This is a genomic window from Agrococcus lahaulensis DSM 17612, assembly GCF_000425105.1.
GTDB lineage: Bacteria > Actinomycetota > Actinomycetes > Actinomycetales > Microbacteriaceae > Agrococcus > Agrococcus lahaulensis.
Window position 1 is genome coordinate 334,471 of sequence record NZ_AULD01000006.1, and the last position, 56,401, is coordinate 390,871.

Annotated in this window: 52 protein-coding genes, 1 pseudogene and 1 riboswitch (2 of these 54 running past the window's edge); of the genes and pseudogenes, 21 read left to right on the top strand and 32 right to left on the bottom strand. The window is 72.8% G+C overall.

Going from position 1 to position 56,401, the window contains the following annotated elements; translation table 11 throughout:
• The 6 genes from dapC to H508_RS0106410 all read right to left on the bottom strand — a co-directional run.
• Positions 1–293 carry the start of a succinyldiaminopimelate transaminase gene (dapC, locus tag H508_RS0106385; RefSeq protein WP_026373451.1) on the bottom strand. It extends 781 nt beyond the left edge of the window, so the window shows 293 of its 1,074 coding nt (coding positions 1–293); its start codon is at positions 291–293; its stop codon lies off the left edge, out of view.
• 6 nt (positions 294–299) lie between these two features.
• Positions 300–620 carry a ferredoxin gene (gene fdxA / locus H508_RS0106390; RefSeq protein ID WP_021010148.1) on the bottom strand — a complete coding sequence of 107 codons (321 nt, stop codon included), beginning with the start codon at positions 618–620 and terminating at the stop codon, positions 300–302.
• A complete protein-coding gene (locus H508_RS16680; protein WP_051222880.1) occupies positions 617–1,723 on the bottom strand; it encodes a PIG-L family deacetylase in 1,107 nt (368 codons plus the stop codon). Before H508_RS16680 ends, fdxA begins: the two co-directional genes overlap by 4 nt.
• Before the next feature lie 65 nt (positions 1,724–1,788).
• Positions 1,789–2,361, bottom strand: a complete 573-nt coding sequence (gene msuE / locus H508_RS0106400) for an FMN reductase (protein WP_026373452.1) — start codon at positions 2,359–2,361, stop codon at positions 1,789–1,791.
• A 161-nt stretch (positions 2,362–2,522) separates the two neighbouring features.
• Positions 2,523–4,427, bottom strand: a complete 1,905-nt coding sequence (gene typA, locus H508_RS0106405; RefSeq protein ID WP_026373453.1) for a translational GTPase TypA — start codon at positions 4,425–4,427, stop codon at positions 2,523–2,525.
• A gap of 90 nt (positions 4,428–4,517) precedes the next feature.
• The gene (locus H508_RS0106410) at positions 4,518–6,218 is read right to left on the bottom strand and encodes an ABC transporter ATP-binding protein (RefSeq protein WP_051222882.1); all 1,701 of its coding nucleotides are present in this window, start codon (positions 6,216–6,218) and stop codon (positions 4,518–4,520) included.
• 74 nt (positions 6,219–6,292) lie between these two features.
• On the opposite strand from H508_RS0106410, the gene H508_RS14950 reads away from it, so the two are divergent.
• A complete protein-coding gene (locus H508_RS14950) occupies positions 6,293–6,877 on the top strand; it encodes a PH domain-containing protein (protein ID WP_051222884.1) in 585 nt (194 codons plus the stop codon).
• Between the two features lie 7 nt (positions 6,878–6,884).
• Here H508_RS14950 and H508_RS14955 read toward each other — a convergent pair whose 3' ends face one another.
• The 3 genes from H508_RS14955 to H508_RS0106430 form a co-directional block, all read right to left on the bottom strand.
• Entirely contained in the window at positions 6,885–8,030 is a 1,146-nt protein-coding gene (locus H508_RS14955) for an ABC transporter permease (RefSeq protein WP_084155166.1), read from the bottom strand.
• Complete coding sequence (locus H508_RS0106425; protein ID WP_026373455.1) at positions 8,030–9,601, bottom strand: ABC transporter permease; 1,572 nt, start codon at positions 9,599–9,601, stop codon at positions 8,030–8,032. Before H508_RS0106425 ends, H508_RS14955 begins: the two co-directional genes overlap by 1 nt.
• 162 nt (positions 9,602–9,763) lie before the next feature.
• On the bottom strand, positions 9,764–11,596 hold the full coding sequence (locus tag H508_RS0106430) for an ABC transporter family substrate-binding protein (protein WP_245569468.1): 1,833 nt from the start codon (positions 11,594–11,596) through the stop codon (positions 9,764–9,766).
• A gap of 217 nt (positions 11,597–11,813) precedes the next feature.
• Here H508_RS0106430 and H508_RS0106435 point away from each other — a divergent pair, with 217 nt between their 5' ends.
• Positions 11,814–12,593 (top strand): CPBP family intramembrane glutamic endopeptidase, encoded by a 780-nt coding sequence (locus H508_RS0106435; RefSeq protein WP_026373457.1) that lies wholly within the window; start codon positions 11,814–11,816, stop codon positions 12,591–12,593.
• Positions 12,594–12,597: 4 nt separating this feature from the next.
• Here the strand turns inward: H508_RS0106435 and H508_RS0106440 are convergent, their stop codons facing one another.
• The 10 genes from H508_RS0106440 to H508_RS0106485 all read right to left on the bottom strand — a co-directional run bounded on the left by H508_RS0106440 (position 12,598) and on the right by H508_RS0106485 (position 24,937).
• On the bottom strand, positions 12,598–14,400 hold the full coding sequence (locus H508_RS0106440; protein ID WP_026373458.1) for an ABC transporter substrate-binding protein: 1,803 nt from the start codon (positions 14,398–14,400) through the stop codon (positions 12,598–12,600).
• Positions 14,400–17,243: an aminomethyl-transferring glycine dehydrogenase gene (gene gcvP / locus H508_RS0106445; protein ID WP_026373459.1), complete on the bottom strand. Its 2,844-nt coding sequence runs from the start codon at positions 17,241–17,243 to the stop codon at positions 14,400–14,402. Before gcvP ends, H508_RS0106440 begins: the two co-directional genes overlap by 1 nt.
• Positions 17,243–17,602 (bottom strand): glycine cleavage system protein GcvH, encoded by a 360-nt coding sequence (gene gcvH / locus H508_RS0106450; RefSeq protein WP_021010136.1) that lies wholly within the window; start codon positions 17,600–17,602, stop codon positions 17,243–17,245. The genes gcvP and gcvH overlap by 1 nt, the downstream gene beginning before the upstream one ends.
• 3 nt (positions 17,603–17,605) lie before the next feature.
• Positions 17,606–18,727: a glycine cleavage system aminomethyltransferase GcvT gene (gene gcvT / locus H508_RS0106455; protein WP_026373460.1), complete on the bottom strand. Its 1,122-nt coding sequence runs from the start codon at positions 18,725–18,727 to the stop codon at positions 17,606–17,608.
• Positions 18,728–18,787: 60 nt separating this feature from the next.
• Positions 18,788–18,874: riboswitch (glycine riboswitch) on the bottom strand.
• Between the two features lie 32 nt (positions 18,875–18,906).
• Positions 18,907–19,281, bottom strand: coding sequence for a monovalent cation/H(+) antiporter subunit G (mnhG, locus tag H508_RS0106460; RefSeq protein WP_035254190.1), 375 nt, complete (start codon positions 19,279–19,281; stop codon positions 18,907–18,909).
• On the bottom strand, positions 19,278–19,613 hold the full coding sequence (locus H508_RS14960; protein WP_084155167.1) for an MrpF/PhaF family protein: 336 nt from the start codon (positions 19,611–19,613) through the stop codon (positions 19,278–19,280). The genes mnhG and H508_RS14960 overlap by 4 nt, the downstream gene beginning before the upstream one ends.
• The gene (locus H508_RS14965) at positions 19,613–20,143 is read right to left on the bottom strand and encodes a Na+/H+ antiporter subunit E (RefSeq protein WP_051222889.1); all 531 of its coding nucleotides are present in this window, start codon (positions 20,141–20,143) and stop codon (positions 19,613–19,615) included. The genes H508_RS14960 and H508_RS14965 overlap by 1 nt, the downstream gene beginning before the upstream one ends.
• A complete protein-coding gene (locus tag H508_RS14970) occupies positions 20,140–21,648 on the bottom strand; it encodes a Na+/H+ antiporter subunit D (RefSeq protein WP_051222891.1) in 1,509 nt (502 codons plus the stop codon). Before H508_RS14970 ends, H508_RS14965 begins: the two co-directional genes overlap by 4 nt.
• The gene (locus H508_RS0106480) at positions 21,648–22,094 is read right to left on the bottom strand and encodes a Na(+)/H(+) antiporter subunit C (RefSeq protein ID WP_026373462.1); all 447 of its coding nucleotides are present in this window, start codon (positions 22,092–22,094) and stop codon (positions 21,648–21,650) included. Before H508_RS0106480 ends, H508_RS14970 begins: the two co-directional genes overlap by 1 nt.
• Positions 22,091–24,937, bottom strand: coding sequence for a Na+/H+ antiporter subunit A (locus tag H508_RS0106485; RefSeq protein ID WP_026373463.1), 2,847 nt, complete (start codon positions 24,935–24,937; stop codon positions 22,091–22,093). The genes H508_RS0106480 and H508_RS0106485 overlap by 4 nt, the downstream gene beginning before the upstream one ends.
• 98 nt (positions 24,938–25,035) lie before the next feature.
• Here H508_RS0106485 and H508_RS0106490 point away from each other — a divergent pair, with 98 nt between their 5' ends.
• The 3 genes from H508_RS0106490 to H508_RS14980 are packed head-to-tail and all read left to right on the top strand — an operon-like array spanning position 25,036 to position 30,384.
• Entirely contained in the window at positions 25,036–26,217 is a 1,182-nt protein-coding gene (locus tag H508_RS0106490; RefSeq protein ID WP_026373464.1) for an exonuclease SbcCD subunit D, read from the top strand.
• Positions 26,214–29,213, top strand: a complete 3,000-nt coding sequence (locus H508_RS14975) for an AAA family ATPase (protein WP_051222893.1) — start codon at positions 26,214–26,216, stop codon at positions 29,211–29,213. Before H508_RS0106490 ends, H508_RS14975 begins: the two co-directional genes overlap by 4 nt.
• A gap of 10 nt (positions 29,214–29,223) precedes the next feature.
• Positions 29,224–30,384 (top strand): LOG family protein, encoded by a 1,161-nt coding sequence (locus H508_RS14980; protein WP_051222895.1) that lies wholly within the window; start codon positions 29,224–29,226, stop codon positions 30,382–30,384.
• A gap of 7 nt (positions 30,385–30,391) precedes the next feature.
• Here H508_RS14980 and H508_RS0106505 read toward each other — a convergent pair whose 3' ends face one another.
• Positions 30,392–31,111 (bottom strand): hypothetical protein, encoded by a 720-nt coding sequence (locus tag H508_RS0106505; protein WP_026373465.1) that lies wholly within the window; start codon positions 31,109–31,111, stop codon positions 30,392–30,394.
• Positions 31,112–31,198: 87 nt separating this feature from the next.
• Here H508_RS0106505 and H508_RS0106510 point away from each other — a divergent pair, with 87 nt between their 5' ends.
• Positions 31,199–31,687, top strand: a complete 489-nt coding sequence (locus H508_RS0106510; protein WP_021010124.1) for a YflT domain-containing protein — start codon at positions 31,199–31,201, stop codon at positions 31,685–31,687.
• Here H508_RS0106510 and H508_RS14985 read toward each other — a convergent pair.
• Together H508_RS14985 and H508_RS0106520 are read right to left on the bottom strand one after the other, a co-directional pair.
• Positions 31,656–33,194, bottom strand: a complete 1,539-nt coding sequence (locus H508_RS14985) for an MDR family MFS transporter (RefSeq protein WP_021010123.1) — start codon at positions 33,192–33,194, stop codon at positions 31,656–31,658. The two genes, H508_RS0106510 and H508_RS14985, sit on opposite strands and share 32 nt — an antisense overlap.
• Before the next feature lie 87 nt (positions 33,195–33,281).
• Positions 33,282–33,689, bottom strand: a complete 408-nt coding sequence (locus H508_RS0106520; protein WP_051222897.1) for a VOC family protein — start codon at positions 33,687–33,689, stop codon at positions 33,282–33,284.
• 80 nt (positions 33,690–33,769) lie between these two features.
• On the opposite strand from H508_RS0106520, the gene H508_RS14990 reads away from it, so the two are divergent.
• From H508_RS14990 to H508_RS15005, 4 genes are read left to right on the top strand one after another with little or no spacing between them, the layout of a single operon-like run.
• The gene (locus H508_RS14990; protein ID WP_035254194.1) at positions 33,770–34,825 is read left to right on the top strand and encodes an FUSC family protein; all 1,056 of its coding nucleotides are present in this window, start codon (positions 33,770–33,772) and stop codon (positions 34,823–34,825) included.
• Positions 34,826–34,857: 32 nt separating this feature from the next.
• Positions 34,858–35,484 carry a CDP-alcohol phosphatidyltransferase family protein gene (locus tag H508_RS14995; protein WP_051222901.1) on the top strand — a complete coding sequence of 209 codons (627 nt, stop codon included), beginning with the start codon at positions 34,858–34,860 and terminating at the stop codon, positions 35,482–35,484.
• Complete coding sequence (locus H508_RS15000) at positions 35,481–35,933, top strand: hypothetical protein (protein ID WP_021010119.1); 453 nt, start codon at positions 35,481–35,483, stop codon at positions 35,931–35,933. The genes H508_RS14995 and H508_RS15000 overlap by 4 nt, the downstream gene beginning before the upstream one ends.
• A 57-nt stretch (positions 35,934–35,990) precedes the next feature.
• Complete coding sequence (locus tag H508_RS15005; protein WP_035254196.1) at positions 35,991–36,653, top strand: DsbA family oxidoreductase; 663 nt, start codon at positions 35,991–35,993, stop codon at positions 36,651–36,653.
• A gap of 13 nt (positions 36,654–36,666) precedes the next feature.
• Here H508_RS15005 and H508_RS0106545 read toward each other — a convergent pair whose 3' ends face one another.
• The 3 genes from H508_RS0106545 to H508_RS0106555 all read right to left on the bottom strand — a co-directional run bounded on the left by H508_RS0106545 (position 36,667) and on the right by H508_RS0106555 (position 40,368).
• Positions 36,667–37,428: a class I SAM-dependent methyltransferase gene (locus H508_RS0106545; protein ID WP_026373468.1), complete on the bottom strand. Its 762-nt coding sequence runs from the start codon at positions 37,426–37,428 to the stop codon at positions 36,667–36,669.
• A gap of 6 nt (positions 37,429–37,434) precedes the next feature.
• Positions 37,435–39,480, bottom strand: coding sequence for a DEAD/DEAH box helicase (locus H508_RS15010; RefSeq protein WP_051223009.1), 2,046 nt, complete (start codon positions 39,478–39,480; stop codon positions 37,435–37,437).
• A 441-nt stretch (positions 39,481–39,921) separates the two neighbouring features.
• Positions 39,922–40,368, bottom strand: a complete 447-nt coding sequence (locus tag H508_RS0106555) for an SRPBCC family protein (RefSeq protein WP_026373469.1) — start codon at positions 40,366–40,368, stop codon at positions 39,922–39,924.
• Positions 40,369–40,498: 130 nt separating this feature from the next.
• Here H508_RS0106555 and H508_RS0106560 point away from each other — a divergent pair, with 130 nt between their 5' ends.
• Genes H508_RS0106560 through thpR form a run of 4 tightly spaced genes read left to right on the top strand, consistent with a single transcriptional unit; the run spans position 40,499 to position 42,475 of the window.
• Positions 40,499–40,945, top strand: a complete 447-nt coding sequence (locus H508_RS0106560; protein WP_026373470.1) for an Hsp20/alpha crystallin family protein — start codon at positions 40,499–40,501, stop codon at positions 40,943–40,945.
• Complete coding sequence (locus H508_RS0106565; protein ID WP_021010114.1) at positions 40,942–41,253, top strand: hypothetical protein; 312 nt, start codon at positions 40,942–40,944, stop codon at positions 41,251–41,253. The genes H508_RS0106560 and H508_RS0106565 overlap by 4 nt, the downstream gene beginning before the upstream one ends.
• A gap of 43 nt (positions 41,254–41,296) precedes the next feature.
• Complete coding sequence (locus H508_RS0106570; RefSeq protein WP_026373471.1) at positions 41,297–41,875, top strand: GNAT family N-acetyltransferase; 579 nt, start codon at positions 41,297–41,299, stop codon at positions 41,873–41,875.
• A gap of 48 nt (positions 41,876–41,923) precedes the next feature.
• Complete coding sequence (thpR, locus tag H508_RS0106575; protein WP_026373472.1) at positions 41,924–42,475, top strand: RNA 2',3'-cyclic phosphodiesterase; 552 nt, start codon at positions 41,924–41,926, stop codon at positions 42,473–42,475.
• A 3-nt stretch (positions 42,476–42,478) separates the two neighbouring features.
• Here the strand turns inward: thpR and H508_RS0106580 are convergent, their stop codons facing one another.
• Complete coding sequence (locus H508_RS0106580) at positions 42,479–43,717, bottom strand: saccharopine dehydrogenase family protein (RefSeq protein ID WP_026373473.1); 1,239 nt, start codon at positions 43,715–43,717, stop codon at positions 42,479–42,481.
• Between the two features lie 159 nt (positions 43,718–43,876).
• Between H508_RS0106580 and H508_RS0106585 the strand changes: the two genes are divergently transcribed.
• The 4 genes from H508_RS0106585 (at position 43,877) to H508_RS0106600 (ending at position 47,710) form a co-directional block, all read left to right on the top strand.
• Entirely contained in the window at positions 43,877–45,406 is a 1,530-nt protein-coding gene (locus H508_RS0106585) for an APC family permease (RefSeq protein ID WP_245569470.1), read from the top strand.
• A complete protein-coding gene (locus H508_RS0106590) occupies positions 45,403–45,819 on the top strand; it encodes a universal stress protein (RefSeq protein WP_021010109.1) in 417 nt (138 codons plus the stop codon). Before H508_RS0106585 ends, H508_RS0106590 begins: the two co-directional genes overlap by 4 nt.
• Positions 45,820–45,923: 104 nt before the next feature.
• On the top strand, positions 45,924–47,264 hold the full coding sequence (locus H508_RS0106595; protein WP_026373475.1) for an aspartate aminotransferase family protein: 1,341 nt from the start codon (positions 45,924–45,926) through the stop codon (positions 47,262–47,264).
• On the top strand, positions 47,261–47,710 hold the full coding sequence (locus H508_RS0106600; RefSeq protein ID WP_026373476.1) for an Lrp/AsnC family transcriptional regulator: 450 nt from the start codon (positions 47,261–47,263) through the stop codon (positions 47,708–47,710). The genes H508_RS0106595 and H508_RS0106600 overlap by 4 nt, the downstream gene beginning before the upstream one ends.
• Before the next feature lie 376 nt (positions 47,711–48,086).
• On the opposite strand, the gene H508_RS15015 is transcribed toward H508_RS0106600, so the two are convergent.
• The 3 genes from H508_RS15015 to H508_RS15020 form a co-directional block, all read right to left on the bottom strand.
• Complete coding sequence (locus tag H508_RS15015; protein ID WP_051222905.1) at positions 48,087–50,042, bottom strand: heavy metal translocating P-type ATPase; 1,956 nt, start codon at positions 50,040–50,042, stop codon at positions 48,087–48,089.
• Between the two features lie 82 nt (positions 50,043–50,124).
• On the bottom strand, positions 50,125–50,364 hold the full coding sequence (locus tag H508_RS0106610; RefSeq protein WP_026373477.1) for a heavy-metal-associated domain-containing protein: 240 nt from the start codon (positions 50,362–50,364) through the stop codon (positions 50,125–50,127).
• Positions 50,365–50,486: 122 nt separating this feature from the next.
• Positions 50,487–51,266, bottom strand: a complete 780-nt coding sequence (locus tag H508_RS15020; RefSeq protein WP_245569471.1) for a Crp/Fnr family transcriptional regulator — start codon at positions 51,264–51,266, stop codon at positions 50,487–50,489.
• A 204-nt stretch (positions 51,267–51,470) separates the two neighbouring features.
• Between H508_RS15020 and H508_RS0106620 the strand changes: the two genes are divergently transcribed.
• A complete protein-coding gene (locus tag H508_RS0106620; protein ID WP_026373478.1) occupies positions 51,471–52,232 on the top strand; it encodes an SDR family NAD(P)-dependent oxidoreductase in 762 nt (253 codons plus the stop codon).
• Positions 52,233–52,437: 205 nt separating this feature from the next.
• On the opposite strand, the gene H508_RS0106630 is transcribed toward H508_RS0106620, so the two are convergent.
• Together H508_RS0106630 and H508_RS0106635 are read right to left on the bottom strand one after the other, a co-directional pair.
• Positions 52,438–53,028: a DUF7255 family protein gene (locus H508_RS0106630; RefSeq protein WP_035254201.1), complete on the bottom strand. Its 591-nt coding sequence runs from the start codon at positions 53,026–53,028 to the stop codon at positions 52,438–52,440.
• 16 nt (positions 53,029–53,044) lie between these two features.
• Positions 53,045–54,709, bottom strand: coding sequence for an ABC-F family ATP-binding cassette domain-containing protein (locus H508_RS0106635; RefSeq protein ID WP_026373480.1), 1,665 nt, complete (start codon positions 54,707–54,709; stop codon positions 53,045–53,047).
• Between the two features lie 94 nt (positions 54,710–54,803).
• Between H508_RS0106635 and H508_RS0106640 the strand changes: the two genes are divergently transcribed.
• On the top strand, positions 54,804–55,382 hold the full coding sequence (locus tag H508_RS0106640; RefSeq protein WP_026373481.1) for a hypothetical protein: 579 nt from the start codon (positions 54,804–54,806) through the stop codon (positions 55,380–55,382).
• A 25-nt stretch (positions 55,383–55,407) separates the two neighbouring features.
• On the opposite strand, the pseudogene H508_RS15025 reads toward H508_RS0106640, so the two are convergent.
• Positions 55,408–56,069 (bottom strand): annotated as a pseudogene (locus H508_RS15025) (AraC family transcriptional regulator).
• A 126-nt stretch (positions 56,070–56,195) separates the two neighbouring features.
• Here H508_RS15025 and arfB point away from each other — a divergent pair.
• On the top strand, positions 56,196–56,401 hold the start of the coding sequence (gene arfB, locus H508_RS0106650; RefSeq protein WP_026373482.1) for an alternative ribosome rescue aminoacyl-tRNA hydrolase ArfB. The gene runs 235 nt beyond the window's last position; only the first 206 of its 441 coding nucleotides appear in the window; its start codon is at positions 56,196–56,198; the stop codon falls past the right edge of the window.

A 56,401-nucleotide genomic window follows, 5' to 3' on the forward strand; every position in this document is an offset into this window, starting at 1 on the left:
AGGCCCGCGACGAGCTCCTTCGAGCCGACGGTGACGAGCACGCCCTCCTCGGTCAGCCCCGGCACGCCGCGGACGCGCTCGAACCACGCGACGATCGCGCGGCGCACTTCGGGCGTGCCCCAGTTCGTCGGGTAGCCGTGCGCGTCGGTCGCCTCGCGCAGCGCCCGCTGCAGCAGCTCGGGCGTGGGGTCGACGGGCGAGCCGACGCTCAGGTCGACGAGGCCGCGCGGGTGCGCGGCGGCGATCGCCTTCGCGCCGGCGAGCGTGTCCCAGGGGAAGTCGGGCAGCCGCATCCGGCGTCAGACGCTCTGGGGCGGCAGGGCGGCGACGATCGGGTGGTCGTGCTTGATGACGCCGACCTTCGCGGCGCCGCCGGGCGAGCCGATCTCGTCGAAGAAGTGCACGTTGGCCTCGTAGTACTCGGCCCACTCCTCCGGCGTGTCGTCCTCGTAGAAGATCGCCTCGACGGGGCACACGGGCTCGCACGCGCCGCAGTCGACGCACTCGTCGGGGTGGATGTAGAGCATCCGCTCGCCCTCGTAGATGCAGTCGACGGGGCACTCGTCGACGCACGCGCGGTCCTTCACGTCGACGCACGGGAGCGCGATCACGTAGGTCATGGCTGTTCCCCTTCCGTCGACGACCGATCGGGCTGCGCCCGTCCAGCCATCCTAATCCGCCGCATCGCCTCCGCGTCGGGCCACGCGAGCGCGACGAACGACGCGGCCGCCGGCACGAGCGTCCAGAGCCAGCCCGCGAGGTTCGCCGGGATGAGCGCGCGCTCCGTGCCCCACGCGCCGCGGCCGAGCGGGTCGATCGCGACGAGCGCGACGACGCCGACGAGCCCGATGACGGTCGCGATCGTGAGCTGCCGCGAGCCCGATGCCGCGCGCACCCCCGCGATGAGGCCGACGGCGGCGAGGAGCGAGAGCGCGATGCCGAACGGCACCTGCTGGTGCGAGAAGGTGCCGACGACGCCGACGACGACGCCCGCGAGGAGGCCGCCGACGCGGAGGCTCCAGCGGGTGCGGCGCTCGGGGCGCGTCTCGATGAGCCGGTAGTGCTCGACCGCGTCGAGCGGCCGGCGCTGCCCGCCGACGTGCTCGACCTCGTCGCCGACGAGCACGAGCTGCGAGCGGTGCGCCGCGAGCGCGCCCTCGACGCGATCCCGCACCGGCGCGAGCTCGAACGCGACGTCGGCGGGGCGGTCGGTGCGCACGTACAGCGGGAGGTCGTAGCGCCGGGCGGCGATGACGGATGCGCGGTGCGCGGCGACGTGGTCGGGGTGGCCGTAGCCGCCGTCGGCGTCGTACGTGACGATCGCGGTCGGGTCGACCTCCTCGATGACGGCGCCGAGCGCATCCGCGAGGTCGTCGAGGTCGGCGCGGCTCATCGCCGTCTCGGGCGCGTCGGGCGCGGCCGAGGCCCGGCCGGTCGCGAGCCACGACATGCCGGAGTCGTCCCAGCCGTGGATGCGGCGACCGCGCGCGCCGAGGGCGCGCAGCGCCTGCTCGAGCTCGCGCCGGCGCACCTCGCCGACGCCGACCTCCTCGACCTCCGCGCGGCTGTCGGGGCGCGACTCGCCGCGCTCGCCGAGCGTGAAGGTCGCGACGACCGCGGTGCCGCCGCCGGCGGCGACGGTCGCGATCGCGGCGCCGGTCGAGAGCGTCTCGTCATCGGGGTGCGCGTGCACGAAGAGCACGCGCTCGAGGCGGGGATCCATCCCCTCCATCCAAGCACTTCGCCGGCGCGCTCCCGGCCAGCGCGCTCCCGGCCAGCGAGCCGGGGCTAGAAGACCGCGGGCCGCACGGGCGCCGGCACCCTGCCGAGGTATGGGAGCGCCCGGTCGGCGGCCGCCTCGATGCGGTCGAGCACCGCAGGGCACCGCACGCGCCCGTGCGCGAAGTCCTCGCTCGCCGCGTAGACGCCGACGGGCAGCGTGAGCGCCTGGAAGAACGCGAAGAGGGGCCGCAGCTGGTGCTCGATCGTGAGCGCGTGCCGGTGCGAGCCGCCGGTCGCGGCGAGCAGCACCGGCACGTCGGTGAGCGCCCGCTGGTCGACGAAGTCGAAGAGGTGCTTGAAGAGCCCCGTGAAGCTCGCGCGGTAGACGGGACTCCCGGCGATGAGCAGGTCGGCCGACTCGATCGCCCGGATCGCCCGCTCGGCCCGCTCCGGCAGCTCAGCGCGGTCGAGCGCGCCCGCGAGCGACGGCCCGACCTCGGCGAGCTCGATGACCTCGATCTCGGCGGCCTCCCGCCGCGCGACCGCCTCGGCGAGCGCCGCGACGAGCGCGGTCGTCGACGAGGGCCGGTGCAGGCTGCCGCTCACGGCGACGATGCGGAGTCGATCGGGATGCGTCATGCGGCAACGCTAGGTGCGCGGGCCCGCGCGACGCTCGAGTGTGACGCTCGGTGACGTGCACGGCGGAACCCGCCGCATCGCGGCACGACGGGACCCCTCCCGCCGAGCGGGACCCGGTGCACCGGGTCCCCGCTGGTGGAAGGGGTCCGCTCGAGGCTGCGTCAGCCCTGCTTCTTGAGGCGCGAGGCCTCGCGAGCGCGCGTCGTCGCGTCGAGCGTCACCTTGCGGATGCGCACGTGCTGCGGCGTCACCTCGACGCACTCGTCGTCGCGCGCCCACTCGAGGCTCTCCTCGAGCGAGAGCTGCCGGGGCGGGGTCAGGCGCTCGAGCTCCTCACCGGTCGACGACCGGATGTTGTTGAGCTTCTTCTCCTTGGTGATGTTGACGTCCATGTCGTCGGCGCGCGAGTTCTCGCCCACGACCATGCCCTCGTAGACGTCGTCGCCCGGCTTGATGAAGAACGTGCCGCGCTCCTGGAGCGCCATGATCGCGTTCGGCGTCGCGGAGCCCGAGCGGTCGGCGACGAGCGCGCCGTTGTTCCGGGTCGTGATCGCGCCCGCCCACGGCTGCCAGCCGTGCGAGATCGCGTTCGCGATGCCCGTGCCGCGCGTGATGGTCATGAACTCGGTGCGGAAGCCGATGAGCCCGCGGCTCGGCACGACGAACTCCATGCGCACCCAGCCGGTGCCGTGGTTCGTCATGCCGTCCATGATGCCCTTGCGGCTCGCGAGCAGCTGCGTCACGGCGCCGAGGTGCTCCTCCGGCACGTCGACCGTGAGGTGCTCGAAGGGCTCGTGCAGCACGCCGTCGATCTTCTTCGTGACGACCTGCGGCTTGCCGACGGTGAGCTCGTAGCCCTCGCGGCGCATCTGCTCGACGAGGATCGCGAGCGCGAGCTCGCCGCGGCCCTGCACCTCCCACGCGTCGGGGCGGCCGATGTCGACGACGCGCAGCGACACGTTGCCGATGAGCTCGCGGTCGAGGCGGTCCTTCACCATGCGGGCGGTGAGCTTCGCGCCCTTGACCTTGCCGGCGAGCGGCGACGTGTTCGTGCCGATCGTCATCGAGATGGCCGGCTCGTCGACCGTGATCGCCGGGAGCGGCCGCACGTCGTCGGGGTCGGCGAGCGTCTCGCCGATCGTGATGTCGGGGATGCCCGCGACCGCGACGATGTCGCCGGGGCCTGCGCTCTCGGTGGGCACGCGGTCGAGCGCCTTCGTCTCGAGCAGCTCGGTGATGCGCACGTTCGAGACCTCGCCGTCGTGGCGCACCCACGCGACCGTCTGGCCCTTGCGGATCGTGCCCGCCTTGACGCGCAGCAGCGCGATGCGGCCGAGGAAGGGGGATGCGTCGAGGTTCGTCACGTGGGCCTGCAGCGGCGCCTCGTCGTCGTACGTCGGCGCCGGGATGTGCTGCAGGATCGCCTCGAAGAGCGGCTCGAGGTCCTCGCTGTCGGGCAGCTCGCCGTTCGCGGGCTTGACGGTCGAGGCGCGGCCGGCCTTGCCGGAGGCGTAGACGACGGGCACGTCGAGCACCGCGTCGAGGTCGAGGTCGGGCACGTCGTCGGCGAGGTCGGAGGCCAGCCCGAGCAGCAGGTCCTGGCTCTCCCCCACGACGGCGTCGATGCGCGCGTCGCCGCGGTCGGTCTTGTTGACGAGCAGGATGACGGGCAGCTTCGCCTCGAGCGCCTTGCGCAGCACGAAGCGCGTCTGCGGCAGCGGGCCCTCGGAGGCGTCGACGAGCAGCACGACGCCGTCGACCATCGACAGGCCGCGCTCGACCTCGCCGCCGAAGTCGGCGTGGCCCGGGGTGTCGATGACGTTGATGGTCACGGGGCCGTCGACGGCGTGCGCGCCGGCGTAGCGGATCGCCGTGTTCTTCGCGAGGATCGTGATGCCCTTCTCGCGCTCGAGCTCGTTGGAGTCCATCGCACGCTCGTCATGCGTGTCGTGGGCGCCGAACGAGCCGGTCTGCGTGAGCATCGCGTCGACGAGGGTGGTCTTTCCGTGGTCGACGTGGGCGACGATCGCCACGTTGCGGAGGTCTGATCGCGCGGCGATCGGCATGCAGGTGCCTTCCGGGGTCGGGAGTGTGCGACGAACGGCCGCGACCCCCCAGTCTAGCGGGCGGTCGCGGCCGTTCGTCGAGGGCGGGGCTCAGCTCGCCCGGCGAGCCTCCCGGCGCTCGCGCTGCGCGATCGGGTCGGGCAGCGGCACAGCCGAGATGAGTCGCTGCGTGTACGCCTCCTTCGGCGCGCGCAGGATCTCGTCGCGCGTGCCCTCCTCGACGATGCGGCCCTTCCGCATCACCGCGATGCGGTGGGCGAGCGAGTCGACGACCGCGAGGTCGTGGCTGATGAAGAGGCACGCGAACTGCAGCTGCTGCTGGATGTGCGTGAGCAGCTCGAGGAAGCGCGCCTGCACCGAGACGTCGAGCGCGCTCGTCGGCTCGTCGGCGATGAGCACCTCGGGCGCGAGCGCGAGCGCCCGGGCGATGCCGACGCGCTGCTTCTGGCCGCCCGAGAGCTCGTGCGGGTAGCGGTTGCGGTACGAGGCGGGCAGCTCGACCGACTCGAGCAGCTCCTGCACGCGCTTGTCGAGCGCCTTCGTCTCGATCGGGTCCTTCGCCGCCCGTCGCGAGAGCAGGATCGGCTCGCCGATCGACTCGCCGATCGGCATGCGCGGGTTGAGCGACGACGACGGATCCTGGAAGACGATGCCGGTCTTCTCGCGCAGCGGTCGCAGGTCCTTCATCGACGCCGCCGAGATGTCGTAGCCCGCGACGCTCAGCGTGCCCGAGGTGATGGGCAGCAGGCCGATCGCGGCGCGACCGAGCGTCGTCTTGCCCGAGCCCGACTCGCCGACGAGGCCCAGGATCTCGCCGGGGTAGACCGCGAGGTTGATGTCCTCGGCCGCCCGGAACGCCGGCACGCGACCGCGCTTCGGGTACTCGATCACGACATCCGTGAACTTCAGGATCGGCTCGACGGAGTCGGAGATCTTCGACTCCTCGAACGCGCGGCCCGTCTGGTCCTCGTGCACGCCGAGGTACGGGACCGCGGCGAGCAGCTCCTTCGTGTACTCGTGCGAGGGGCGCTGGAAGACGTCGAGCGCGGTGCCGCGGTCGACCATCTCGCCGTTGCGCATGACGATGATGCGATCCGACAGGTCGGCGACGACGCCCATGTCGTGCGTGATGAGGATGACGGCGGAGCTGAGCTCGTCCTTCAGCTTGCGCATGAGGTCGAGCACCTCGGCCTGCACCGTCACGTCGAGGGCGGTCGTCGGCTCGTCGGCGATGAGCAGCGACGGGTCGCACGCGAGCGACTGCGCGATCATCGCGCGCTGGCGCTGACCGCCGGAGAGCTGGTGCGGGTACTTGTTGAACGCGGTCGGCGGGTCGGGGATCTCGACCTTCGCGATGAGCTCGATCGCCCGCTCCTTCGCGGCGTCGGGCGTGAGGTCGAAGTGGCTGCGCAGCGCCTCGACGATCTGGAACCCGATCGTGTAGACGGGGTTGAGCGCCGTCATCGGCTCCTGGAAGATCACCGCGATCTCGTTGCCGCGGATGTGGCGCATCTCGCGCACCGGGATGCCGAGGATCTCGCGGCCCTTGAGCTTGACCGAGCCGCGCACGCGCGCGTTGGGCGGCAGCAGGCTGATGAGCGCCATCGCGGTCGTCGACTTGCCCGAGCCGGACTCGCCGACGATCGCGAGGACCTCGCCCGCGCGCACGTGGAAGTCGGCGTCCTTGACGGCCGGGTAGAACGTGCCGTCGACCCAGAAGTCGACGTTGAGGCCGCTGGCCTCGAGGATGACCTCGCGCTCGGCGACGGGGGCGGCTGCCGTATCGGTCACGGGAGCTCCTCTCCTGCGTAGTCAGGGAAGCAGTGGTGGTCTGCGAAACTGAGTGGATGGCCTATCAGCGAGCGGTGTTCCGATCGTCCTTCGGCAGGGTGATCACGGTGGTGATCGGGATCCTCATGGCGCTCGCGCTCGTGAGCGTCCTGCTCGCCGACGATCCGGCGTCGAGCCTCTGGGTGCTGCCGTGGCCGCTGCTCGGCGCCGCGGTCACGTGGGCCTTCATGTGGCGACCGCGCGTCGTCGTCGACACCGAGGGCGTCGCGATCCGCAACCCTTTCACCGACTGGCACGTGCCGTGGGGCGCCATCAAGCGCATCGACACGAAATGGGCCCTCGAGCTCACGCTCGAGCGGGGCTCCGTGACCGCGTGGGCGGCGCCGGCGCCGAGCCGCTACGGCATCGCCCGCATCACGCAGGAGGACATCCGCCTCGCGCGCGAGTCGAGCACCGTGGGCGGCGGCATCCGCCCCGGCGACGCGGTGCACAGCGTCTCGGGCGCCGCCGCGCACGTCACGCGCGCGCACTGGGAGGACCTGCGCGACGAGGGACTGCTCGACGACTCGGCCCGCGCGACGCGCGCGTGGAGCGCGCCGGCGATCGCGGTCGTCGCGGTGCCGGCCCTCCTCGCGGCCGCGGGGCTGCTGCTGCGCTGACCGCACGTCAGCCCCGATCGCGGTCGGGGTTGTCGCCCGCGGCCTCGCCCTCGACGCGCGGCTGGCGCGCATCCGGGCCCGGCGCCTGCGCCTGGCCCACGACCGCCGCCGCGCTCATCGCGTCCTCGGCCTCGCGGCCGCGCAGCGCCGCCGCGTCGGCCGCAGCCGTGTCGGACTTGCGCATCGCGCGCTCCGTGGGCATGCGCTTCTGCCGCGGGTCGAACGCGTCGCGCAGTCCGTCGCCGATGAAGTTGATGCACAGGGCGATCGTGATGATGAAGATGCCGGGCCACCAGAAGAGCCACGGGCGCGTCTGGAACGCCTCCTGGTTCTGGCTGATGATGAGGCCGAGCGACGTGTCGGGCGCCTGCACGCCGTAGCCGAGGTACGACAGCGCGGTCTCGGCGAGGATCGCGCCGGCCATGAGCAGCGTCGTGTTGACGATGATGACGCCCATCGCGTTCGGCAGGATGTGCTTGAAGATGATGCGGCCGTTCGAGGCACCGGCCACGCGCGCCGCGTCGACGAACTCGCGCTCGCGGAGGGTGAGGAACTCGCCGCGCACGAGTCGCGCGAGTCCCGTCCACGAGAACAGGCCGAGCACGATGGCGAGGATGAACGCGCCGAGCTTGCCGAACGTCGAGCCGATCACGGCGCCGATCACGATGAACGGGATCGTGATGATGACGTCGGTGAAGCGCATGAGCACCGAGTCGACCCAGCCCCGGAAGAAGCCGGAGAGCGCACCGATGACGATGCCGATCGTGGCACCGATGATGCCGACGAGCACCATGATCATGAGCGACTGCTGCGTGCCGCGCATGACGAGCGCGAACAGGTCCTTGCCGATCGAGTCCTGCCCGAACGGGTGCTCGAGCGACGGCACGCCGCCGTTGATGGGGCGCGGGTTCTGGGTCCAGTCCCACTGCCACCACCCGGGCACCCGGACGTTGCCGAACGAGAGGCCGACGGACGTGAAGGCGAGCAGCACGATGAGCGCGAGCACGATCATCGAGACGACGGCGCCGACGTGCCGGAAGAAGCGCTTCCGGACGATCTGGCCCTGGCTGAGGCCCTCCACCTCCTTGAGCTCGAGGTTCGCCTCGGCGTCGGTGATGTGGGGCTCGTTGGTCTGCGGGATGTTCGTGGTCATCAGCTCACCCGGATCCGGGGGTCGAGGGCCGCATAGGCGATGTCGGCCAGCAGGTTGAACAGGAGCGCGAGGGCGCCGGTGACGAGGAAGAACGCCATCACGGGGTTCGGGTCGACGCGATCGAGGCCGTTCTGGAACATCGAGCCCATGCCGGTCCAGCCGAACACGCGCTCGGTGATGACGGCGCCGCCGATGATGCCCGCGATGTCGAACGCGACGATGGTCGTGATCGGGATGAGGGCGTTCCGGAAGGCGTGCCGCACGATGACGGTGCGCTCGGTGAGGCCCTTCGCGCGCGCGGTGCGGATGTAGTCCTGGTTCATGACCTCGAGCAGGCTCGCGCGGGTGTAGCGCGTGTAGCCGGCGAAGGAGATGACCATGAGCGCGATCGACGGCAGCAGCAGGTGCGTGAAGGCGTCGACGCCCTGCACGAAGAACGACGACTGCGCGAAGCCGGGGTTCGATGCGCCGATCGTCGCGATCGGCCTGCCGCGGATGAAGCCCGACTGCGAGTAGGCCTGCCACAGCTGCATGTGGCGGTCGACGACCATGATCGCGAAGACGAGGAAGGCCGTCCACCCCGCGACCTTGCGGTTCGTCGCCTTGTTGTCGCCGCCGAAGACGTGGCCGGCGGCGACCCCCACGAGGGTCACGACGAGGAAGACCGCGATCATGATCCCGCCGTTCATCGGCACGACCTGCGGGTTGAAGAGGTAGAAGTTCACCGGGTAGTACAGCGCCACGCCGGCCGCGGCGACGCCGAGCGCGATGAAGAGCGAGCGGCGGTTCTTGAGCCCCGCGAGGATCGCGGTGACGAGCAGCGCGACCGTGAGGAACAGCACCGCGATCGCGAGCAGCGAGAAGTCGAGCCCGAAGACGATGAAGCGCGGGTTGAGGAACCAGCCAGAGACGCTCATGTACCACAGCAGCAGGCCGCCCGACGCGGCGGCGAGGCCGAAGGTGATGAGCTTGCGCTTCAGGTCACCGCCGAGCACCGACATCCAGAAGAGCCCGGATGCGAGTGCGACGAGCGCGATGACCCACCAGTGGATCTGCGCCCCGCGCTGGAGCCAGTCGTTCGCACCGATGGCGAGGAACTGCTTGAGCAGCACCGCGAACCAGAAGATCGGCAGCGAGTAGAAGAGGAAGGAGACGAACGTCACGCCGTAGTCGTAGGCGGAGTACTGGCGCAGCGCCGTCGTGATGCCGATGATGACGCCGAGGATGATGGCGACGAGCGTCGCGACGGTCACGAGGCGGAGCGTCTGGTCCATCGAGTTGACGAGCACGTCGAGCACCGGCTGCTGCTGGATCGTCATGCCGAAGTCGCACTGGCCGATGAAGCAGCCGGCGATGCCGCCGAGCCAGATGAAGTAGCGCAGCGGCGGCGGCACGTCGAGGTGCAGCAGGCGGATGCGGGCTTCGATGAGCTGCGCCGTGTTGGGCGTCTGGACTCCGCGCAGATCCTCGAGCGGGTCTCCCGAGAGGGCGACCATGTTGTACATGAGGAAGGTCGCGGCGAGCAGGATGAGCACCGCTGCGATCAGGCGCCTGACGATGAATGTCGCCACCGGTTCGCCTCCTTGGTTTCCGGTTCGGGATGGGTCCGCTCACGCTGATCGAGCGCGTCGGAAGACTTCATGCGAGAGGCGCCGGGCCAGGCGGCCCGGCGCCTCTCTGCCTGAAGGCCACATCACACTAGCAGTGGATGCGACCCCCGGCGGTCGGGGGGATCAGCCCTCCGAGGCGTTCGTCTCGGTCGGGGTCCAGTCCCACACGTTCCAGAACACCGTCGGCGCGAGCGGCGACGAGTCGATGCCCGAGACGCGGTCGGAGAACGCGGTGACCTCGGGGAACTGGAAGATGGTGATGCCGAACGCGTCCTCGACGAGGATGCGGTCGATCTCCTTGAGCAGCTCCAGCTGGCGCTCCTCGTCGACGGTCACGTTGAGCTCCTGCACGACCGCGTCCATCTCGGGGTTCGAGTAGAACGACAGGTTGTTGATGCCGCCCGTCTCGAAGTTCGGGCCGACCGAGGCGACGCCGAGCGACGTCGACTGCCAGCCGAACAGCGAGGCGTCGTAGACGCCCGGAGCACCGAGGAGGCCGCCCCACTCGGGCGACGAGCAGTCGGTGACCGACCAGCCGGCCTGAGCGGCCGACTCGCGGATGAGCTCGAACTCCGACACGCGGCGCGGGTTCGTCGAGGCGAACAGGAGGCAGACCTCCGTGCCCTCGGCGAGACCGGCCTGCTCGCGCAGCGCCGTGGCCTGCTCGATGTCGACCTCGGCGTACATGTCGAGGATGCCCGACTCCTCGACCGACTCGTCGTAGCCGTTCGCGCCCGGGACGAAGACCGCGGAGTTGCGGACCGTGGCCTCGGGGTTGAGGGGCTTGATGAGGCGGTCGACGATCTCCTGGCGCGGGATCGTCATGAGGAACGACTGGCGAGCTTCGAGCGTCGAGAAGACGCCCGGGTTCTTCGACTGGTCGAACTGGAGGTCGACGTGCTCGTACGTCGCGCCCTCGCCGTAGTTGACCGTGATGCCATCGGTGCCCTCGAGGGCAGCGCGGACGTCAGGCGTCGCCTGCGGCTGGATGACGTCGACGTCGCCGTTCTGGAGCGCCGTCACCGCCGCCATGGCGTCGGTGATGAAGCGGACCGTGATGGTCTCGACCTGCGGCTGGTGGTCGCCGACGTAGTTCTCGTTCGCCTGCAGGGTGATGTACTGGTCGGCGACGAAGTCGGTGATCTGGTACGGGCCGTTGGCGGTGAGCACCGACGTGTCGGACGGCATCTCCGTGAAGTTGAAGCCGGTGTTCCACTCTGCGGCGAGCTGGCCGATGACCTCGGTGTCCTCGTTCGCGATCGCGTCGAGGACGGCCTGCTTGGCCTCCATGGCGTCCTCGATGCCGAGGGCGCGCTGCGCGATGACGTGAGCCGGCAGGCCCGCCTGGAACGCGAGCTCCCAGTCGACGTAGAAGTCGGAGTACGTCATGAGGATGCCGCGGCCGTCCTCGTTGACCTCCGGCGCCTCGCGGACGAGGCCGACGCCCGAGTCAGGCGTGGCGCCCGAGTCGAAGAAGACCGTGCCCTCGGGGAACTCGGTCGTGAACTCGCCGGTCTCCGGGTCCTGGAACTCGGCCGGGTCGAAGTCGGCCGTGTTGAACGCGCCCGAGAGGGCGGCCCAGTTGAGCATCATGTCCGCGGCGTCGACCGGGACCTCGTCGCTCCACTGCACGTCCTCGTTGATCGTGTACTGCACCTGCAGCGGGTCCTCGGAGACCAGCTCGTAGGTGCCGAACGACTCGTCGCGCTGCAGCTCCGGGGTGTTGTCGTAGTAGTTGAACCCCGAGTAGGTCATGTAGTTGATGTTGTTGTTCGCCGTCGCGTTGCCGAACGACGTGTTGCCGTTGGCCGAGTAGAACGGCTGGTTCCACGCGACGGTGATCGAGGTGCCCTCGACGATCTCCGCTCCCGGCGCCTGTGCAGGCGTGCAAGCGGAGAGGACGAGTGCTCCCGTTGCGAGCAGCACGCCGCCCGCAGCGAATCGCTTGATCCTCAATGTTCCTCCTGTGCAAGGTGAGCGCGCGGCCAGGAAGCCGCAGTGCTCTGGATGAGTGCCACCTTAGGCCCCGCTCAAGCCCGCGCCGGCGCCGAACGCCGGATCGTTACCAACTCGACGCAGAATCGTGATCCTCGCGCGAGCCCCGCCCGCGGCGCTCGCATCGTGCGCGAGCGGCGCGCGCACGCCCGGTTCGTGCCGACCGTACGCTGAAGAGGTGACCGAGCCCATCCGCCCCGACGCGCCCTCGAGGCGGCGGCTGCAGTGGGAGCTCGCGATCGTGCTGCTGCTCTCGCTCGGCGGCAGCGCGCTGTGGTCGGTGCTGCAGTTCGCCGACGTGTCGACGCGCGAGGCGCCGATCGGCGAGCAGTCGGTCGCGCTCAACCCCGCCCGCTCGGATCGTGCGTGGCTCGACCTCGCCTACCAGCTCACCGGCATCGCGCTCGACCTCGTGCCGGTCGCGCTCGTGTGCTGGCTGCTGTGGCGCGCCCGGCCGCCGCGGCTCGGCGCGCTCGGCATCGACGGCACCCGCCCTGCCCGCGACGCGCTCTCGGGGCTCGCGCTCGTCGCCGTCATCGGCGTGCCGGGGCTCGCGCTCTACCTCGCGGGGCGCTCGCTCGGCATGACGGTGAACGTCGTGCCCTCGCCGCTCGACGCGCACTGGTTCACCGTGCCGGTGCTGCTGCTGTCGGCGCTGCGCGCCGGGCTCACCGAGGAGGTCATCGTCGTCGGCTACCTCTTCGAGCGGCTGCGGCGGCTCGGCTGGGGCACGTGGCCGATCATCGTCGCCGCGGCGCTGCTGCGCGGCGTCTACCACCTCTACCAAGGGCTGCCGGGGATGGTCGGCAACATCGCGATGGGGCTGCTGTTCGGCTGGCTCTACGCGCGCACGGGCAGGCTCGTGCCCCTCATCGTCGCGCACACGCTCATCGACGTCGCCGTCTTCGTCGGGTACCCCTGGGCGTACGCGGCGCTGCCGGGGCTCTTCGCGAGCTGACCTGTCAGGGGGCCCCACCCTGGTCGATGCCCCACTCCCACGCGTTCCAGGTGAGGGATGCGGGACCGGGCCTCGGCGAGACGCCCTGCACCTCGGCGGCGCTCACGGTGAGCATCGAGGGCTCGATGAACGGCAGCGCGAGCGCATCGGCGACGAGCGAGGCCTCGATCGCGAGGAGCGTCTCCTCGAGCGCCTCGGAGTCGCCGGTCGCGAGCGCCTCGTCGAGCAGGAGCTCGCGCTCGGGGTCGGCGAGCGCCGTGAGCCCGCCGTCGCGCCACCGCTCGACGACGGCCGCGGCGTCGGCGGGCGCGTCGACGCGGTGGAGCACCGCGTGCCAGTCTTGCTCCTCCAGCCCGGCGGCGAGGTCGTCGACGCCGCAGTCGACGACGGCCCAGCCCGCCTCGGCCGCTTGGGCCGCGAGCGCGGGCAGCGCCGCCGCGGCGAAGGCGTCCGCGCTGTCGTACCGCACGCAGATCGACGTGCCTGCCGCGATGCCCATCGAGTCGCGCTCCGCGATCGCGAGGTCGACGTCGCGCCCGCCGAAGGCCTGCGGGAAGCCAGCGTCCTCGAGCGCGTAGTCGTAGAGGCGCGTGCCCGGGAGGAACAGCAGCGCATCGACGCCGCTCGCCTCGGCGGCGCGCTCGCCGAGCGCGGCCTCGGCGAGGCCGCGGCGGTCGATCGAGTGGAGGAGGGACGCGCGCGCCTCGGTCGACTGCAGCGGCGCGCGATCCGTGCGGAGCGTGAGCTCCCACCGACTGCCGTCGCCGTGCTCGGCGAGCGTCGCGCCGTCGCGGTCGAGATCGCGCACCGCGGTGCGGTCGGCCTCGGTCGGCACGACGGTCGCGACGTCGACCTCACCGGCCGCGAGCGCGGCGAGCGCGGCCGCGTCGTCGGCGACCGACCGCAGCGCGATGCGCTCGATCGCGGCGCCCTGCGCGCCGACGTAGCGGTCGTTCGCGACGAGCTCGACCCGGCCGTCCCTCACCTGCTCGACGCGGTACGGGCCCGACGAGACGAGCACGTCGGGATCGGAGGCGGCCGGGTCGATCGCGAGCGCCGTGCTCCACGCTGCCGCGAGCGGCGCGAGCGCGAGCGGGTCGGCGCGGTCGATCGCGTCGAGCACGCGCTGCTTCGCCTCCATCGGGTCGCTCACCCCGAACACGCGCTGCCCGAGCACGTGCGCGGGCACCGCGACCGGTAGCGCCGTGCGCCAGTCGGGCACGGGCTGCTCGAAGGCGACGTCGATCGAGCGCGCCCAGTCGTCGCGCACGGGCCGCTCGCTCGCGAGCGCCATGCCGCCGGGATCGGCGACGTCGAACCACACCTCGCTCGCGCCGAGCTCGATCGAGCCGTCCGGCGCGCGGCGCTCCTCGACCTCGAGGCCGTCGGTCGAGAGCGCGTTGGACGTCGCCGCCCACGCGAGCATGAGGTCGGCCGCGTCGAGCGGCACGCCGTCCGACCAGCGCACGCCGTCGGCGACGTCGTAGCGCACGGCGAAGCCCGCGCCATCGACGACGGTCGCGGTGCCGAACGAGGGGTCGGCGCGGTGCTCGCCGTCCGCATCCACCACGAAGAACGCGCCGCGCGTCATCGCCGCGACGTCGCGGTTGCCCTCGGTCGCGCCGCGCGTGCTCGAGGCGTTCGCATCGGTGAGCTCGCCGCTCCACGCGACCTCGACGCTCGTGCCGGGCTGCACGCGCGGCGTGACATCGGGGCCGCACGCGCTGAGCGCGAGCGCGGCGATCGCCGCCACGGCCGTCGCGACGACGGTCCGGGCGGCGATCGGGCGGCGACCGCGGGCCGGCATCAGGCGAAGGCCTCCACCGGCGGGCAGCTGCAGACGATGTTGCGATCGCCGTACGCCTGGTCGACGCGCGCGACCGGCGGCCAGTACTTCGCCCGCTCGATGCCGGGCACGGGGAACACCGCCTGCTCGCGGGAGTAGGGGCGGTCCCACTCGCCGTGCACGATCGAGCCGGGCGTGTGCGGGGCGCGGCGCAGGGCGCTCTCCTCGAGCGGCACCTCCCCGCGGCCGATGGCGTCGGCCTCCGCCTTGATCGCGATCATCGCGTCGACGAAGCGATCGAGCTCCGCGAGGTCCTCCGACTCCGTCGGCTCGACCATGAGCGTGCCCGCGACGGGGAACGACATCGTCGGCGCGTGGAAGCCGAAGTCGACGAGCCGCTTCGCGACGTCGTCGTTCGTGACGCCCGTCGCCTCCTTGAGCGGACGGAGGTCGAGGATGCACTCGTGCGCGACGAGGCCGTGCTCGCCCGTGTAGAGCACCGGGTAGTGCTCGCGCAGGCGCGCCGCGATGTAGTTCGCGGCGAGCACGGCGCTCGCGGTCGCCTTCGTGAGGCCCTCGAGCCCCATCATGCGCACGTACGCCCACGAGATCGGCAGGATCGACGCCGAGCCCCACGGCGCGGCCGCGATCGGGTTCGCCCCGATGCGCACGCCGTCGATCTCCTGCGACTCCTCGCGCGGGTCGCGCGGCAGGAAGGGCGCGAGGTGCGCCTTCGCCGCGACCGGGCCGACGCCGGGGCCGCCGCCGCCGTGCGGGATGCAGAAGGTCTTGTGCAGGTTGAGGTGCGAGACGTCGCCGCCCATGTCGCCGAAGGTCGCGTGGCCGAGCAGCGCGTTGAGGTTCGCGCCATCGATGTAGACCTGGCCGCCTGCCTCGTGCACGAGGTCGGTGATGCGACGGATCTCCGACTCGTAGACGCCGTGCGTCGACGGGTAGGTGATCATGAGCGCCGCGAGCTGCCCCGCGTGCGTGCCGATCTTCGCCTCGAGGTCGTCGACATCGACGTCGCCGTTCGCGCGCGTCGCGACGACGACGACGCGCATGCCGGCGAGCACGGCGCTCGCCGCGTTCGTGCCGTGCGCCGAGGCGGGGATGAACACGACGTCACGGTGGCCGTCGCCGCGCGAGTCGTGCCAGCCGCGGATGGCCATGAGGCCCGCGAGCTCGCCCTGCGCGCCCGAGTTCGGCTGCAGCGAGACGGTGTCGTAGCCGGTGATGCGCGCGAGCCACTCGCCGAGCTGGTCGATGAGCGCGAGCGAGCCCTCGGCGTCCTCGAGCGGGCCGTAGGGGTGCGGCTGCGAGAACTCGGGCCACGTGATGGCCTCCATCTCGGCGGCCGCGTTGAGCTTCATCGTGCAGGAGCCGAGCGGGATCATGCCGCGGTCGAGCGCGTAATCGCGGTCCGAGAGCCGCTTCGCGTAGCGCATGAGCTGCGTCTCGGAGCGGTGCGCGTGGAAGACCTCGTGCGTCATGAACGCGCTCTGCCGCGCGAGCGTCGCGGGGATCGCCCGCTCCCCCTCACCCGCGTCGGCGAGCCCGAGCGCGGGCAGCAGCGCGTCGAGGCGCACGCCCGTGCCGAGCTCTGCCCACGTCTCGTCGAAGGCGACGTGCAGGGTGTCGTCGTCGACGACGTGCACGAGGATGCCCGCGTCGGCCGCGCTCGACTGGAGCTCGCGCGCCCGGCCGGGCACGCGCATCCGCACGGTGTCGAAGAAGCGCTCGTGGACGAGCTCGATGCCGGCCTCGCGCGCCGCGCGCGCGAAGCGCGTCGCGACCGCGTGGACGCCCTCGGCGATCGCGGTGATGCCGTCGGGACCGTGGTAGACCCCGTACATCGACGCCATGACGGCGAGCAGCACCTGCGCGGTGCAGATGTTGCTCGTCGCCTTCTCGCGCCGGATGTGCTGCTCGCGGGTCTGGAGCGTGAGTCGGTAGGCGGGGTAGCCCTCGGCGTCGACCGAGACGCCGACGAGGCGGCCCGGCATCTGGCGCGTGAGCTGCTCGGCGACGGCCATGAAGCCGGCGTGCGGGCCGCCGAAGCCCATCGGCACGCCGAAGCGCTGCGAGGAGCCGACGACGATGCGAGCGCCCTGGTGGCCCGGCGCCTCGATGAGCGCGAGCGCGAGCAGGTCGGCCGCGGCGATCGGCACGCCGCCCATCGCGGTCGAGGCGGCGAAGATGCCGCGCGCGTCCCACACGAGGCCGGATGCGCCGGGCAGCTGCGCGATGACGCCGAACGAGTCGGGGAGGTCGGCGGGGTCGGTCGCGGCGAGCGGCAGCTCGACGAGCTCGATGCCCGTGCGATGGGCGCGGTGGCGGAGGAGCGCCCGCGACTGCGGCAGGAGGTCGGTGTCGACGACGAAGACGGAGGACGGCGACTTCGAGGCGCGGCGTGCGAGCAGCATCGCCTCGACGACCGCGGTGCCCTCGTCGAGCATCGACGCGTTGGCGACGTCGAGCCCCGCGAGGTCGGCGACCATCGTCTGGAAGTTGATGAGCGCCTCGAGCCGGCCCTGGCTGATCTCGGGCTGGTAGGGCGTGTAGGCCGTGTACCACGAGGGGTTCTCGAGGATGAGTCGCTTGATCGGCGCGGGCGTGACCGTGCCGGCGTAGCCGAGGCCGATCGCCGAGTGGCGCACGCGATTGCGCGACGCGAGCGCGCGCAGCTCGGCGAGCGCTTGCGTCTCGGTCGCCGCCGCGCCGATGCCGGTGCCGGCCGAGCGGATGCCCGCGGGGACCGCGGCGTCCATGAGCGCCTCGAGCGAGTCGAAGCCGACGGCGCCGAGCATGCGCTCCTGCGCCGCCGCATCGGTGCCGATGTGGCGGTCGACGAAGGGGCGCATCAGGCGGTGAGCTCTCGGTAGGCGGCCTCGTCGAGCAGCTCGGGCTCCTCGGTGAAGCGCACCTTGACGAGCCAGCCGGCGCCCTCCGCGGCGGAGTTGACGAGCGTCGGGTCGCCCGCGACCTCGTCGTTGACCTCGACGACCTCGCCGGCGGCGGGCACGATGAGCTCGCCGACCGACTTCGTCGACTCGATCTCACCGATCGCCTCGCCCGCCGCGAACGAGCGGCCGACGCCCGGCAGGTCGACGAACACGACGTCGCCGAGCGCCGACTGGGCGTAGTCGGTGATGCCGATCGTGGCGACGTCGCCCTCGATGCGGATCCACTCGTGGTCGGCGGTGTACTTGGTCTCGCTCATGGTTCAGGCCTCTCGCTTGTAGAACGGCAGCTGGGCGACGGTCGCGGGCAGCTGCGTGCCGCGGACGTCGACGGTGAGGGCGTCGGAACCGGCGGACGCCGGCTCGACGAGGGCCATCGCGATCGGATGACCGAGGGTCGGCGACAGGGCGCCGCTCGTGACGCGGCCGACCGGCCGTCCGTCGTCGAGCACGGGGTAGCCGGCGCGCGGCGCGCGGCGGCCCTCGGCGGTGAGCGCGACGAGCACGGGCGCGTCGTCCGCAGGGCCCGCCTCGACAGCCGCCCGGCCGACGAAGTCGCCCTTGGTCTTGAGCGCCACGACCCGGCCGAGCCCCACTTGCGCAGGCAGCACGTCGAGCGAGAGCTCGTTGCCGTAGAGCGGCATGCCCGCCTCGAGGCGCAGCGTGTCGCGCGCGGCGAGCCCGCACAGCGCGAGGCCGTGCTCCTCGCCCGCGAGCACGATCGCGCGCCACAGCGACTCCGTCGCGTGCGCGGCGATGTAGAGCTCGAAGCCGTCCTCGCCGGTGTAGCCCGTGCGGGCGACGAGCACGTCCTCCCCCTCGAACACCGCGGGGAGCGCGCGGTAGTAGCGCAGGCCCTCGAGCGGCTCCGACTCGAGCCCGATCGCGCCGACGATCGCGGCGGCAACGGGGCCCTGCACCGCGACGAGGCCCGTCTGCTCGGTCTCGTCGACGACGCTCGCGTCGAAGCCCGCGACCCGAGCGGAGAGGGCGTCGAGAACGGCGTGCCGGTTCGAGGCGTTCGCGACCACGAGGTACTCGGGCGCTGCGCCCGACTCGTCGACCCGGTAGACGATGAGGTCGTCGACGATGCCGCCGTGCTCGGCGAGCAGGAGCGAGTACTTCGCCTGCCACGGCTCGATCGCGGAGATGCGGCCGGCGAGCGCGTGGTCGAGGAACGCGCCGGCGTCCGGCCCGCTCACGCGCAGCTCGGCCATGTGGCTGAGGTCGAAGAGGCCCGCGCGCTCGCGCACCGCCTGGTGCTCGGCGAGGTCGGAACCGTAGCGAACGGGCATCTGCCAGCCGGCGAAGTCGATGAGCTGGGCCCCCGCCTCCCCGTGCACGTGCAGGAGCGGCGAGGCCGGCTGCGGAGCGTCTGCGGTCATGAGTCCTCCCGTGTCTGGACTCCCCCACTGTCGCGATCGTCGCCGATCGCTCCAGAGCGGCCTGCCCGTGCGGTTCGAGGACCTGAGAGTTTGGCGGGGAGGCTTGCTCCTTCGGTGCCCCCGGAGGGGCTCTCCCGCACGGGTGTGCAGCGGCCGGCTGTGCGTTGCTGGACCCGATCCTATCGGTTCCCCGCGTCCCCGTCGCGATCGTCGCGGTCCTCGACCTCCCGCTCGCGGTCCTCGACCACGAGGTCGGCCCGATACTGCCCCGTGCGGTAGGCCGCCTTGGCCATCACCTGCGTCGCGACGGGCGAGGTGACGAGCTGCAGGCATGCCGCGACGGCGAGCATCGCCGTCGCGCTCCCGTCGCGCAGCACGAGCGAGAGGCCGACGCACAGCATGAGGAAGCCGAGCGTCTGCGGCTTCGAGCCCGCGTGCATGCGATTGAGCACGTCGGGCAGCCGCACGAGACCGATCGCCGCCGTGAGGGTGAACGAGGCGCCGATGAGGATCAGCACGGAGCCGATGACGTCGAGCACGGATTCCAGGCTCACTCGCGGTCCTCGCTTCCAGGTCCGTCGCCCTCGATGCCCGCGGTGCGGTCCTCCTCGGGAGCGCTGCCGACGACGCCCTCCCGACCCGCCACGAAGCGCGCCATCGAGACGGTGCCGACGAACGCGAGCAGCGAGACGACGAGGATGACGGGGATCGTGAAGGGCTGGTGGTTGATGGCCGCCTCGACCGCGAGGCCGCCCGCGACGGTCGTGATGAGCACGTCGGTCGCGACGACGCGGTCGCTCGGGCCCGGCCCGCGCACGATGCGCACGAGCGTGAGCGCGGCGGCCGCGACGAGCATGACGCCCGCGATGACGAGCACGACCTCCATCAGTCCTCCTCCAGCAGCGCGCGGTCCTCGCGCGTGCCGAACGCGCGCAGCACCGTCGCCTCGGTCGAGCGCACGTTCGCGCGCGCCCGCTCGATCGCCTCGTCGCTCGAGGCGTCGAAGACGTGCACGAGCAGCCACCCGTCGCCGGCGTCGACGGCGACGGATCCGGGCACGAGCGTCACGAGCTCCGCCGTGATGACGGTGATGAAGATCGAGTCGCTGCGCAGCGGCACGCGGATGATCGCGTTGCGCGTCGGCCGCCAGAACGCGAGCACCTTCACGGCGACCTGGAACGAGGAGACGATGAGGCCGCGGAGCGTGACGAGCACGAGCCGCAGGAATCCGATCGGCTGGAAGGACTCCATCTCGGGCACGTCGGGCAGCGGGAAGATCACCTGGATGAGCAGCGCGATGCCGAGTCCCCACACGGCGGCCCCGACGGAGAGCTCGCCCCACAGCATCATCCAGATGAGGGCGAGGCAGATCGTCGCGGCGAGCGAGACGCGGTAGCGCAGCGGCGGGCGGTTCACGGCATCGCCTCCTCGACCGCGACGCCGTACGCGCCGCCCTCGATGTCGACGGACGCGCGCTGGGCGAACTCCGAGAGCGGACCGGCGAGGACGGTGAGCGAGACGGTGATGCCGACGAGCGCGGACGCCGCGACGACCCAGATGCGCGGCAGCACGCGCAGCGAGTGCACCCGGTCATCATCCTCGCCGCGATCCTGCCAGAAGGCCCGCTGCCAGACGCGGATGACGGCGATGAGCGTGAGCACGCTCGTCGCGACGCCGGCGACGACCGCGGCGATCGACAGCGGCGACGGCACGGCGAGGGCCGCGTCGAGCAGGGCGACCTTGCCCAGGAAGCCAGAGAAGGGCGGGATGCCGCCGAGGTTGAGCGCCGGGACGAGGTAGAGCGCCGCGAGCAGCGGGACGGACGCGAGCCCGCCGAGGCGCGCGAGGCTCGTGGAGCCGCCGACGCGCTCGATGAGGCCGACGACGATGAACAGGGCCGTCTGCACGAGGATGTGGTGGACGATGTAGAAGATGGCGCCGGCGATTCCCTGCTCGGTGCCGAGCGCGACGCCGAGCAGCATGTAGCCGATGTGGCTCACGAGCGTGAACGAGAGCAATCGCTTGATCTCGCCTTGCGCGAGCGCCCCGAGGATGCCGAGCACGAGCGTGAGGATGGCCACGACGAGCAGCAGCTCCGTGAGCGGGCTCTCGGGGAAGAGCAGCGTCTGCAGCCGGATGATCGCGTAGACGCCCACCTTCGTGAGCAGTCCGGCGAAGACCGCCGTGACGCTCGCGGGCGCCGTCGGGTAGGAGTCGGGCAGCCACGCCTGCAGCGGGAAGACGGCGGCCTTGATGCCGAACACCACGAGCAGCAGCAGCTGGATCGTGAGCTGGAGCCCCGGGTCGAGGGCCGCGAACCGCTCGGGCAGCTGCGCGAAGCTCACCGTGCCCGTCGCGCCGTAGACGAGCGCGAGCGCGAGCAGGAAGAGCGTCGACGAGATGACGCTCACGACGACGTACGTGCTGCCGGCGCGCACGCGCTCCTTCGTCGCTCCGAGCATGATGAGCACGTACGACGAGAACAGCAGCATCTCGAAGCCGACGAAGAGGTTGAAGAGGTCGCCGGCGAGGAACGCGTTCGCGACGCCGGCCGTCAGCACGAGGAACGTGGGGTGGAAGACCGACACGGGCGCGCCGTCGGCGCTGTCGGCGATGTCGCGGCGCGAGGGGAAGATGACGACGATCGCGGTGACGATGCTCGACACGAGCACGAGCAGCGACGAGAGGCGGTCGGCGACGAGGACGATGCCGAGCCCCTCCGGCCACGCCCCGACCCACAGCACGATCGGGCCCTGCGCATCCGCCGCGAGGCACAGGATGAGCGCGAGCACCGCCACGATGCCGAGCGTCGTGCCCGAGACGACGCGCTGCCACGCAGGGTGCCGTGCGAGCGCGAGCGTGATGCCCGCCGCGAGCAGCGGCAGGAGCACCGGGATGGGGACGAGGTTCGAGAGCTCCATCAGCCGCCGGCCCTCTCGCCGCGGCCGCCGGACTCGGTGTCGGGCTGCTCCTCGGGCGTGAGCTCGACGTATGCCTCGCTCGAGAGGTCGGCCTCGGCGCGACGCCGAACGATGGCGTCCTCGACGTCGTCGGCGACCTCGTCATGGCCCTCGAGCTGGAAGGAGCGGTACGACATGGCCAGCAGGAACGCGCTCGTCGCGAGCGAGATGACGATCGCGGTGAGCACCATGGCCTGCGGGAGGGGATCGGAGATCTCGTCCTCGGGCGTGCCGACGATGGGGCCGAGGCCCGCCGGTCCCGCCGCGACGAGGAAGAGCAGGTTGACGCCGTTGCCCGCGAGCATGACGCCCGCGAGGATGCGCATGAGGCTGCGCTCGAGCAGCAGGTAGGTGCCGGCGGCGATGAGCACGCCGCCGGCCACGGCGAGGGCGAGGGACGGGGTCACCGGCGCACCTCCTTGCCGGGCAGCGAGCGGTCGGAGCGCCACGCGGGTCGGGGCGCCGCGTTCTGCTCGGCGTGCAGGTCGATGCCGGCGCCGAGCGAGCGGACGAAGTCGAGCATCGCGCCGATGACGATGAGCCAGACGCCGATGTCGAAGAACAGGGTCGTGACGAGCTTCTGCTCGCCGAGCAGCGGCATGACCCACTCGATCGCGTACGACTCGCCGATGCGGCCGCCGACGAGGACAGGCCAGACGACGCCGAGCACCGCGACGACGATGCCCGCGCCGAGCAGCTTGCCCGCGTCGAACGGGGCGGCCTCCGTGAGCTCGTCGCGGCCACCCGCGAGGTAGCGCACCGCGAGCGCGATGCCCGCGACGAGGCCACCGGCGAAGCCGCCACCCGGCTCGTTGTGCCCGACCGCGAGCAGGTAGATCGAGACGAGCATCATGATCGGGAACAGCAGGCGCGTCATCATCTCGAGCACGGGCGAGGCCATGTGCTCGTCGGTGAACGCGCCGCGCAGCCAGTTGCCGCGCCGCGTCGCGGGATCGTTCTGCCGCAGCACGCCGAGACCCGCGACCGGGCGGCGCACGAAGATGAGGCTCGCGACGCCCGTCGCGGCGGCGAGCAGCACCGACACCTCGCCGAGCGTGTCCCACGCGCGGATGTCGACGAGCGTCACGTTGACGATGTTCTCGCCGTTGCCGAACTCGTAGGCCCAGCGGTAGAAGCCCTCCGAGATCGGCTCCGCCGTGCGCGCCTGGAGCGCGGCGAGCGACGCGAGCGTCGCGAACGCGCCGACCAGGATCGCGAGCAGGGCTCGCGGGTAGCGAGCGGCCCGCAGCGGCCGATCGGTGAAGTACTTCGGCAGCCGGCGCAGCACGAGCACGAGCACGATGAGGAAGACCGTCTCGGTCAGCACCTGCGTGAGCGCGAGGTCGGGCGCGCCGTGCAGCAGGAAGAGCAGGCCGACGCCGTAGCCGACGACCGAGACGAGCATGAAGGCCTTGAGCCGACCGCGCGCGGTCGTGACGAGCAGCGCCGCGATCGAGATGAGCGCGGCCGCGCCGACCTGGCCGACGGAGTCGAAGAGCCGGATGTCGCCGGAGACGGCGCCCGCCATGACGAGCGCGCCGCCCGGGAGCACCACCACGACGAGCAGGATCGTCGTGAGGTGCAGCGGGAGCGAACCGGTCTGGATGCGGCCGGTCACCTCGACCGCGAGGCGGTCGAGGGCGCGCATGCCCGCGTGGTAGCCGCGCTCGAAGAGGTCCTGCCCGTGCGGCGCGCGCCGCGCGCCGCCGACCCGGAGGTGGATGAGCGCACCCACGAGCCACGCGACGATCGACGCGACGAGCGCGGGCGTGAAGCCGTGCCACAGCGCGAGGTGCGGGGCGTCCTCGCCCGCGGGCACGTCCTCGACGTGCGGGTGCAGCAACTCGCTGATCGTGTCGCCGCCGAAGCCGAGCACGAGCCCGGCGATCGCGAGCAGCACGGGCGCCGCGACGAGCATCGGCGAGCGGCGCTTGATCGCGACGGACTGCGAGCCGAAGAACGTGCCGACGATGAAGCGCAGCGAGTACGCGACGGTGATCGCCGCGCCGAGCGCGATGCCGAAGAAGCCGACCCACCCGAGCACGGCGAGGTCGCCGTACGCGTCGCCGATCGCCGCGACGAGGGCCGCCTCCTTGCCGAGGTAGCCGAGCGCGGGCGGGATGCCCGCCATCGACGCGGCGGCGAGGATCGCCGCGCCGGCCGCGAGCGGCAGCCGCCTGCCGAGTCCGCCGAGCTCGCGCAGGTCGCGCGTGCCGGTCGAGCGGTCGACGACGCCGACGACCATGAACAGCGCGGCCTTGAAGATCGCGTGCGCGACGAGCAGCGCCAGGCCGGCTTGCATCGACGCGTGCGTGCCGATCCCGATGACCGTCATGAGCAGACCGAGCTGGCTCACGGTGCCGTGCGCGAGCAGCACCTTGATGTCGAGCTGCCGCATCGCGCGCACGGCGCCGAGCAGCATCGTCACGATGCCGAGGCCGACGAGGGTCCAGCGCCACCACGGCAGGTCGACGAACGCGGGCGTGAACGCGGCCATGAGGAAGATGCCGGCCTTCACCATCGCGGCGGCGTGCAGGAACGCCGACACCGGCGTCGGCGCCGCCATCGCGCCCGGCAGCCAGTACTGGAAGGGCACGATCGCCGACTTCGAGAGGGCGCCGACGACGAGGCAGCCCGCGGCCCACGCGGCGGCGGCCGAGCGGGGCGGGTCGGCGACGATTGCGCTGAGCGAGTACGTACCCGTCTCCGCCTCGAGCAGCAACACGCCGACGAGCATCGTGAGCCCGCCGACGGTCGTGACGATGAGCGCCGTCTGCGCCGCGCGCCGGTTGCTCGCCGAGCGGTGGTTGAGGCCGACGAGCAGGTAGCTGAACAGCGTCGTGAGCTCCCAGCCGACCGTGAGCACGATGAGGTCGTCTGACAGCACGAGCAGCAGCATCGAGGCCGCGAACGCCGTGAGCAGGCCGACCGTGCGGGCGGCGAGCGTCTTCGAGTCGAAGTACCACGCGCAGTAGACGAAGATGAGGCCGCCCACGCCGAGCACGACCATCGAGAGCAGCCACTGGAGCGCGCCGAGCCGCAGGTCGATCGCGATGCCGAGCGACGGCATCCACTCGATCCGCTCCTGCAGCACCTGCCCCGCCGCGACGAGCGGCGCCTGCAGCCCGAACCACACGGCGGCGGCGAGGCTCGCCGCCGCGGGCAGCAGGAAGACGAATCGCCCCATGCGGCCACTGAGCGCGCTGGAGACGACACCGAGGACGGCGAGCGTCGTCACAGTCAGCAGCACGTGGTGGAGTCCCTCTCGAGCTCGGGCAGGGGCTGCGTCAACCCTACCGGCGCGGCGGGCCTCCGCCGCCCGTGGGTCGCTCGATCTACCGTGGGAGGATGCGCCTCCTGCACACCTCCGACTGGCACGTCGGCCGCACGTTCCACGGCGCCGACACGCTCGAGGCGCTCGAGGATGCGCTCGGCGCGCTCGCGAGGATCGTGCGGGAGCGCGGGGTCGACGTCGTGCTCGTCGCGGGCGACGTCTTCGACTCGGCGATGCCCGCCGGCCGGCATGTCGAGGCCCTCTCGCGGTCGCTCGCCGCGATCCGGGAGTCGGGTGCCGAGATCGTGCTCTCGAGCGGCAACCACGACTCCCCCGCGCGGCTCGGCGCGAACGCCGCGTTCGCGCGAGCGGGTGGGCTGCACCTCAGCACCGCGGCGCTCGACCCCGCGTCGTGGCGCATCGAGCTCGCCGACGAGCACGGGCCTGTGGCCGTCTTCGCCGTGCCCTACCTCGAGCCGGTCGCGCTCCGGGCCGCGCTGCCGGAGGCGGGCATCGCGACGCAGGCCGACGCGATGCGATGGGCGATGGATGCGGTGCGCGCGTCGCTCGTCGACGTCCCGGCGCGCTCGGTCGTGCTCGCGCACTGCTTCGCGGCCGGCGTCGCCGACGACGCGGTGCGAGTCGACGAGGCAGTGCGGCTCGACGACGCGCCGCGCGACATCACGGCCGGCGGCCTCGACGTCGTGCCCGCGTCCGTCTTCGACGGCGTCGACTACGTCGCGCTCGGTCACCTGCACTCGCGGCAGGAGCTCTCGCCCTCCGTGCGCTACTCGGGCGCGCCGCTCCACTACTCGTTCCGCGAGCGCTCGCCCGAGCGCGGCGGCTGGCTCGTCGAGCTCGACGCCGAGGGACTCGCCGCCGTCGAGTGGATCGGGCTGCCGGTGCTTCGCGCGCTCACGACCGTCGAGGGCGAGCTCGCGGCGCTGCTCGCGGACGCGTCGCTCGACGGCACGGAGCACGACTGGCTGCGCGTGCGGCTCACCGACCGGGTGCGGCCGCTCGACGCGATGCGCCGGCTGCAGGAGCGCTGGCCGCACGCGGCCGAGGTCTCGTGGATCGGCGGCGCGAGCGCGCCCCAGCGGCAGCTGCGTGAGCGGCTCGCGCGGCGGAGCGAGGCCGAGGTCGTCGACGACTTCCTCGCCCACGTCCGCGCGGGCGCGTCGGCCACCGACGCGGAGGCGGCGCTCGTGCGCGAGCTGCTCGCGCGCGCGGCGGCCGAGGAGTCGGCCGCGTGAGGCTCCTGCGGCTCGAGCTCGCGGGATTCGGCCCCTACCGCGGGCGCTTCGAGATCGACTTCGCCGCCTTCGAGGCCGACGGCGTCTACCTCATCGCCGGGCCGACGGGCGCCGGCAAGTCGACGATCCTCGACGCCGTGTGCTTCGCGCTCTACGGCTCCGCTCCCCGCTACGACGAGCGGGCGCACCTGCGGAGCGACCTCGCGGGCCCCGACGAGGCGACGTGGGTCGAGCTCGACGTGCAGCTCGGCGACCGGGTGCTGCGCGTGCGCCGCTCGCCCGAGTACGAGCGCCCGAAGCAGCGCGGCAGCGGCACGACGCGCGAGAAGGCGCAGGCGACGCTGCTCGAGCGCACGCCGTCGGGCTGGGAGGCGGTCGCGACGACCGCGAAGGAGGTCGGGCACGAGGTCGCGCGCCTCGTCGGGCTCACGAAGGACGAGTTCCTGCAGGTCACGCTCCTCGCCCAGGGCGGCTTCGCCGAGTTCCTCGGCGCGTCGAGCGACGAGCGGAAGGCCCTGCTCGAGCGGCTCTTCGGCACCGGCAGCATGCGGCGGCTGCGCGAGCTCGCGCTCGCCGACGGGAAGGCCCTCGGCGCCCAGCGGGCAGAGCTCGAGCAGCGGCGCGACGACCGGGTCGCGCGCGTGCGCTCGCTCATCGGCCCCGGCGACGACGACGAGGAGGCGCCCGCCGACGACGGCGCCGCCGACGAGCGGTCGCTCGCGGCGCTCGAGGGCATCCTGACCGAGCGGCTCGAGGCCGCGTCAGCCGCCGCGGTCGCCGCGACGGCGGCCGAGCGCGAGGCGCGCGAGGCGCGCGACGCGGCGCGTGCGCTCGCCGAGCGGATCGCGCGCCGCGACGGCGCAGTCGCAGCGGTCGCCGCGCTCGAGGCGGCGAGCGACGCGATCGCGGCGGATCGCGAGCGGCTCGCCGACGCCGACCGCGTCGCGGAGGCCGCGGCCGAGGTCGACCGCTGGACGCGTGCCGACCGCCGCGCGCAGCGCGCCGCGACGGCGCTCGAGGCCGCGACCGCCGTGCTGCCCGAGAGCCTCGAGCCCGAGCGCGCGGCCGTCGAGCGCGAGCGCGAGGCCGCGCTCGACGACGTCGCCCGCGCGAGCGAGACGACGCGCTTCGAGCGCGAGCTCCCGCAGCTCGAGCACGCCGCCGACGAGGCCGAGCGCGACGCGCGCGCCGCCGAGGAGGCGGTGGATGCGGCGAGGCGCGAGCGAGCGGAGCACCCGGAGGCGCGCGACGCGCTCGTGCGAGCGAGGGAGGACGCCGCGACGCGCGCCGCGGGCACCGAGCCCGCTCGCGCCGCGCTCGAGGCGGCCGAGGCACGGCTCGAGGCGCGCGAGCGCGCCGACCGCCTCGTCGAGCACGAGCGCGAGGCCTCCGCCGAGGCCGGCCGCACCGCGGCCGCCCAGCACGCCGCAGCCGACGCGCTCCAGCGCCTCCAGGCCGCGCGCGTCGCGGGCATGGCGGGCGAGCTCGCGAGCGCGCTCGTGGCCGGCGAGCCGTGCCCGGTGTGCGGCGCGCTCGAGCACCCGAGTCCGCACGCGCCGGGCGGCGACATCGTCACGGCCGACGACGTCGCCGACGCGATCGCCGCGAGCGAGGCCGCGCTCGCCGCCGCGACCGCCGCGAACGAGACCCTCGCCGCGCTCGAGCGGGAGCGCGCATCGCTCGAGGCGATCGCCGGCGCCGCGGATCGCGACGCGCTCGCCGCCGCGCTCGACGCCGCTCGGGCCGCGCAGCGCGCATGCATCGACGCCGCCGCCGAGCGTGAGCGGCTCGGCCGCGAGCTCGAGCAGCACGACGAGCGCTCGCGCGAGCTCGACGGCCGCATCGCCGAGCTCGAGCGCGTCGTCGGCGAGCGCCGCTCCGCCGCCGCCTCGGCCGCGACCCGGCTCGCCGACGCGCGAGCGCGGGTGCGCGAGGCGCTCGGCGAGCACCCCGACGCGCGGTCGATGCTGCACGCGGCCTCGACGCGCCGCGATGCGCTCGAGCAGTGGCTCGAGGCCGACGCCGAGCGGGCGCGCGCCGCGGCCGAGCAGGAGGAGGCCGCGGCCGACGGACGCGCGGCGCTCGAGCGCCTCGGCATCGCGGACCGCGAAGCCCTCGCGGCCATGCGGCTCGAGCCCGCCGAGCGGCTCGCGCTCCGCGAGCGCATCCGAGCCCACGACGACGAGCTCGCGAGCGCGCGCGGCGTGCTCGCGCAGCCCGAGCTGCAGGGCCTGCCCGAGACCGCGCCCGATGTCGCGCCGCTCGAGGCCGCGCTCGTCGAGGCCGAGGCGGCATCCGCCCTCGCGGCTCGCGCCGAGGCGACTGCCCAGACCAGGCTCGACCACGCCGCCGCCGACCTCGACGACGCGAGGCAGGCCATCCGCTCGCTCGCCGACGGCGCCGAGCACGCCGCGACCGTCCGCGCCCTCGCCGACGCGCTCGACGGCCGCAACGAGCTGCGGCAGGACCTCGAGACCTACGTGCTCGCCGCCCGGCTCGGCACGATCATCGAGGCGGCGAACCTGCGGCTCGGCGCGATGACCGACGGGCGCTTCGCGCTCCTGCACGACGAGGGCACCGCCTATCGCGGCAAGGCGAGCGGGCTCGGCATCCAGGTGCTCGACGCGCACACAGGTCGGGCGCGCACGACGAAGTCGCTCTCGGGCGGCGAGACGTTCCTCGCGTCGCTCGCGCTCGCGCTCGGGCTCGCCGACGTCGTGCAGGCCGAGGCCGGCGGCATCTCGCTCGAGACCCTCTTCGTCGACGAGGGCTTCGGGTCGCTCGACCAGGACTCGCTCGAGGCTGCGCTCGCGACCCTCGACGCGCTGCGGGCCGGCGGCCGCAGCGTCGGCGTCATCAGCCACGTGCAGCAGATGCAGGAGCGCATCCCGTGGCGCATCCGCGTCGTGCCCGTGCCGGGCGGGGGCAGCCGCATCGAGGTGGCGGCGAGCGACTCCCCCGGTCGCGCCCAGGAGACCGCGCTCCGCGCTGGGTAGGCTCCCGGGCGTGCCCGACTTCGACGAGCGCCCGCAGCACGGGCGGCGCATCGACATCTCGTCGCTCGCCGCGTTCGACTTCTTCGCGCGCCGCGCGTCGAGCATGGAGGACTGGCGCCTGCAGGACGTCGACCTCACGGATCGCGCCGGCGCGCTCGAGCGGCTCGACGGCGGCGGTGCGCTGCTGCTCGGCTGCGACCTGCCGCCGGGCGCGAGGGAGCGGCTCGTCGCCCAGGGCGCGATCGTCTTCGACGACGTGCCCGACACGCCCTTCAACGCCTACCGCTCGACGCTCTACACCCCCGACGACCTCGTGCAGGGCTTCGACGAGGGCTACCCGGCGACCTTCGACGCGCGCGTCTACGCGTGGTCGCGCACCCGGCAGCACGACGTCGCCGACACGCTCGCCGCCGCCCTGCACGACCACTCGATCGACGACGCGCTCGCCGACTGGGTGCGGGGCAAGCAGATCGTCGGCGTCATGGGCGGCCACGCGCTCACGCGCGACTCGGATGCGTACCGGCAGGCCGCGCACCTCGGCCACGGGCTCGCTCGCGCAGGCCGGGTCGTCGCGACGGGCGGCGGACCTGGCGCGATGGAGGCGGCGAACCTCGGCGCTCGGGCGGTCGCGCTCTCGCCCGACCAGCTCGACGCGGCGATCGACGAGCTCGCCGCGGCGCCCGCCTTCCACGGCGCGATCCCCGAGTGGATCGCCTCGGCTCGGCGGGTCGCAGCCCGCATCGGCGACGGCGTCTCGCTCGGCGTCCCGACGTGGCACTACGGGCACGAGCCGCCCAACTCGTTCGCCACCGCGATCGCGAAGTACTTCCAGAACTCGGTGCGCGAGTCGATCCTGCTGCGCGTCGCGAGCGCCGGCATCGTCGTGCTGCCCGGCGCGGGCGGCACGGTCCAGGAGATCTTCCAGGACGCGTGCGAGAACTCCTACGCCGAGGACGGCGCGTGGGCGCCGCTCGTGCTGCTCGGCGAGCGCTACTGGACCGAGACGATGCCCGCGTGGCCGCTCCTGCAGGCGGTCATGCGCGGCAAGTCGGGTGAGGCGGGCATCGCCCTCGTCGACTCCGTGGCGGATGCGGTGGCGGCGATCTCGGGGTTCGAGCCCGCCCCGGGCGGGTCAGCCCTGCACGCGCCGGCGCCGGAGGATCGGCGCTGACGGCCGGCTACGGCAGCAGCTCCCCCGCGATCCTGCGCTCGATGTCGTGCGTCGTCGCCTCCGGCAGCGCGATGAGCCCGTCGAGCTCGCGCCGCGCCTGCCGATAGGCCGACTGGCGCTCCGCGGCCGTCGACGCCTCGTTCTCAGCGAGCGCCATGAGCCGCTGCGCCGACTGCAGGCGGCCGCGCTCGGCGTCGGTGAAGCCCGACTGCGCGCGCCGCTTCGCCTCGCGCAGCGCCGCCTCGAAGGCGACCTCGAAGTCGCGCACCGCTTCGCGGTAGCGCTCGAGCGCGCCCGGCGGGCGCAGCTCCTCCGGCTCGCTCGGCTTCAGCCCGTCCGCGACGCGCTTGGCGCGGTGGAAGGTCTGCGTGAGCGGCTCGCGCATGTCGGTCATGAGCGGGTAGTCGATGAGCTTCGCGACGTCGAGCTCGAAGTCGAGCCAGCGCCGATCGGCCTCGGCGTGGTCGGCGATGATCCGCTGGATCTGCCGGTCGCGGTCCTCCCGCTCCAGCCGGTCGTCGGTCGCGCCCTTGCCCTTCCCCTTGCCCCGCTCCGGCGCGGGCGGCACAGCCTGGACCGGGGCGCGGCGGATGCGTTCGAGCTCGATGCGGTCGCGTCGGCGCCGCTCGCTGTACTTCGCCGCGGCCCCGATCCAGCCGCCGACGATCGGGCCGACGATGAAGATCAGCCACCAGTAGCTGCCCGCGAAGCGGAGGATGTCATCCACGAGGAGAACCTACCTGCCGCTCTGCGATCGCTCGGGATCGGATGCGATGATGCGCGCGAGGCCCGTCCCCGGGCCGGAGGAGGCACCATGTCGAACATCCAGAACCCGATGCCGAACCGCACGGAGCCGACGCCGCCGTCGACGACGATCGCCGAGTTCGACACGTACGAGGAGGCGCAAGCGCTCGTCGACCGGCTGAGCGACGCGAGGTTCCCCGTCGAGCACGTGCGCATCATCGGCACGGGGCTCACGACGGTCGAGCAGGTGCTCGGCCGCATGACCTACGGCCGGGCCGCCCTCTCCGGCGCGCTCGGCGGCGCGTGGTTCGGCCTCTTCGTCGGTCTGCTCTTCGGGCTCATCATCGTGAACTCGTGGGCATGGGTCATCTGGGCCGTGCTCATGGGCGCCGCGTTCGGCATGATCGCCGGCGTCGTCCAGCACGCGATGACGGGCGGGAAGCGCGACTTCTCCTCGATCCGCGCCCTGCAGGCCGCGCGCTACGGCGTGCAGGTCACGAACGAGCACGCGGCCGAGGCCGTGCGCCTCATGGGGCAGGCGCCGCGGGCGCAGGCGTAGCCCCGTCCGCAGCCGCCGCGGGCGCCGCGGCCGCGTCGCGGTGCTCCGGCTCGTCGGGCACGTCGTCGGCGGGCTTCCGCAGCCGGAGCGTCGCGATGACGCCGAGCACCCACAGCGCCGCCGCGCCCATGAACGCGAGGCGCGCGCCCTCGAGCAGCGCGTCGCCCGAGGGAACGCCCGTGTCGACGAGCTGCCCCTGCCGCGTCGCCATGATGGTGACGAACGCAGCCGTGCCCGCGGCGCCGGCCACTTGCTGCACCGTGCTCAGCACCGCCGAGCCGTGGCCGTACAGGTGCTTCGGGAGCGCGCCGAGCGACACCGTGAACAGCGGCGGGAAGGTGAGCGCGAAGCCGAGGCTCAGCACCATCTGCATGAGGAGCACCATCCACCACGGCGTCGTCGTGGCGAGCTGCGTGTAGAGCACGAGCGCCGCGAGCACGACGAGCGCGCCGGGGATCACGAGCGGGCGCGGTCCCCACCGGTCGTAGAGCCGACCGACGACCGGTCCGAGCAGACCCGTGAGGAGCGCACCCGGGAGCGTGATGAGCCCGACCTGCAGCGGCTCGAGGCCGAGCGAGTCCTGCAGGATGAGCGGCAGCAGGATGAGCGTGCCGAACATCGCCGCCATCGCGATCATCATGACGGTCACGGCGGCCGTGAACAGCGGGTGCCGGAACGTGCGCAGGTCGAGCAGCGCGTCGTCGGTGCGCTGGAGCCGCACCTGCCGCAGCACGAACGCGACGAGGCCGAGCACGCCGATCGCGAGCGCCGTGGGCAGCTGCCACGCGGGCAGCCCCTCCGCGCCGATGAGCGAGAGCCCGTAGACGAGGCCGCCGAACCCGAGCCCCGCGAGCGGGATCGAGACGACGTCGAGCCGCGGTGGCTGCTGCACGTCGCCCCCGCGGAGCGTGCGGGCGCCCGTGAGGAGCATCGCGATCGCGAGCGGCGCGACGCCGAGGAAGATCCAGCGCCACGACGCGAACTGCAGGATCGCGCCCGAGACGGTCGGGCCGAGCGCGGGTGCGACCGACATGACGAGGGAGATCGTGCCCATGAAGGCGCCTCGGCGCGCGGGCGGCACGAGGCGCATGACCGTCGTCATGAGCAGCGGGAACACCACGGCGGTGCCGGATGCCTGCACGACGCGGCCGAGCAGCAGCAGCGGGAACGACGGCGCGACGCCCGCGAGGAGCGTGCCGGCGACGAACGCGCCCATCGCGACGAGGTAGAGCGAGCGCGTGCTGAAGCGCGCCATGAGCCAGCCGGTCGTCGGGATGACGATCGCCATCGTGAGCAGGAAGGCGGTCGTGAGCCACTGCGCGGCGCGCTCGTCGATGCCGAGCACGGGGTCGGCGACGAGCGTCGAGATGGCGACGTTCATCGCGGTCTCGTTGAGGATGACGACGAAGGCCGAGACGAGCAGCGTCGCGATGACGATCGCGCCGCCGGCAGGCAGTCGAGTGGATGCGTCGGCCCGGGCGGGGGTGGACTGGGTGTCGGTCGGCATGTGCTCTCTCGGGCGGCACCGCGCGGACCCGCCGATCGGCGGATCCGCGTCGCTGCGATCAGAAGGGTGGGCGGCTGCCGCGGCGGATCAGGCCGCGGGCGCCTCCATGTGGAAGAAGTCGATGATGTGGCCGTCGGGGTCGGTGAGCTGACCGCCGTACATGCCCCACTCGCTCTCCTCGATGGGCTTGGAGAGCCTACCGCCCGCCGCCGTGCCCGCGGCACCGAAGGCGTCGACCTCCTCGCGGCTGCCGAGCAGCAGCGCGAGCAGGTTCTCGAGCGAACCGCGCTCGGCGCGCCGCTGCTCGCCGACGAGGAACTCATCGAACCGCTCGTGCTCGAGCAGCATGATCGAGACCTGCTCGTTCACGGCCATGCAGCTCGTCGTCTCGTCGCTGAAAGCCGGGTTGCGCGTGAAGCCGAGCGCCTCGTAGAAGGCGGTCGCGACGCCGACGTCGGCGACGGCGTAGTTCGGGAAGACCATCTGCACTGCCATGACCGCTCCGCTCATCGGCGCGCGCGTGCGGCGCGCGAACGGCGCTCACGGTAATCCGGGCCGGGAGTACGGTCAAGGGGATGACCCGCTCGACTCGCGCGAGCGCCGAGTTCCGGCGCGCGTTCCTCGCCTTCGGGCCCCACGACGGCGCGCACCGCGTCGCGATCCGGGCGAGCGCCAGCACCGCCGTGCCGCTCCTCGTGCTCGTCGCGATCGGCCACGCGGAGTGGGGCGCGTGGGCCGCCTTCGGCGCCTTCACCTCGCTCTACGGCCGCAATCGCGTGCAGCTGCCCCGGCTCGTCATGCAGTCGACGGCCGCGGTCGTCATGGTCGCGGCGGTGGGGCTCGGCTCGCTCGTCGCGACGCTGCCCGCGCCGGCGTGGCCGATGATCGCGCTCGGCGCTGTCTTCGCGGGCCTCGTCTCGATCGTCTCCGACGCCGAGGACTGGCACCCGCCGGGTCCGCTCTTCGCGCTCTTCGCCTTCAGCGGCTCCGCATCGCTGCCTGGCATCTCGCTCGCCGACGCGGGGATCGCGACCGTCGTGGCCACCGCATCCGCCGCCTTCTCCGTGCTCATCGGCTCGATCGGCACCGCGTGGCGGCGGGCGCGGCGGCTGCCGGCGCTCGAGTCGCTGCCCGTCGCGCGCAGCTACCGCCTCTCCCCCGGCCGCCGGGTGCAGCTGCGGCGCGTCGCGCGCTACGCGCTCAGCGTCGCGCTCGCGGGCTCGATCGCGACGGCGCTCGGCATCGGCCACCCCTACTGGGCGATGGTCTCGGCGGTCGTGCCCGTCTCGACCGGCACGTTCGCGGCCGGCCTCGCGCGCGGCACCCACCGCATCCTGGGCACGAGCCTCGGCGTGGTGCTCGCCGCCGCCCTGCTCGCGCTGCGGCCGAGCGACGTCGTGGTCGTGCTGCTCATCGCGGCCGTCGCGTTCGGCACCGAGCTGCTCGTGGGCCGCAACTACGGCGTCGCGATGGTCTTCGTCACGCCGCTCGCGCTGCTCGCGGTGCACCTCTCGAGCCCCGTGCCGGTCGACCGGCTGCTCGTCGACCGGCTCGTCGAGTCGATCGTGGGAGCGCTCGTGGGCATCGCGGTCGGCTTCGCGACCCGCCGGTGGGACGGCCACCGGGCCTGACCCGTCGCTCGCCCTGTGCTATCCAAGAGGGCATGCGCCTCATCTCGGCTCGCGACCGCGATCCGGCCGACCCCTACTTCACGCGCGTGCTCACGGTGCCGAACGCCTTCACCATCGCCCGGCTGCTGCTCCTCGTGCCCGTCTGCTGGCTCATCATCGGCGGCGCTCCGGGCTCGTGGACCCCGGTCGTGCTGCTCGCGGTGTGGGCGGCGACCGACTGGATCGACGGCGTGCTCGCGCGCGCGCTCGACCAGACCTCGCGGCTCGGCGAGGTCATGGACCCGATCGCCGACCGCATCGGCATCGTCGGCGTCACGCTCGCGCTCGCGATCGGCGGGGCGGTCGACTGGTGGATCCTCGCCGTCATCTTCGCCGTCGACGTGCTCTCGGTGATCTCGGCGGGCAAGGCGGCCCGCGACGGCAGCATCCACGTCTCGTGGCTCGGCAAGGTGCGCACGGCGGTACTGCTGACGGCGATCGTCGTCGTGCTGCTCGGCCACACCGTGCTGCCGGAGGCGACCGCGCTCGGCATGACGCTCATGCTCGTCGGCGTCGGCCTGCACGTGATCGCGGGGATCGACTACTTCCTGCAGGCGCGTCGCCTGCGCCGGGTGCACACTGGGAGGCCTACGAGTCGGCAGGCGGAGGAGGCGCGATGAACGAGTGGCACGAGGACCGCGAGCGGCTCGCGGCGCACGTCGAGGACATCCTCGCGGGCTGGCACGAGTCGGTCGAGCGGGTGCCCGGCGAGGACGGCGAGCCCGACACGATCGTCGCGCGCGACGGCGACCGGGTGGCGGCGATCCTGCCCCTCGACGAGGAGAGCGTCGAGGAGATGGTCGACGCCGAGGCCGACGGCGAGCTCGCGCAGTGGCTGCGCGATGAGCTCGCCGAGGACGACGAGCGCGACGACGACGACCTCGACGACGACGAGGACGACGACCTCGAGGCCGCCGCCGACGCGTGGCTCGGCGACGACGCCGCCGTGGAGGACGACCCCGTCGCGACGACCGCCGCCGCCGAGGACGACGACGACGAGGACGACTTCGACCTCGACGACTGGGACGACCCGGAGGCCGACGCACTCATCGACGAGCTGCCGGCGTAGCGCGCCGCGGGGAGCAGTCGCGCGGAATAGCGGCGCGGGGCGCGCGTTGACCCCAGCATGCAGGTAGACATCTGGTCAGACGTGGCGTGCCCGTGGTGCTTCATCGGCAAGCGGCGGTTCGAGCGGGCGCTGGGCGCCTGGGAGCACGGCGACGAGGTCGAGGTCACGTGGCACTCGTACCAGCTCGACCCCACGCTCCCCGAGCGCTACGACGGCGGCGAGGTCGAGTACCTCTCGCGCGTGAAGGGCATGCCGGTCGAGCAGGTGCGGCAGATGATCGGCCACGTCGCCGAGCAGGCCGCGGGCGAGGGCCTGCGGTACGACTTCGACGCGCTCGTCGTCGCGAACAGCCTGCGCGCCCACCAGCTGCTGCACCTCGCGAAGTCGACGGACGCGAAGACGGCGGATGCGGTGAAGGACGGGCTCCTGTCGGCCCACTTCGAGCGCGGCGTCGACATCGGCGACGTCGAGGCGCTCGTCGAGATCGGCACTGCCGCGGGGCTCGACGCGGACGAGATCCGGGCGTCGCTCGCCGACGAGCGCCACTTGCCCGCCGTGCGCGCCGACATCCAGCAGGCGCGCGAGATCGGCGTGAACGGCGTGCCGTTCTTCGTCTTCGACATGCGCCTCGCGCTCTCGGGCGCGCAGCCGCCGGAGGTCTTCGTGCAGGCGCTCGAGCGCGCGCGAGAGCTGAGCCTCGAGGACTCCCCCGCCCGCTGAGCCGCCGACGGCGTCAGTCGGCGCGGCGAGCGAGGAAGACCCACTCGCGGCCGGGGCGGTCGGGCGCATCGCGCACGTCGACCAGCGCGAAGCCCGCGCGCTCGAGCGACGCCTCGATCTGCTCCCGCGAGCGGAACCGGAGCGTCGACTCCGAGTCGATGCGCGCGCCGTCGCGGTGGAACACGGTCGGCGACCGGAACGTGACGAGCGCGCCGCCGGGCGCCTCCTCGTCGACCGCGATGAGCTCGACCCAGTCCTCGACCGGCCCTTCGTGCGCGACGTCGACGACCTGCCGCGACGCCTCCGGCGTCCACTCGAGCCACGCGCGGCGCTCGGGTCGCCGCGACTCGAGCACGAGCGTCCCGCCCGGCCGCAGCAGCCGCCGCGCGGCGCCGAGCGTCGTGGCCCAGTCGTGCTCCTCGACGAAGACCTGCGCGACGTTCGCCGTCATGGTCGCGACGTCGAAGCCCGAGCCGATCGACGCATCCGCCTCGGCGGCGTCGAGCGTCCCCTCGAGCCAGCGCACCGCATCCGCGCCCGGCTTCGCCCGCGCGACCCCGATCGACGCGCTCGCGGGGTCGACGCCCGTGACCGAGAGCCCGCGCGCGGCGAGCATGAGCGCGAACGTGCCGGTGCCGCAGCCGATGTCGAGCACCGACCGGGCGCCGAGCTCGTCGACGACGATCCGCACGTGGACCTCGAGATCCGAGCGGTCGGGGTCGAGCGCGTCGTAGACGGCCGCGAGGCGCGGCTCGCCGAAGATCGCGTCGACCACCCCCGGTCAGCGCGCGATGCGCGCGGCCACCGCGTCGTGCAGCATGCCCGCGACCGCCTCGAGCCGCAGGTCGGTGCTCGTGGGCTCGTCGCCGACGGCGCCGTCGATCGCGCGACCGACCATGCCCGCCTTCGTGTCGAGCAGCTCGGCGATGCGCGTGTCGATCGTCTGCGCGGCGAGGATGCGCCACACGGTGACGGGCATCGACTGGCCGATGCGGTGGATGCGGTCGATCGCCTGGGTCTGCTCGGCGTCGGTCCACGAGAGCTCGGCGAGCACCATGTCGGCCGCCGCCTGCAGGTTGACGCCGACGCCCGCGGCCATGAGCGAGCAGACGATGACCCGCACCGACTCGTCGTTCGTGAACGCGTCGATCGCGGCCTGGCGCTGCGTCGGCGACTGGTCGCCGCGGATCGAGACCGTCTTGATGCCGGCCTTCGCGAGCGTCTGCTCGGCGGCGTCGAGGACGTCGATGTGCTTGGCGAAGAAGACGACCTTGCCGACCGAGTGCGCGAGCTGCGCGGCGTAGTCGGCGGCGAGCTCGGCCTTCGCGCGGCCGATGCGGCGCGCGAGCGCGAAGACGTTCTCACCCGTGCCGCCCTCCTGCGCCTCGACCTCGCTGCGCGCGATGCGGCGCACGAGCTCGTCGTCGACGCGGCTGTCGTCGCGCGCGTCGGCGGAGCGCTGCTCGATCGCGGCGTCGTAGCGGCGCAGCATGCGCTCGACGAGCTCGCGCTCGGCGGCGCGGATCGACCGCACGGATGCCTCGTCGAGCTCAACCGGGATGTCGGCGATGCGGCGGGCCGGGATGTCGGAGGCGACGTCGATCTTGCGGCGCCGGACGATGCCCATGTCGATCACGGCGCGCCTGGCTGCCGGGTAGAACGCCCGGTCCATCGGCGTGAGGCCGATCTCCTCGAGGTGGTCGGTGAGCTCGGCGTTCGGCTCCTTGTGGTCGATCCAGCCGAGGAAGCGCCAGATCGCCCCGAAGTCCTCGATGTCGTTGATGAGCGGCGTGCCGGTGAGGGCCATGAGCAGCGGGTTGCCGATGCGCTCGCGCATCGCCGCCGAGATCTGCAGCACGTGCCGCGAGCGCTTCGAGCGCGTGTTCTTGATGAAGTGCGCCTCGTCGACGACCATGCCGCGGAACCCGAACCGCTCGAGCCAGCCGATGTGGCGGTCGAGCACCTCGTAGTTCACGACCACGACGTCGGCGAAGGCGTCGAGCGTGTCGCCGTCGCCCTGCAGCACCGCGGCGCGGCGCCCGGGCAGCCAGCGCTCGGTCTCGCGCGCCCAGTTGATCTTCACGACGCTCGGCGCGACCACGAGCAGCGGGAACGCATCGGCCGCCTGCGCGGCGAGCAGCGCTTGCGCGGTCTTGCCGAGACCCGGCTCGTCGGCGAGCAGGAACGTGCGGTGCCCGTCGCGGGCGGCCTGCACGAGCTCGGCCTGGTGGTGCATGAGCTCCTTGCCGCCCGGCGCGATGTGCCGCTTCGGCTCGGGCAGCGGCATGCACGCGGGACGGCCGTCGGCCGCGACCTCGAACGAGAGGTAGAGCGGCGAGAGCAGGTCGAAGCCCGCGAGGCGGTCGCGCTCGGGCTTGCGGCGCACGTGCGTGAGGTCGGGCTCGAGGAAGGGGTTCGCGAGCGCGACCCGGCGCACCGACGGCGGCACGACCTGCGGCGCCTGCGGCTCGGTCACCTCGGGCTCGGGAGCCGACTGCGGCTCGGGCGCCTCCTCGATGCCGGCGGCCTGCAGCATCTCGCGCTTGCGCTCGCGCACGGCGTCGGTGATCGGCGCGCCGTCGCCGAGCAGCGGCAGCAGCGTGGGCTCGCGGCTCGCGGCCTTCGCGAGGATGACGGCGATGCCGTCGAGTCGCTTGAGGTCCTCGGCGCGCTGGGCGTCGGTGAGCGTCTTGTCGGCGCGCACTCGGGCGCGCTCCTCGCGCGCGAGCATCGCGACGACCTGCAGCTTCACGCGCGTCGAGCGGGAGGCGGCGCCGCGCTTGACGGCCGCCTCGACCTGGCGCACGGCGCGGGCGAGCTGCGGGATGAGCGCGTCGCGCTCCCGGGTGGCGGGCCGCTCGGCGGCCGCCTCGTCGACGACGATCGCGTCGAGGTCTTGGGATGCGTCCGTGTCGGTCGCATCGATGGTTGCGGCGTCTGCCACGTGTCCTCCATTCGAGGCGGGGCCGGCGGTGCGGGCCCCGGATTGACGGGCTTCGACGAGCACCGACAGATCGGTGCGTGACTCATCGAGCCGGCGGCTGCGGCTGCGGTGCACGGGCGGGGCCGCTTCGCGGCTCCGGCGGTGACCGGCGCTGTCGCCACGCCAATGCTACTAGGTCGAGCCCCGGATCCGCTCGGTCGCCCCGCCGGCGCGTGCGACGGGCGCCCCGATCCGTCTCGCGACGGGCGCGCGCTCGCGCCGCCTGGGCCTCCGGATGGGTGGCAGGAGCGTGCGGGTGGCGCGCCAGGATGCCGCGGTGGGGGCTCAGCCCTCGAGCAGCGCCTTCAGCCGGTCGATCGAGGCGAGCAGCTGCGGCTCCTGCGTGCGCCGCGCGCGGTCGAGGCGCGACTCGTCGCGCAGCTGCGTCCAGTCGTAGGTCTGGGTGACGAGCGTGCCGCCGTCCGCCGGCTCGAGCTCCCACCGCCAGAGGTGCCCGATCGGCGGCTTGCCCTCCTCGGCGGGCTTCCACGCGATGCGGCGGCCCTCCTCGAACTCCACGACGTGGTTCTCGCGCACCGCGCCGCTGCCGAGCGTCATCGAGAACACCTCGCCGGTGGCACGCACGCGCTGCCCCTCGGGCGCCGAGCCGAGGTTGTCGTTGCCGTCCCACGCCGGCTGGCGCGAGGGGTCGGCGATCTGCTCGAAGATGACGTCCGCGGGGGCGGCGATCACGCGGCTCGCGCGCACCACTCGGGATTCGCTCTCGCTCATGGCTCGATCGAACCACGCGCGCGCCTCGCGCCGCCACCGGTGCGCGACCCGACGCATCCGCCCCCATTGAGACCGCAGCGGAAGCGGAGTAGACACGAGGCACGCGACCGACGCGACGGAGGGAGCAGCCATGAGCACGGACGCCGCCCGCAAGTACCCGGTCTTCCCGCCGTTCACGGAGTGGGTGGATGCGTTCGCCCTGCTGGGCGGGTGGGATGGCCGAGGGCCGCTCCCCGGCATCCGCGTCGAGGAGCTCGTGCACGACGACGAGTTCATCGTGCACGCCGAGCTCCCCGGCCTCGACCCGGAGCGCGACATCGACGTGACCGTCGAGCACGGCACGCTCACGATCCACGCCGAGCGGCACCCCGACAAGCGCGAGAAGCAGCGCTCGGAGTTCCGCTACGGCGCGCTCGCCCGTGCCGTGCGACTGCCGCAGGGCGCGAAGGACGACGACATCACCGCCGTCTACGAGGACGGCGTGCTCACCGTGCGCGTCGGGCTCGATCCGGTGCCGACGAAGGCGCGGCACATCCCGATCGAGCATCGGTCGAGCGCGCGGCGCGGGCGCCGGTGACAGCACCGGAGCGCACGGACGACGGCCGCTGGATCGTCGTCGACGGCCGGCGGTGGCGCGCGGAGGACCCGTCGCTCGACCCCGACGTCGCGCGGCGGCTGCGCTCGCACCTGGGCCGCGCGCGCTCGGCCGTGCGCAGCGCGCCGGACGACGCGAGCCGGCGGCGCGTGCGCGACCGCGTGCAGCTCGCGAAGGAGGGCCTCGGCGAGCGCGGCACCGCGTGGTGGGAGCTCACGGAGGCCGAGCGGGCCGAGCGCGCGGCAGAGCGGCTCTCGAGCCTCGACGAGCTCGCCCCGCCGGAGCGCTGACGGCAGGGCGCGCGCGAGCACGGGCGACACGGCCACGAGCGGGATCGTCGTGCACCCGGCGACGCACGACCGCTTCGACGACCTCGCCGCCGTCATCGGTCCGAAGCGGCCCGACGCATCCGTCTGCTGGTGCCTCAGCCACCGCATCGACGCGAAGACGAACGCGGCGCTGCGCGGCGTCGAGCGCGGCGCCTTCGTCGAGCGGCTCACGCGCGAGCCGGTCGCGCCGGGCGTGCTCGGCTACGACGGCGACGAGGTCGTCGGGTGGGCCGCGGTCGCGCCGCGCGCGCAGCTGCCGTTCGAGCGCTCGCGGAAGATCCCGCACGTCGACGACCAGCCGGTGTGGTCGATCTGGTGCATCCGCGTGCGGCCGGGCCGGCGCGGCCGCGGCATCTCGCACGCGATGCTCGCGGGCGCGGTCGACTTCGCCGCCGCGCACGGGGCGCCGGCCGTCGAGGGGTACCCCGTCGACAACGGCGGCGAGCGCGTCGACCTCACGATGGCCTACGTGGGCACGCGAGCGCTCTTCGAGCGCGCGCGCTTCGAGCTCGCGGCGCCGACGGACGCGGTCTCGGGCGGCTTCCCGCGCGTCGTGATGCGCAAGCAGCTCGCGCCGCGCTGAGCGCGCTGCGCACACCGCGCGCTCGGCCTCGCGCTCTACCGTGGGCGGATGGGTCGGCGGATGTTCGCGGCGGTCGTGCCGCCCGAGGACGTGCGGGAGGACCTCGCCGACTTCCTCGACGTGCGCGAGGGGCTGCGCTGGACGCAGCCCGACCGGATGCACCTGACGCTCGCCTTCCTCGCCGACGTCCCGGAGCGCATCCTGGAGCCGCTCGAGGAGCGGCTCGCGAGCGCCGCCGCGGGCGTCGAGCCGTTCGCGTGCTCGCTCGCGGGCGCCGGCGCGTTCCCGCACCCCGACCGGCCGGCCGTGCTGTGGCTCGGCGTCGGCGAGGGCGGCGACGAGCTCGAGCGGCTCGCCCGCCGGGTGCGCGACGGCGCGAACGCCGCTGGCGCGCCGCCCGACGGCAAGCGCTTCACGCCCCACCTCACGCTCGCGCGGCCGCCGCGCGACCGCAGCGCCCTGCGCTGGCTGCGCGTGCTCGACACCTACCGCTCCCGCCCCTGGACCGTCGACGAGGTCGAGCTGATCGACTCGCAGCTGCTCGGCCACGGCCGGCGGCCGCTGCACGAGACCGTCGCGCGGCTGCCGCTCGGCGGCTGAGCGTCACTCCTTCGCCGCGACCTCCATCTGCCCCCACGGCGAGCCGTACTCGCCGAGCAGGTCGAGGAACGGCTTGGGCGGCATGGTCTCGGGGCCGAGCACGCCGGCGCCCGACCAGTCGCCGCGCGCGAGCAGCTCGAGCGCGATCACCGGGTTGATCGCCGTCTGCCACACGACGCACTGGTGGCCGTACTCGGCCATCGACCACTCGTTGTCGACCACGTGGTAGAGGTACGTCGAGCGCGGCTGCCCGTCCTTGCCGGTGCCGCGCACCCACACGCCCGCGCACGTCTTGCCCGTCATGATCGGCCCGATCGTCGCGGGGTCGGGCAGCACCGCCGCGACGACGTCGCGCGGGGCGACCTCGACGCCGCCGACCCTCACCTTGTCGGTGCGGTCGAGCCCGAGCGTGTTGAGCGTGCGCAGCACGCCGATGAACTCCTCGCCGAGCCCGTACTTGAAGGTGACCCGATCGGCCTCGAGCCAGCGCGGCATCATGAGCACCTCCTCGTGCTCGACGTTGACGCACTCGACCGGCCCGATGCCCTCGGGGAAGTCGAACACCTCCGGCTCGCTGAACGGCTCGGTCGTGAACCAGCCGCCGTCGACGTCCTGCCGCGAGCGCTCCCAGATCACCGGCGGGTTGAGGCACTCCTCGATCGTCGTCCAGATCGAGAACGAGGGCGCGAAGATCTCGTTCCCGTGCTCGTCGTGCACCGCGAGGTTCGCGCCGTCGCGCGTGCCGAGCTCGTCGATGTGGTCGAAGAGCTCGTCGGCGGCGTAGCGCGCGAGCACGTTCGAGAGCCCCGGCTCGACGCCGATCCCGACGAGCGCGAGCCGCCCGGCCGCCTCCCACTCCCCCGACTTCGCGAACTGCTCGTCGCCGAGCTTGAGCCCGACCTTGCGGTAGGGGTCCTCGGGGTGGCGCTGCGACAGGCTCATCGCCATGTCGAGGTAGTCGGCGCCGGCCGCGAGCGCGCCGTCGAAGATCGGCATGACGAAGCGCGGGTCGACCGCGTTCATCACGTGGGTGATGCGGTGCTCCCGGCAGAGCGCGGCGACCGACGCGGGGTCGGATGCGTCCACGCGCGCGGCCGTGAAGCGCGCGTCGACCGCGGCGGCGCGCTCCGCGCGCGCGGCGTCGTAGTCGGCGATCACGATCGCCTCGAAGAAGTCGCGCCGAGCCGCGATCGCGGCGAACGCGCCGCCGACCCCTCCGGCTCCGATCAGCAGGATCCGCATGGACTCACCTCTCCGCCGGCATCGCCCGCGGATCCCGGCTGGGCCAGACTGTAGCGCAAGCGCGACGGAATCAGTATCGTCTGCGAGCAGAAGGTGCGGATGCGTCACCCAAGACGGGTGAAGGGCACGGTATCCGCCGAGGCGCGACGAGGAGCCCCAGTGAGCGAAGACACCATCGCGGCGCGGCCGCCCGCCCAGCAGACGAGCCTGAAGCCCAACGCCATCGGCTTCCTCGACGCCATGGTCATCGGGCTCGCGTCGACCTCGCCGGCGTACACGATCGCGGCGATCATCGGCGGGCTCGTGGCCTTCAGCGGCGTGCACGCCCCGGGCATCATGCTCGCGAGCTTCATCCCGATGCTGCTCATCGCATCCGCCTTCTACTACTTGAACACCGTCGACCAGGACTGCGGCACGACCTTCTCGTGGGTCACGCGCGCGATGGGGCCGTGGCTCGGCTGGATCGGCGGCTGGGCGATCGCGATGACGGGCGTGCTCATCGTCGGCTCGCTCGCCGAGGTGGGCGTGCGCTACTCGCTGCTGACCTTCGGCCTCGAGGACGCCGCCTACGACCCGGTGCTCATCCGCGTGCTGACGGTCGTGCTCATCCTCGTGATGACCGCGATCTGCGTCTGGGGCACCGAGATCTCGGCACGGCTGCAGAACGTGCTCATCGTCTTCCAGGTGCTCTCGCTGCTCGCCTTCGCGGTGTTCGCCCTCGTGCTCGTCTTCTCGGGCGACTCGCCCTTCGACTCGCTCACCCCCTCGTGGGAGTGGCTCAACCCCTTCGGCGGCGGCTGGGAGGGCGTGACGGCCGGCCTGCTGCTCGGCGTCTTCGCCTACTGGGGCTGGGAATCGGCCGTCAACCTCACCGAGGAGACGACGAACTCCTCGCAAGCGCCCGGCAAGGCGGCGATCTGGTCGACGATCGTGCTGCTCGCGACGTACCTCTCGGTGACGATCGCGGTCGTCGCGCTCGCCGGCGAGTCGTTCCTCGCCGAGAACGCCGACGAGGAGGACGCGATCTTCCAGATCCTCGCGAGCGAGACCATGGGCCCGTGGGCGTGGGTCGTCATGCTCTCGGTCGCGACCTCGGCGATCGCCTCGACGCAGACGACGATCATCCCCGCGTCGCGCACGGGCCTGAGCATGGCCCGCCGCGGCGCCCTGCCGAAGACCTTCGGGCACATCCACCCGCGCTTCCGCACCCCCGACGTCTCGACGTGGTGGGTCGCCGGCATCGCGATCGCCTATTACCTCGTCGTCGGCCTGCTGAGCGAGACCGCGCTGTGGGACACGCTCACCGCGCTCGGCCTGCTCATCGCCTTCTACTACGCGCTCACCGGCATCGCGTGCGCCGTCTACTTCCGCAAGCGGCTCACGCGCAGCGTCAAGAGCTTCCTGCTCATCGGCGTCGGGCCCGTGCTCGGCTCGCTCATGCTCCTGTGGCTGCTCGTCGCCGCGATCATCGACTACGGCAACCCCGAGAACTCCTACACCGAGACGCCGTGGTTCGGCGTCGGCCCGCCGCTCGTGATCGGCGTCGGCATCTTCCTCACCGGCATCGTGCTCATGATCGTCTGGTACTTCCGCGACCGCCGCTTCTGGGCCGAGCGGCCGAGCACCGCTGAGCAACCCCTCGTCCGCATCGACGCGACCACGGGCCGCAGGGAGGGGACGGACGCATGACGATCGCGCTCGGCTACGACGAGTCGCCCGGGGCGCGCGCCGCGCTCCCCGTCGCGATCGACATCGCGCGTCGCTTCGGCGAGCGGCTCGTGATCGTCTACGGCACCGCGCCGCCGGGATCGCTCGGCGAGGAGGCGCGCAGCCACGAGGCCGCGCTGCGCCAGGCGGGCGACGAGGCCGCGGGCCACGCGCTCGCCGAGGCGCAGGCGGCGGGAGTGGATGCGGTGGTCGAGCTGGTCTCGGAGCGCCCGGCCCCCGCCCTCCTCGATGCAGCCGACCGGCACGGCGCCCGGCTCATCGTCGTCGGCACGTGGGGCGAGAGCCCCATGCGCGGTGCGATCCTCGGGTCGACGCCGCACAAGCTGCTGCACCTCAGCACCCGCCCGGTGCTGTGCGTGCCCGCGCTCGACTGACCGAGCCCATCCGCCCGTCGCCACCCGACGCATCCGCCGACACCGACCGACACCGACACCGAACCGACCGACACCGACTCGACACCGACGAAGGACCGACACGCATGAGCACGCCCGCCGACCACCTGTGGATGCACTTCACCCGGATGGCGGACGCCGACCGGGCGCCCGTCATCGTGCGCGGCGAGGGCGCGTACATCTGGGACGACCGCGGCAAGCGCTACCTCGACGGACTCGCCGGCCTGTTCGTCAACCAGCTCGGGCACGGGCGCGCCGACCTCGCGGCGGTCGCGGCGAAGCAGGCGGAGACGCTCGCCTTCTTCCCCGTCTGGTCGTACGCGCACCCGAGCGCGATCGAGCTCGCCGACAAGCTGGCCTCGCTCACCCCCGGCGATCTGAACCGCATCTTCTTCACCTCGGGCGGCGGCGAGGCGGTCGAGAGCGCGTGGAAGCTCGCGAAGAACTACTTCCGCCTCACGGGCAAGCCGCAGAAGCACAAGGTCATCAGCCGCGCGATCGCCTACCACGGCACGACGCACGGGGCGCTGTCGATCACGGGGCTCCCGGGTCTCAAGCAGATGTTCGAGCCGCTCGTGCCCTCGACCTTCCGGGTGCCGAGCACGAACCTCTACCGCGCGCCCGTGCACCGCGACGACCCCGAGGCGTTCGGCCGCTGGGCCGCCGACCAGATCGCGGTCGCGATCGAGCAGGAGGGGCCCGAGACGGTCGCGGCCGTCTTCCTCGAGCCGGTGCAGAACTCGGGCGGCTGCTTCCCGCCGCCGCCTGGGTACTTCCAGCGCGTGCGCGAGATCTGCGACGAGTACGACGTGCTGCTCGTCTCGGACGAGGTGATCTGCGCGTTCGGCCGGCTCGGCACGATGTTCGGTGCGGAGCGCTACGGCTACCAGCCCGACATCATCACGTGCGCGAAGGGCCTCACGTCTGGCTACGCGCCGCTCGGCGCGATGATCGCGAGCGACCGGCTCTTCGAGCCCTTCGCCGAGCCCGGCGCGATGTTCGCGCACGGCTACACGTTCGGCGGCCACCCGGTCGCGACCGCGGTCGGCCTCGCCAACCTCGAGGCCTTCGAGCGCGAGGGCGTGCTCGAGCACGTGCGGGCGAACGAGGGCGCGTTCCGCGCGACGCTCGAGGGCCTCACCGATCTGCCGATCGTCGGCGACGTGCGCGGCGACGGCTACTTCTTTGGGCTCGAGCTCGTGAAGGACAAGGAGTCGCGCGAGACCTTCGACGACGACGAGGCGGAGCGGCTGCTGCGCGGCTTCCTCTCGACCGCGCTGTTCGACGCCGGCCTCTACTGCCGCGCCGACGATCGCGGCGACCCCGTCATCCAGCTCTCTCCGCCGCTCATCTGCGACCAGTCGCACTTCGACGAGATGGGGCAGATCCTCAGGGGCGTGCTCTCGGAGGCGTGGTCGCACCTGTGAGCCTCCCCGACGGCCACGACAAGGCGATCATCGCCGAGCTGCAGCGCGACGGCCGCGCCTCGTACGCGGCGATCGGGCACGCCGTCGGGCTGAGCGAGACCGCGGTGCGCAACCGCGTGAAGCGGTTGACGGATGCGGGGGTCATGCAGATCGTGGCCGTCACCGATCCGACGCAGCTCGGCTTCGCGCGCCAGGCGATGATCGGCATCCGCGCGTCCGGGGCGCTCGAGCCCGTCGCGGAGGCGCTCGCGGCGCTGCCGGAGGTCGACTACGTCGTCATCACGGCGGGCAGCTACGACGTGCTCGCCGAGGTCGTGTGCGAGAGCGACGCCCACCTGCTCGAGCTCGTCTCGGGCCGCATCCGCCAGATCGACGGCGTGCGCGAGACCGACACGCTCATGTACTTGAAGCTGCAGCAGCAGACGTACGCGTGGGGCGTGCGCTGAGGCGAGTGCGTCGTTCCGCGGTCCGCTTGCCTGTTGAGCGAGGTCGACGATCCAGCGCGGCGAAGCCCGGCGAGGTAGCGGTCGTCCTCGGGGTAGTAGACCGCGCGCTCGGGGTCGTCTCCGGCGAACGCGATGACAGCCGCCATCGAATCCCACCGCGACACCGTCGTGATCTCGGTGTGCCCCTCGCCGAGGTCGCGCGTGAGGAGCCACGCGCCGAGGCTGCCGGGCGTCGAGCGGTAGGCGTCGATGCCCGTGCGATCGACGTAGTCGGCGGAGGCCTCCCGGGCCTGCGTGCGCACGACACCGGTCCAGACGCGCACGATCGGCCGCTGCTCGCTCATGCCTCGACGCTGCTCCGCCCCGACCGCACGACCTACCGCGTCGGCCGCTCGGGCGACGGCGCCTCGGCGAACGGACTCGCGGCAGCCGGCGCGGGCCGCACCGCCGCGCGCCGGGGCGCAGCCGCCCCCGGGCTGCGACGCAGCAGCCGCATCGCGTTCACGATCACGACGAGCACCGACGCCTCGTGCACGAGCATCCCCACGGCCATCGTCACCCCGCCGAAGAAGACCCCCGCGAGCAGGGCGGCGACGGTGAGCAGCGCGATGACGATGTTCTGCCTCATGACGGCGACGGTGCGCTTCGCGAGCGCGATCGCCTCCGGGAGCCGCAGCAGGTTGTCGCCCATGAGTGCGAGGTCGGCGGTCTCGACCGCGACCGCCGACCCCGCGGCCCCCATGGCGACGCCGATGTCGGCGGTCGCGAGCGCCGGCGCGTCGTTGACGCCGTCGCCGACCATCGCGACGGTGTGCCCGGCGCGCTGCAGCTCGCGCACCGCGTCGAGCTTGTCCTCCGGCAGCAGTCCGGCCCGCACGTCGTCGATCCCGGTCGCGTCCGCGATCGCCTCGGCGACGAACCGCACGTCGCCCGTGAGCATCACGACGCGCTCGATGCCCGTCGCGTGCAGCTGCTCGACCATCTCCCGGGCATCCGTGCGCACCGTGTCGGCGACGGCGACCACTCCGGCGACCTCCGCGTCGACCGCCACGATCATCGGCGTGCGACCCAGCCGGGCCAGCTCCTCCGCGGCTCGCGCGGCGGAGCCGTCGTCGACGACGCCGAACTGCTCGAGGAGCGCGGCGTTGCCGACGAGCACGCGGCGCGAGTCGGCCGCCGCGACGATCCCCTTGCCGACGACCGGCTCGACCCGCTCGGGGAGGGCGTACGCGACGCCCTCGGAGTCCGCGGCCTCGAGGATCGGGCGGGCGAGCGGGTGCTCCGAGCCGGCCTCGGCGCGCGCGGCCCAGTGCAGCACGCTCGCCCGGTCGAAGCCCTCGCCGAGCACGACGACGTCGGTGAGCTGCGGTCGGCCCTCGGTGAGGGTGCCGGTCTTGTCGACGGCGACGACATCGATCCTCGCCGACGCCTCGAGGAACTCGCCGCCCTTGATGAGGATGCCGTCCTTGGCCGCGCGGCCGATGCCGGCGACGATCGCGACGGGGATCGAGATGACGAGCGCACCCGGGCAGCCGATGACGAGCAGCGTGAGCGCGAGCACGACATCGCCGCTCGCGATGCCCGCGACGAGCGCGAGCACCATGACGGCGGGCGTGTACCACCGGGCGAAGCGGTCGATGAAGCTCTGCGTCTTGGCCTTCGCGTCCTGCGCCTCCTCGACGCGGTGGATGATGCGCGCGAGCGTCGTGTCGGCGCCGATGCCGGTCGCGCGCACCTGCAGGAAGCCGCTGCGCGAGATCGTGCCGGCGAACACCCGATCGCGCTCGGTCTTCTCGACCGGGATCGATTCGCCGGTGATCGATGCCTCGTCGATGCTGCCGGCACCGTCGATGACGACGCCGTCGACCGGCACCTTCGCACCGTGCTTCACGAGCACGGTCTCGCCGGGCGTCACGTCGGCGGCCGAGACCTCGACCTGCCGGCCCCCGCGCAGCACCACCGCGACATCGGGCGCGACGGCGACGAGCTCGGCGAGCGCCGAGCGAGTGCGGTTGAGCGTCGCCGACTCGAGCGCGCCGCCGATCGCGAACAGGAAGGTGACGGCCGCCGCCTCCCAGTAGTTGCCGATGATGATCGCGCCGATCGCCGCGACCGAGACGAGCAGGTCGATGCCGATGTCCTTCACCACGAGCGCCCGCACGGCCTTGACCACGATGCCCCAGCCTGCGACGACGGCCGCGGCGATCATGGCGAGGTTCGCCGCGAGCGTCAGCTCCGCGAGCCCGTCGAGTGCGAACGAGAGCACGATGAGCGCGCCGGCCGCTGCCGGCACAGCCCATCGCCCTCGGATGGACGCGCGAAGCTTCTGCATGGTCATGCTCCCCTTGAGCTCTGGAGTCGACGAACCGCCGCGCAGCGGTGCCTGCGCGGCGGTGATGGTCAGTGGCTGAAGATCAGAACGCCGATTGCTTCGCGGTGTACCCGGCCTTGGCTACCTCGTCGATCAGGCGGTCGACGCTCACCTTCGTGGCGTCGTGGTCGATCTCGATGCGGCTCGACGCGAAGTGCACCGTGACGTCGTCGACGCCGTCGAGCCGGCCGACGCGCTTCTCGATCTTCGAGACGCACGAGGGGCAGGAGAAGCCCTCGGCGCGGAGCTTCGTGCGGGTGGTGGCTGTGGTGGTCATGGCCATCCTCTTCCTCTCGGTCGGCCCTCTATCTGAAGGCTCACCTGCAGGCTACGAGCGTCACGAAGGGCCGACCATGACGCGCGTCATGCTGCTGCAGTCGGGTGCAGAAGAGCGGATGCGTCGGTTCAGTCGTCGGCGGAGGCCGCGGCAGCGAGACCGGCAGCGTCGATGATCCGCGTCCACCGCCGGCCCGACTCCACGAGCCCGGCCCGACGCATCCGACTCATCGCGCGCGAGACCGATTCGGGCGTCGAACCGGTGAGGCCCGCGAGATCGGCGCGAGTGAGCGGCATCTGGATGAGGATGCCGCCCTCGGCGGGCTCGCCGAACTTCTCCGCCAGGCGCAGGAGCGTCGCCGCGACGCGCTGCGTGACGGCCGTCGAGCGCTGGGTCATCGCCTCACGGGTCTCGATGAGCTGCGCCGAGAGGTCGTCGATGAGCCGCAGCGCGACGCTCGGGAACGCGCGCAGGATGCGGTGGAAGCCCTCCGCGTCGATGCGCAGCATGCACGTCGAGGTCAGTGCGGTGACGGTCTCGCCGTACTCGGTGCGGCCGAACGTGTCGATGCCGCCGAAGGCGTCGCCGGAGCCGAGCAGGTCGACGACGACCCGCTGGCCGTCCGCGCTCGAGCGCACCGCCTTGAGCCGGCCGGCGGCGAGGACGTGGAAGTAGCGGGCCGGCTCGCCCTGGCGGTGGATGTCGTCGCCGGCGGCGGTGTGGAAGTTCACCATCCGCGCGTCGATCTCGCGCAGCGCCTCAGCGTCGAGCCCCGCGAACAGCGGTGTGCGCGAGAGCACGCGCATCCGCACCGCCGGCGAGCACGAGTGGGTCGGGGCATACGCGGTCTGCACGGGGATGACCCGCCGGCCGCTGGGCTCGAACGCCTCGTTCACGTCACTCGACACGACTCCACTCTGGCGCATCGAAGCATCGACGAGAGTCGCCACCGTTGACCACCGCGTGCTGCGCGAGGGAGCGCCCAGTGGAATAGCCGACACTTCCGACGGGTTGTTCAATATTGAGAGACATGCGGATCGCATGTCGCGACGGTTCGGACCGCGCGCCGATGGGCGCCCGCTGGACCGGCCCCATAGAGAGGAGCAACCACCATGGCTGCAGATCTTGACTTCACCGGACGCACTGTCCTGATCACCGGCGCCGCGACAGGCATCGGGCGCGCGACCGCGCTCGCCTTCGGCGAGCATGGCGCGAACGTCGTCATCGGCGACATCGATGATCGCGGTGCCCAGACCGCCGAGGCCATCCGGGCCGCGGGCGGCAAATCCGTCTTCCAGAAGACCGACGTCACCAACCCGGAGCAGCAGGAGTCGCTCGTCGCCCTCGCGGTCTCGGAGTTCGGCGGTCTCGACATCGCCTTCAACAATGCGGGCCTCCTGCCGCCCACCGCTCCGCTCGCCGAGCAGACGGTCGAGGACTTCCGCCGCACGCTCGACGTCGACGTCACCGGCGTGTTCCTCGGGCTCAAGTACCAGCTCGCGCACATGGCCGAGCAGGGCCGCGGCTCGATCATCAACACCGCGTCGGTCGCGGGCCTCCGCGCCGACCCCTTCATGGCGCCCTACGTCGCCGCGAAGCACGCGGTCGCGGGCCTCACGAAGGCCGCCGCGCTCGACTACGCCGCCCAGGGCATCCGCGTCAACGCCATCGCTCCCGGACTCGTGCGCTCGCCCATGACGCAGCGCTGGCTCGACGACCCCGAGACGCGCGAGCGCGTGCTCGCGGACTCGCCGATCGGTCGAGCGGTCGAGCCGGAGGAGATCGCGGGGCTTGTGCTGTTCCTCGCCGCCGACATCACGACCGCCATCACGGGCGCCGTGTACCCGATCGACGGCGCGCGCACGACGCACTGATCGTTGCAGCCGCACCGCTGAGGGCGCCGGGCTGAGGCTCGGCGCCCTCAGCGCTCGGTGACGACCCCCGACTCGACGCTCCAGTGCCGGTCGAGCGTGACTGCCTCCAGCATCCGCCGGTCGTTCGTGACGAGCAAGCGGTCTCGACGTCGAGCCCCGCGGCAGCCGCCCCGACTTCCCTGTTCGCGTCCCTGCTCGAGTCTCTTCAGCTGTCGCGTCGCTCGTCGAGCACGCGTCTGATGGCCTCTCGAGCCAGCTCGTACGCCGTGGCACCGTCGATCCGCGCTGCGGGCACGCGAACGAGCCCCCATCCGTGCTCCGGCGCCAGCAGGTCGCGCAGCAAGTCGTTGTACGCACGCTGGCGCCCGCGCGAACACGCACCGGGGAAACCCTTGGCCGCCTTGGACGCGCGGTACGCATCCGCCTTCACGGCCCAGGTGCCGCACAGCGATGCGTATCCCGCGTGGTCGAGCGTCGAGCGATCGTCGAGGTACCGCAGCGTCTGCAGCCGGAACGACGTGAAGTGCTGGAGCTCGTCCACTTCCACCATCGTGCGCGTCGGCAAGTGGACGAGGTCGTTGGGCAGCGGCCGCAGCTGCTTGGCCGCTTGCGCTTCGGCATCCCCGCCGAGCGCGGCGAACGCCAACGCGAGCCGGTCGAGCACACCCTGCGGCACCCCGGACACCGCGAGGTGACCGCGAGTCGTCAGCCAAGGAACGTGCGACATGGGCACGAGCTCGATCCCGTCAGCGGCGGCGGCAGCCCCGACGGCTCGCTCGACATCTCCGACCGGCATCCGACTCTCCGTCCGCTCAATACTCGGTGACGACCCCCGACTCGACGCTCCAGTGCCGGTCGAGCGTGACCGCCTCGAGCATCCGCCGGTCGTGCGTGACGAGCAAGAGGGTGCCGTCGTAGGTCTCGAGCGCCTGCTCGAGCTGCTCGATCGCCGGCAGGTCGAGGTGGTTCGTGGGCTCGTCGAGCACGAGCAGGTTGACGCCGCGCGCCTGCAGCAGCGCCATCGCGGCACGCGTGCGCTCACCGGGCGAGAGCTCGTCGACCGGCCGGCCGACGTGGTCGGCGCGCAGCCCGAACTTCGCGAGCAGGGTGCGCACCTCGCCCGACGCCAGCTCCGGCACGAGCGACTCGAACGCATCCGCGAGCGGTGTCGGGCCCGCGAGCAGCGACCGCGCCTGGTCGATCTCGCCGATCGCGACGCTCGCGCCGAGGCTCGCCGAGCCCTCGTCGGGGTCGCGGCGGCCGAGCAGGGCGCGCAGCAGCGTCGACTTCCCGGCGCCGTTCGGCCCGGTGATGCCGATCCGCTCCCCTGCGCTCACCTGCAGCGACACGGGCCCGAGCGTGAAGGCGCCCTGCCGCACGACCGCGCCGTTCAAGGTCGCGACGACCGAGCTCGAGCGGGGCGCTGCACCGATCTCGAACTGCAGCTGCCACTCCTTGCGCGGCTCATCGACCTCCTCGAGCCGCGCGATGCGGCTCTCCATCTGCCGCACCTTCTGCGCTTGCTTCTCGCTCGACTCGGTCATCGCGCGGCGGCGGTTCTTGTCGTTGTCGGGCGCCTTCTTCATCGCGTTGCGCACGCCCTGGCTCGACCACTCGCGCGTGCGGCGCGCGCGGGCGACGAGATCGGCCCTCTGCTCGGCGAACTCGTCGTACTGCTCGCGCGCGTGGCGGCGGAGCGTCGCCCGCTCCTCGAGGTACGAGTCGTAGCCGCCGCCGTAGACGCGGTTCGACGACTGCGCGAGGTCGAGCTCGAGCACGCGGGTCACGCAGCGCGCGAGGAACTCGCGGTCGTGGCTCACGAGCACGACGCCGCCGCGGAGGCCCTGCACGAAGGCCTCGAGCCGCTCGAGCCCGTCGAGGTCGAGGTCGTTCGTCGGCTCGTCGAGCAGCACGATGTCGAAGCGGCTCAGCAGCAGCGCCGCGAGCCCGACGCGCGCCGCTTGCCCGCCGGAGAGCGACGTCATGAGCGCCCGCTCGATCGGCTCGCCCTCGAGCTCGAGGCCGAGCTCGGCGAGCACGATCGGGGTGCGCTCGTCGAGATCCGCGGCGCCGCTCGCGAGCCAGCGCTCGAGGGCGGATGCGTAGGTGTCGGCGGGGTCGGTGCCGGCGGGCGCGAGCGAGGGGTCGCCGAGCGCTTCGGCGGCGTCGTCCATCTCGCGAGTCGCGGCGGCGCAGCCGGTGCGACGCGCGATGTGCTCGACGACGGTCTCGCCCGGGACGCGCTCGTGCTCCTGCGGCAGCCAGCCGACGAAGGCGTCCGCCGGCGCGAGCGACACCGTGCCGGTCTGCGGCTCGTCGACGCCCGCGAGGATGCGGAGCAGGGTCGACTTGCCCGCGCCGTTCGCCCCCACCACGCCGACGACGTCGCCCGGCGCGACCGTGAGGTCGAGCGAGTCGAAGAGCGTGCGGTGGCCGTGGCCACCGGCGAGTCCCTGGGCGACGAGCGTTGCGGTCATCCCGCCATCCTCCCAGCCGCAGGCACGCGGCGCTCATCCACAGGCATCGCCGCAGCTCGCTCCTGCGCTCGCGAGACCGGGCACAGTCCCGGTCATGACGAACATCACGCGCGACGACCTCGTCGCCCATCTCCCCGGAGATCCCCTGCCACGGCGCCACGGCAAGCCGTGGACGGAGGAGGACTACCGCGCCGTCATGCGCGCCATCCGCGACGGCGGTTCGCTCGAGGAGATCGCCGCGCGCGTCGGCCGCACCGAGCAGGGCCTGCGCGGTCAGCTGCACCGCATCCTGCCCGTCGACGAGCGGCACTTGGCCGCCGATCTCGTGCTGCCGAGGCTGCGCCAGCTCGACGCGGACGGCGACTACGACTGGCTCGCGGCGCTCGCGCAGCGCTCGCCATACCCGTGGGAGACGCAGCGCGAGGCCGAGACGCGCGCTGAGCGCGGCATCCCAGCTTTCGAGGATGAGGAGCTCCTCGCACTAGCCTTCGCAGTCGCCGTCTGCCGGAGCAGCGACACGGTTCTCGCGGCCGTGCGCCGGCAGCTCGGTCGAGAGCTGCACCGGCGCGGCATCGACGCTCGCTTCCGGCAGCGCGTCGCCGCCGAGATCGACAGCGCGAGCGATCTCCTCGGCGACGCAGATCCATACGGCTGGCCAGAGCGCTACTACTGACGGCCCATGGGCTGAGGTCGCGCGCTCACGCCGCCTCGATCGGCAACCAGTACTCGCACGTCGCGTGCGACCCCGTGAGCTCGAGGTACCGCAGGATCGACGGGCCGGGGCGCAGCCGCCACGGGTTCGACGGGAACCAGTCGGTCGCGGTCGCGGCCATCATCGACTGCAGCGCCTCGGGGAACGGTCCGCTCGAGCGGAAGACGGCCCACGTGCCAGCGTCCGCGCGTACGACGTCGAGATCGTCGGGCACAGCCGAATCGGCGCGCATCGCGACGCCGTGCAGGTAGGTGAGCGGCGAGCCCTCCGGAGCGTCGGGCTCGATGCCGGCCATGACGGCGAGGATGCCGGCCGGCTCGGTGTCGCTCAGGCCCTTGAGCCGCGCGCTTCCGCCGGCCCCGTGCCGTGCACGGAGCGGAACGCGCGGCCGAACGCCTCGACGGAGCCGTATCCGTAGCGCACGGCGACGTCGAGCAGGCTCGGCGCTCCGCGCACGAGCTCCGCGGCTGCCAGCGTCATCCGCCGCCGTCGCACGTACTCCGACAGCGGCATCCCCGCGAGCGCCGAGAACATCCGGCGCACGTGATACTCGGTCGTCGCGTGCTCTCGAGCGAAGCGGGCGGCGTCGATCGGCTCCGCCGGATCCCGCTCGACGAGTTCGACGATGGCGTTCAGCGTGCCGATCACGGTCCTCCTTCCGCACTCCATCGTCGTCGCGAGCCCGTCGGCGCACCCGATGATCCATGCAGGGCTCGATCGCCGCTCGCGACAGTCGTGCGCGCGCAGCGACGGGCCACCGGGCACACTCGAGGCATGGACGATCTGCTCGTGCTGCCCGGCCCGGGCGCCCCGCGCGGGCTGCGGGTGCCCTCGGCCGAGCTCGTCGAGCAGTTCTCCCGCTCGTCCGGCCCCGGCGGTCAGGGCGTCAACACCTCCGACTCCCGTGCGCAGCTGAGCCTCGACCTCGGCTCGACGACGGCGCTCGACGACGACCAGCGCCGACGGGCGCTCGACCGACT

What these genes read in the sequence shown, in the direction of transcription:
- fdxA (WP_021010148.1), bottom strand. Translation starts at nt 620, where the DNA reads ATGACCTACGTGATCGCGCTCCCGTGCGTCGACGTGAAGGACCGCGCG.
- H508_RS16680 (WP_051222880.1), bottom strand. Translation starts at nt 1,723, where the DNA reads ATGGATCCCCGCCTCGAGCGCGTGCTCTTCGTGCACGCGCACCCCGAT.
- msuE (WP_026373452.1), bottom strand. Translation starts at nt 2,361, where the DNA reads ATGACGCATCCCGATCGACTCCGCATCGTCGCCGTGAGCGGCAGCCTG.
- typA (WP_026373453.1), bottom strand. Translation starts at nt 4,427, where the DNA reads ATGCCGATCGCCGCGCGATCAGACCTCCGCAACGTGGCGATCGTCGCC.
- H508_RS14955 (WP_084155166.1), bottom strand. Translation starts at nt 8,030, where the DNA reads ATGACCACGAACATCCCGCAGACCAACGAGCCCCACATCACCGACGCC.
- H508_RS0106440 (WP_026373458.1), bottom strand. Translation starts at nt 14,400, where the DNA reads ATGCCGGCCCGCGGTCGCCGCCCGATCGCCGCCCGGACCGTCGTCGCG.
- gcvP (WP_026373459.1), bottom strand. Translation starts at nt 17,243, where the DNA reads ATGCGCCCCTTCGTCGACCGCCACATCGGCACCGATGCGGCGGCGCAG.
- gcvH (WP_021010136.1), bottom strand. Translation starts at nt 17,602, where the DNA reads ATGAGCGAGACCAAGTACACCGCCGACCACGAGTGGATCCGCATCGAG.
- gcvT (WP_026373460.1), bottom strand. Translation starts at nt 18,727, where the DNA reads ATGACCGCAGACGCTCCGCAGCCGGCCTCGCCGCTCCTGCACGTGCAC.
- H508_RS14960 (WP_084155167.1), bottom strand. Translation starts at nt 19,613, where the DNA reads ATGGAGGTCGTGCTCGTCATCGCGGGCGTCATGCTCGTCGCGGCCGCC.
- H508_RS14970 (WP_051222891.1), bottom strand. Translation starts at nt 21,648, where the DNA reads ATGGAGCTCTCGAACCTCGTCCCCATCCCGGTGCTCCTGCCGCTGCTC.
- H508_RS0106490 (WP_026373464.1), top strand. Translation starts at nt 25,036, where the DNA reads ATGCGCCTCCTGCACACCTCCGACTGGCACGTCGGCCGCACGTTCCAC.
- H508_RS0106510 (WP_021010124.1), top strand. Translation starts at nt 31,199, where the DNA reads ATGTCGAACATCCAGAACCCGATGCCGAACCGCACGGAGCCGACGCCG.
- H508_RS14985 (WP_021010123.1), bottom strand. Translation starts at nt 33,194, where the DNA reads ATGCCGACCGACACCCAGTCCACCCCCGCCCGGGCCGACGCATCCACT.
- H508_RS0106520 (WP_051222897.1), bottom strand. Translation starts at nt 33,689, where the DNA reads ATGGCAGTGCAGATGGTCTTCCCGAACTACGCCGTCGCCGACGTCGGC.
- H508_RS14990 (WP_035254194.1), top strand. Translation starts at nt 33,770, where the DNA reads ATGACCCGCTCGACTCGCGCGAGCGCCGAGTTCCGGCGCGCGTTCCTC.
- H508_RS14995 (WP_051222901.1), top strand. Translation starts at nt 34,858, where the DNA reads ATGCGCCTCATCTCGGCTCGCGACCGCGATCCGGCCGACCCCTACTTC.
- H508_RS15000 (WP_021010119.1), top strand. Translation starts at nt 35,481, where the DNA reads ATGAACGAGTGGCACGAGGACCGCGAGCGGCTCGCGGCGCACGTCGAG.
- H508_RS15005 (WP_035254196.1), top strand. Translation starts at nt 35,991, where the DNA reads ATGCAGGTAGACATCTGGTCAGACGTGGCGTGCCCGTGGTGCTTCATC.
- H508_RS0106555 (WP_026373469.1), bottom strand. Translation starts at nt 40,368, where the DNA reads ATGAGCGAGAGCGAATCCCGAGTGGTGCGCGCGAGCCGCGTGATCGCC.
- H508_RS0106560 (WP_026373470.1), top strand. Translation starts at nt 40,499, where the DNA reads ATGAGCACGGACGCCGCCCGCAAGTACCCGGTCTTCCCGCCGTTCACG.
- thpR (WP_026373472.1), top strand. Translation starts at nt 41,924, where the DNA reads ATGGGTCGGCGGATGTTCGCGGCGGTCGTGCCGCCCGAGGACGTGCGG.
- H508_RS0106580 (WP_026373473.1), bottom strand. Translation starts at nt 43,717, where the DNA reads ATGCGGATCCTGCTGATCGGAGCCGGAGGGGTCGGCGGCGCGTTCGCC.
- H508_RS0106590 (WP_021010109.1), top strand. Translation starts at nt 45,403, where the DNA reads ATGACGATCGCGCTCGGCTACGACGAGTCGCCCGGGGCGCGCGCCGCG.
- H508_RS0106595 (WP_026373475.1), top strand. Translation starts at nt 45,924, where the DNA reads ATGAGCACGCCCGCCGACCACCTGTGGATGCACTTCACCCGGATGGCG.
- H508_RS15015 (WP_051222905.1), bottom strand. Translation starts at nt 50,042, where the DNA reads ATGCAGAAGCTTCGCGCGTCCATCCGAGGGCGATGGGCTGTGCCGGCA.
- H508_RS0106610 (WP_026373477.1), bottom strand. Translation starts at nt 50,364, where the DNA reads ATGGCCATGACCACCACAGCCACCACCCGCACGAAGCTCCGCGCCGAG.
- H508_RS0106620 (WP_026373478.1), top strand. Translation starts at nt 51,471, where the DNA reads ATGGCTGCAGATCTTGACTTCACCGGACGCACTGTCCTGATCACCGGC.
- H508_RS0106630 (WP_035254201.1), bottom strand. Translation starts at nt 53,028, where the DNA reads ATGCCGGTCGGAGATGTCGAGCGAGCCGTCGGGGCTGCCGCCGCCGCT.
- H508_RS0106635 (WP_026373480.1), bottom strand. Translation starts at nt 54,709, where the DNA reads ATGACCGCAACGCTCGTCGCCCAGGGACTCGCCGGTGGCCACGGCCAC.
- H508_RS0106640 (WP_026373481.1), top strand. Translation starts at nt 54,804, where the DNA reads ATGACGAACATCACGCGCGACGACCTCGTCGCCCATCTCCCCGGAGAT.